Origin of the sequence: Pseudomonas sp. P179 (assembly GCF_000478485.2) — a bacterium.
In the GTDB taxonomy this organism is placed as follows: Bacteria; Pseudomonadota; Gammaproteobacteria; order Pseudomonadales; family Pseudomonadaceae; genus Pseudomonas; species Pseudomonas aeruginosa.
On the sequence record NZ_KI517354.1, the window covers coordinates 1,054,380 to 1,110,101 of the forward strand.

The 55,722-nt window shown below is 67.6% G+C and carries 41 protein-coding genes and 1 tRNA gene (1 of these 42 cut by a window edge); 14 read left to right on the forward strand and 28 right to left on the reverse strand.

What is annotated here, in order from left to right; translation table 11 throughout:
- Window positions 1-363 carry the final stretch of a M14 family metallopeptidase gene (locus HMPREF1224_RS17570; RefSeq protein WP_010793210.1) on the forward strand. 1,542 nt of this gene lie to the left of the window's left edge, so 363 of the gene's 1,905 nt are visible here — the last part of the coding sequence; its start codon lies beyond the left edge, outside the window; the stop codon is at window positions 361-363.
- A gap of 116 nt (window positions 364-479) precedes the next feature.
- Here the strand turns inward: HMPREF1224_RS17570 and HMPREF1224_RS17575 are convergent, their stop codons facing one another.
- Together HMPREF1224_RS17575 and HMPREF1224_RS17580 are read right to left on the reverse strand one after the other, a co-directional pair.
- Window positions 480-956, reverse strand: a complete 477-nt coding sequence (locus HMPREF1224_RS17575) for a helix-turn-helix domain-containing protein (protein WP_003115353.1) — start codon at window positions 954-956, stop codon at window positions 480-482.
- Window positions 957-993: 37 nt separating this feature from the next.
- Window positions 994-1,470 carry a helix-turn-helix domain-containing protein gene (locus tag HMPREF1224_RS17580; protein ID WP_003143634.1) on the reverse strand — a complete coding sequence of 159 codons (477 nt, stop codon included), beginning with the start codon at window positions 1,468-1,470 and terminating at the stop codon, window positions 994-996.
- A 125-nt stretch (window positions 1,471-1,595) separates the two neighbouring features.
- On the opposite strand from HMPREF1224_RS17580, the gene HMPREF1224_RS17585 reads away from it, so the two are divergent.
- Window positions 1,596-1,826: a hypothetical protein gene (locus HMPREF1224_RS17585; RefSeq protein WP_003091282.1), complete on the forward strand. Its 231-nt coding sequence runs from the start codon at window positions 1,596-1,598 to the stop codon at window positions 1,824-1,826.
- A 40-nt stretch (window positions 1,827-1,866) separates the two neighbouring features.
- On the opposite strand, the gene pelG is transcribed toward HMPREF1224_RS17585, so the two are convergent.
- The 12 genes from pelG to HMPREF1224_RS17645 all read right to left on the reverse strand — a co-directional run bounded on the left by pelG (window position 1,867) and on the right by HMPREF1224_RS17645 (window position 22,654).
- Window positions 1,867-3,237 carry an exopolysaccharide Pel transporter PelG gene (gene pelG, locus HMPREF1224_RS17590; RefSeq protein ID WP_003091283.1) on the reverse strand — a complete coding sequence of 457 codons (1,371 nt, stop codon included), beginning with the start codon at window positions 3,235-3,237 and terminating at the stop codon, window positions 1,867-1,869.
- Window position 3,238: 1 nt separating this feature from the next.
- Entirely contained in the window at window positions 3,239-4,762 is a 1,524-nt protein-coding gene (gene pelF / locus HMPREF1224_RS17595) for a GT4 family glycosyltransferase PelF (protein WP_003103472.1), read from the reverse strand.
- Window positions 4,759-5,748 carry a tetratricopeptide repeat protein gene (locus HMPREF1224_RS17600; protein WP_003143628.1) on the reverse strand — a complete coding sequence of 330 codons (990 nt, stop codon included), beginning with the start codon at window positions 5,746-5,748 and terminating at the stop codon, window positions 4,759-4,761. Before HMPREF1224_RS17600 ends, pelF begins: the two co-directional genes overlap by 4 nt.
- The gene (locus HMPREF1224_RS17605) at window positions 5,726-7,093 is read right to left on the reverse strand and encodes a pellicle/biofilm biosynthesis GGDEF protein PelD (RefSeq protein ID WP_010793211.1); all 1,368 of its coding nucleotides are present in this window, start codon (window positions 7,091-7,093) and stop codon (window positions 5,726-5,728) included. The genes HMPREF1224_RS17600 and HMPREF1224_RS17605 overlap by 23 nt, the downstream gene beginning before the upstream one ends.
- A 5-nt stretch (window positions 7,094-7,098) precedes the next feature.
- Window positions 7,099-7,617: a pellicle/biofilm biosynthesis outer membrane protein PelC gene (locus HMPREF1224_RS17610; RefSeq protein WP_003091288.1), complete on the reverse strand. Its 519-nt coding sequence runs from the start codon at window positions 7,615-7,617 to the stop codon at window positions 7,099-7,101.
- Between the two features lie 39 nt (window positions 7,618-7,656).
- Window positions 7,657-11,238: a tetratricopeptide repeat protein gene (locus HMPREF1224_RS17615; protein ID WP_010793212.1), complete on the reverse strand. Its 3,582-nt coding sequence runs from the start codon at window positions 11,236-11,238 to the stop codon at window positions 7,657-7,659.
- Window positions 11,216-14,062, reverse strand: a complete 2,847-nt coding sequence (locus tag HMPREF1224_RS17620; RefSeq protein WP_010793213.1) for a bifunctional glycoside hydrolase/polysaccharide deacetylase family protein — start codon at window positions 14,060-14,062, stop codon at window positions 11,216-11,218. The genes HMPREF1224_RS17615 and HMPREF1224_RS17620 overlap by 23 nt, the downstream gene beginning before the upstream one ends.
- Window positions 14,063-14,543: 481 nt before the next feature.
- Window positions 14,544-15,530 (reverse strand): FUSC family protein, encoded by a 987-nt coding sequence (locus HMPREF1224_RS17625; RefSeq protein ID WP_003116461.1) that lies wholly within the window; start codon window positions 15,528-15,530, stop codon window positions 14,544-14,546.
- A 12-nt stretch (window positions 15,531-15,542) separates the two neighbouring features.
- A complete protein-coding gene (locus HMPREF1224_RS17630) occupies window positions 15,543-16,115 on the reverse strand; it encodes a cysteine hydrolase family protein (RefSeq protein WP_003103486.1) in 573 nt (190 codons plus the stop codon).
- A 42-nt stretch (window positions 16,116-16,157) separates the two neighbouring features.
- The gene (locus HMPREF1224_RS17635) at window positions 16,158-16,601 is read right to left on the reverse strand and encodes a MarR family winged helix-turn-helix transcriptional regulator (protein ID WP_010793215.1); all 444 of its coding nucleotides are present in this window, start codon (window positions 16,599-16,601) and stop codon (window positions 16,158-16,160) included.
- Window positions 16,602-16,748: 147 nt separating this feature from the next.
- Window positions 16,749-21,611: an NAD-glutamate dehydrogenase GdhB gene (gdhB, locus tag HMPREF1224_RS17640; protein WP_003103491.1), complete on the reverse strand. Its 4,863-nt coding sequence runs from the start codon at window positions 21,609-21,611 to the stop codon at window positions 16,749-16,751.
- 272 nt (window positions 21,612-21,883) lie between these two features.
- Window positions 21,884-22,654, reverse strand: a complete 771-nt coding sequence (locus HMPREF1224_RS17645) for a hypothetical protein (RefSeq protein ID WP_003091293.1) — start codon at window positions 22,652-22,654, stop codon at window positions 21,884-21,886.
- 339 nt (window positions 22,655-22,993) lie between these two features.
- Between HMPREF1224_RS17645 and HMPREF1224_RS17650 the strand changes: the two genes are divergently transcribed.
- The 9 genes from HMPREF1224_RS17650 to cprS all read left to right on the forward strand — a co-directional run bounded on the left by HMPREF1224_RS17650 (window position 22,994) and on the right by cprS (window position 32,972).
- On the forward strand, window positions 22,994-23,974 hold the full coding sequence (locus tag HMPREF1224_RS17650; protein WP_003103494.1) for an AAA family ATPase: 981 nt from the start codon (window positions 22,994-22,996) through the stop codon (window positions 23,972-23,974).
- Window positions 23,975-23,984: 10 nt separating this feature from the next.
- Entirely contained in the window at window positions 23,985-24,923 is a 939-nt protein-coding gene (locus HMPREF1224_RS17655) for a DUF58 domain-containing protein (protein WP_003091295.1), read from the forward strand.
- Entirely contained in the window at window positions 24,920-25,414 is a 495-nt protein-coding gene (locus tag HMPREF1224_RS17660; RefSeq protein ID WP_003113947.1) for a DUF4381 domain-containing protein, read from the forward strand. Before HMPREF1224_RS17655 ends, HMPREF1224_RS17660 begins: the two co-directional genes overlap by 4 nt.
- A complete protein-coding gene (locus HMPREF1224_RS17665; RefSeq protein ID WP_010793216.1) occupies window positions 25,407-26,429 on the forward strand; it encodes a vWA domain-containing protein in 1,023 nt (340 codons plus the stop codon). The genes HMPREF1224_RS17660 and HMPREF1224_RS17665 overlap by 8 nt, the downstream gene beginning before the upstream one ends.
- On the forward strand, window positions 26,426-28,186 hold the full coding sequence (locus HMPREF1224_RS17670) for a VWA domain-containing protein (protein ID WP_003119769.1): 1,761 nt from the start codon (window positions 26,426-26,428) through the stop codon (window positions 28,184-28,186). The genes HMPREF1224_RS17665 and HMPREF1224_RS17670 overlap by 4 nt, the downstream gene beginning before the upstream one ends.
- A complete protein-coding gene (locus HMPREF1224_RS17675) occupies window positions 28,183-29,814 on the forward strand; it encodes a BatD family protein (RefSeq protein WP_003113945.1) in 1,632 nt (543 codons plus the stop codon). Before HMPREF1224_RS17670 ends, HMPREF1224_RS17675 begins: the two co-directional genes overlap by 4 nt.
- 53 nt (window positions 29,815-29,867) lie before the next feature.
- Complete coding sequence (locus tag HMPREF1224_RS17680; RefSeq protein WP_003105002.1) at window positions 29,868-30,947, forward strand: alpha/beta hydrolase fold domain-containing protein; 1,080 nt, start codon at window positions 29,868-29,870, stop codon at window positions 30,945-30,947.
- Window positions 30,948-31,008: 61 nt separating this feature from the next.
- Window positions 31,009-31,680 (forward strand): cationic peptide response regulator transcription factor CprR, encoded by a 672-nt coding sequence (gene cprR, locus HMPREF1224_RS17685; RefSeq protein WP_003091311.1) that lies wholly within the window; start codon window positions 31,009-31,011, stop codon window positions 31,678-31,680.
- Window positions 31,677-32,972 carry a cationic peptide sensor histidine kinase CprS gene (cprS, locus tag HMPREF1224_RS17690; RefSeq protein ID WP_003105000.1) on the forward strand — a complete coding sequence of 432 codons (1,296 nt, stop codon included), beginning with the start codon at window positions 31,677-31,679 and terminating at the stop codon, window positions 32,970-32,972. Before cprR ends, cprS begins: the two co-directional genes overlap by 4 nt.
- Window positions 32,973-33,042: 70 nt before the next feature.
- Here the strand turns inward: cprS and HMPREF1224_RS17695 are convergent, their stop codons facing one another.
- The 10 genes from HMPREF1224_RS17695 to HMPREF1224_RS17740 form a co-directional block, all read right to left on the reverse strand.
- Window positions 33,043-35,424 carry an efflux RND transporter permease subunit gene (locus tag HMPREF1224_RS17695; protein WP_003110076.1) on the reverse strand — a complete coding sequence of 794 codons (2,382 nt, stop codon included), beginning with the start codon at window positions 35,422-35,424 and terminating at the stop codon, window positions 33,043-33,045.
- A 12-nt stretch (window positions 35,425-35,436) separates the two neighbouring features.
- The gene (locus tag HMPREF1224_RS17700) at window positions 35,437-36,534 is read right to left on the reverse strand and encodes a WD40/YVTN/BNR-like repeat-containing protein (protein WP_010793217.1); all 1,098 of its coding nucleotides are present in this window, start codon (window positions 36,532-36,534) and stop codon (window positions 35,437-35,439) included.
- Between the two features lie 179 nt (window positions 36,535-36,713).
- Window positions 36,714-38,081 (reverse strand): DUF1329 domain-containing protein, encoded by a 1,368-nt coding sequence (locus tag HMPREF1224_RS17705; protein WP_003091320.1) that lies wholly within the window; start codon window positions 38,079-38,081, stop codon window positions 36,714-36,716.
- A 58-nt stretch (window positions 38,082-38,139) separates the two neighbouring features.
- Entirely contained in the window at window positions 38,140-40,104 is a 1,965-nt protein-coding gene (locus tag HMPREF1224_RS17710) for a DUF1302 domain-containing protein (RefSeq protein WP_004344806.1), read from the reverse strand.
- A 446-nt stretch (window positions 40,105-40,550) separates the two neighbouring features.
- A complete protein-coding gene (gene pepN, locus HMPREF1224_RS17715) occupies window positions 40,551-43,208 on the reverse strand; it encodes an aminopeptidase N (RefSeq protein WP_010793218.1) in 2,658 nt (885 codons plus the stop codon).
- Window positions 43,209-43,226: 18 nt separating this feature from the next.
- Entirely contained in the window at window positions 43,227-44,060 is an 834-nt protein-coding gene (locus HMPREF1224_RS17720) for a DUF2797 domain-containing protein (RefSeq protein WP_003091329.1), read from the reverse strand.
- Window positions 44,060-44,323 carry a YeaC family protein gene (locus HMPREF1224_RS17725; RefSeq protein ID WP_003104989.1) on the reverse strand — a complete coding sequence of 88 codons (264 nt, stop codon included), beginning with the start codon at window positions 44,321-44,323 and terminating at the stop codon, window positions 44,060-44,062. The genes HMPREF1224_RS17720 and HMPREF1224_RS17725 overlap by 1 nt, the downstream gene beginning before the upstream one ends.
- A gap of 83 nt (window positions 44,324-44,406) precedes the next feature.
- The gene (locus tag HMPREF1224_RS17730) at window positions 44,407-45,267 is read right to left on the reverse strand and encodes a rhomboid family intramembrane serine protease (protein WP_003091333.1); all 861 of its coding nucleotides are present in this window, start codon (window positions 45,265-45,267) and stop codon (window positions 44,407-44,409) included.
- Window positions 45,264-46,244: a metallophosphoesterase gene (locus HMPREF1224_RS17735; protein ID WP_003091336.1), complete on the reverse strand. Its 981-nt coding sequence runs from the start codon at window positions 46,242-46,244 to the stop codon at window positions 45,264-45,266. Before HMPREF1224_RS17735 ends, HMPREF1224_RS17730 begins: the two co-directional genes overlap by 4 nt.
- Window positions 46,244-47,131 (reverse strand): NAD(+) kinase, encoded by an 888-nt coding sequence (locus tag HMPREF1224_RS17740; RefSeq protein WP_003104985.1) that lies wholly within the window; start codon window positions 47,129-47,131, stop codon window positions 46,244-46,246. Before HMPREF1224_RS17740 ends, HMPREF1224_RS17735 begins: the two co-directional genes overlap by 1 nt.
- Window positions 47,132-47,255: 124 nt before the next feature.
- On the opposite strand from HMPREF1224_RS17740, the gene HMPREF1224_RS17745 reads away from it, so the two are divergent.
- Window positions 47,256-48,221: a DUF1853 family protein gene (locus HMPREF1224_RS17745; protein ID WP_010793219.1), complete on the forward strand. Its 966-nt coding sequence runs from the start codon at window positions 47,256-47,258 to the stop codon at window positions 48,219-48,221.
- Here the strand turns inward: HMPREF1224_RS17745 and HMPREF1224_RS17750 are convergent, their stop codons facing one another.
- The 3 genes from HMPREF1224_RS17750 to HMPREF1224_RS17760 all read right to left on the reverse strand — a co-directional run bounded on the left by HMPREF1224_RS17750 (window position 48,222) and on the right by HMPREF1224_RS17760 (window position 52,974).
- The gene (locus HMPREF1224_RS17750; RefSeq protein WP_042158478.1) at window positions 48,222-49,121 is read right to left on the reverse strand and encodes a 1-aminocyclopropane-1-carboxylate deaminase/D-cysteine desulfhydrase; all 900 of its coding nucleotides are present in this window, start codon (window positions 49,119-49,121) and stop codon (window positions 48,222-48,224) included. It lies immediately after the preceding gene.
- 37 nt (window positions 49,122-49,158) lie between these two features.
- Entirely contained in the window at window positions 49,159-50,598 is a 1,440-nt protein-coding gene (locus HMPREF1224_RS17755; protein WP_074198629.1) for a chromosome partitioning protein ParA, read from the reverse strand.
- 336 nt (window positions 50,599-50,934) lie between these two features.
- Window positions 50,935-52,974: an oxidoreductase gene (locus tag HMPREF1224_RS17760; RefSeq protein WP_010793222.1), complete on the reverse strand. Its 2,040-nt coding sequence runs from the start codon at window positions 52,972-52,974 to the stop codon at window positions 50,935-50,937.
- 214 nt (window positions 52,975-53,188) lie between these two features.
- On the opposite strand from HMPREF1224_RS17760, the gene HMPREF1224_RS17765 reads away from it, so the two are divergent.
- Window positions 53,189-54,307, forward strand: coding sequence for a carbon-nitrogen hydrolase family protein (locus tag HMPREF1224_RS17765; RefSeq protein WP_003103515.1), 1,119 nt, complete (start codon window positions 53,189-53,191; stop codon window positions 54,305-54,307).
- The gene (locus HMPREF1224_RS17770) at window positions 54,304-55,341 is read left to right on the forward strand and encodes an AraC family transcriptional regulator (protein WP_010793223.1); all 1,038 of its coding nucleotides are present in this window, start codon (window positions 54,304-54,306) and stop codon (window positions 55,339-55,341) included. Before HMPREF1224_RS17765 ends, HMPREF1224_RS17770 begins: the two co-directional genes overlap by 4 nt.
- Window positions 55,342-55,628: 287 nt before the next feature.
- Here HMPREF1224_RS17770 and HMPREF1224_RS17775 read toward each other — a convergent pair.
- A tRNA-Asp gene (locus HMPREF1224_RS17775) sits at window positions 55,629-55,705 on the reverse strand.
- Window positions 55,706-55,722: the final 17 nt, after the last annotated feature.

The following is a 55,722-nucleotide window of genomic DNA, read 5'->3' on the forward strand; positions in this document are numbered from 1 at the left end:
ACGCCGAAGCCGTTCCAGCGCTTGCAGACCTTCCCGGCCGGCTCGCTGTCGATCGACACCGCCCAGCCGCTGGGCGTCCTGGCCATCGACCTGCTGCAACCGCAGAGTCCGGATTCCTTCTGGTCCTGGGGCTTCTTCAATTCCACCCTGGTGGCCGCCGAGGAGCCGGAGGAATACGTGATGGAGCCGATGGCGCGCAAGATGCTGGCGGAAGACCCGGCGCTGAAGGCCACCTTCGACAAACGCCTGCGCGAGGACAAGGCCTTCGCCGCCGATCCGCAGGCGCGCCTGCAATGGTTCTACCAGCGCACGCCGTTCTACGACGTGAACGCCTTCGTCTATCCGGTAGGAGTGGTGTTCTGAGGCCCACCTGGGGCTGACGGCGGATAACGCTGCGCGTTATCCGCCCTACCGCTGGGCTTCGGGAGCCCCGTTGCCTCTCCCGCTTGCGGGAGAGGGCTGGGGAGAGGGAGCCGGTCTCAGGTACCGTCGGTGGGTGTGGGCAGGTTGCTTCTCGGCTTGCGCTTGCGCCTGGGTTTCGGTGGTTTTTCGGGTGGCGGCGACAACTCCCGCTTGCGCACCTTCTTGAGGATTTCCCGATGCTTCTCGCGCCAGGCCGGCACGTCGAGACCGTGGAGTTCGAGCAGCTCGGGGTTACGCTCCACCAGATAGACCGCCGCTTCCTGGGCGGCCTCGGCGATCTTCCAGGCGATCGACTGCGGTTCGATGCTGCCTTCATAGGCGATCCAGTCGCTGAACTCCGGGAAGGTCCCGCAGACCTTCTCGAAATCCTCGTCGTGCATGCGCTGCCGGCCACTCTCGATGTTCTCAAGGCGTTTGGGATCCATGCCGACCACCTCGGAAAACTGCGGTCGGTTCAACCCCGTCAGCCCGCGCAACCCGAACAGGCGCTCGCCGGCGCGAAACAGGCAGCGCTTCCTCACTACATAGACCATGTACGGATACTTCCCTTCGTTTCTGGCGCGATGCGCCTCAGTCGCCCTTGCCGCTCGCGGGCGTTTTCCTCTTCCGCTGGCGCCTGGGTTCCGGCGGCTCTTCCAGGGGCGCCGGCTCCGCCTCCGGCGCCTGTTCCGCCGCCAGCAGCGCCTCGCGTATCTCGCGGTGGCGTTCGCGCCAGGCCTGCATGTCGATGCCGTGCTGCTCAAGCAGCACCGGGTTGCGCTCCACCAGGTAGACCGCGGCCGCCTGCGCCGAGTCGGCGACCTTCCAGGCGATCGACTGCGGCTCGATGCTGCCTTCATAGGCGATCCAGTCGCTGAACTCCGGGAAGGTTCCGCAGACCTTCTCGAAGTCCTCGTCGTGCATGCGCTGCAGCTCGTTCTCGATGTTCTCCAGGCGCTTGGCCGTCATCCCCACCAACTCGGCGAACTGCGGACGGCTCAAGCCCATCAGCTCGCGCAGGGCGCGCAAGCGCTTGCCAGCAGTGAACAAACGTCGATTCTTTACCATGTGTAGTCCGCGTCTGATGGTTCCCTATGCATATTGATTCACTAACTGTTAGTAGATCAATATGAATCCAAGCCCTCTAGACCGAGGGTTCCCCTCCAACATCGGACCATGGTGCAGGACGCCTGATGAAAGTGGAAGAACTCCCCCAAGAGGGTTTCGCCGAGTGCCCCCGCTATATAACCCTGATGCGTTTCGCCTTCCTGACCGGCCTCAGCGACCGGCCGGACTTGCTCTACGCCTGGATAGAGAGCGGCGACCTGCCGATGCGAACCTTCGGTACGCAACGCCTGGTGGATATGCAGAAGCTGCAAAAACGCATCGAGGAAGCAAAAAAAGGGGCCGATTCAACCGGGTGAATCGGCCCTTTCTGAAAGACCCTGCCGCCGGCGAAACCCCTCAGCGATTGAGCATGAAGGTCTCGTACTCCAGGTCGTCCAGCGCGGTGGTCAGGCGGTACAGCCCGACCAGCACGCAGACCAGCAGCGACAGGGTGAAGCCGTAGCCGAAGAAGCTCGGCCCGAGCAGCAGGCTGACGAAGGTCAGGGCGCCGTTGACGATCACGAACAGCACGCAGAGTTCGAGGACGATGCGGCGCTTGTCCAGGTAGAAGAAGACGTTGAGCAAGGCCATGAACACTACCTGGATGCTCACCCCGATCAGGTCGATGTAGAACAGCGGCAGGTAATAGCGGGAAATTCCCAGCCAGCCGAGCAGTTGCGGCGCCAGCAGGAACAGCAGGACCACCGCCAGCCCCTGCACCTTGCAGATTTCCAGCAGGCCCTGGCGGATGGCGAGGATCATCTGCTCCTTGAGCAGGCCGATGTGCTGCAGGGTCTCTCCGCCGCGGATCGCCTCGTAGACCCGCTCGTACCACTCGGCGAAGTCGGTCTCGATGCGCACCAGGAACACCGCCATGCCGGGAATGATCGACAGGTAGGCGAGGAAGATCGGCAGGTCGTAGAGGATCGAGGCGCGCAGCGGGCCGATCACCAGGTCCGAGGTGGAGGGGTTGAACCAGAAGATGAACTTGTCGATCCAGATCCCCAGGTTGTAGCAGAGGCCGGTCAGCAGCAGACTGACGAAGACCTGCCGGCGGTCGAGGAAGTCGAAGGCCACCATGCGCCTGGCCGGGTACTCGCGGAGGATGTCGTAGAGGAAGACGAACAGCAGGCTGGCGTGGCCGATCAGCAATGCCAGCAGCAGGCCGTCCATCTGCATGAAACGCAGCAGGTAGGCACAGGCGACCATCAGCGCGTAGCCGATGAACATCACCAGCAGGATGCGTTTGTAGGCCTTCATTCCCGACAGGAAGATGATCACCAGCCACAGGTTGCAGAGCACCACGAAGTTGGCCATCACCAGCAGGCGGTAGGCGAACGGCTCATCGAACAGGGTCGCCAGCAATATCGCCGAGAGCAGGCCCGCCGCCAACGTCACCAGCAACAGCACGCCCACCAGGTTGGGCAGGATCGCCTCGTGCTTGCGCTCGAACAGGCGATCGGAAATGAAGCGGGTGAAGAACAGTTGCAGTCCCCCGGTGAAGATCAGCGACAGCGCCATCAGGTAGGTCACCGTGATCAGGAACTGCCGGACCAGCACGTCCGGCACCACCACGCCGAGGCTCAGCACGCCGATCAGCATCACGCTGACGATCGACAGCACCCAGGGACCGGAGCTGATCAGCCCGGCGTAGAGGTAGGCGCGCAGGGTCGCCGTATAGGAATCGCGGGAAAGGATCTTCCGCAGTTCGAAGCCGATGCCGGCCATGTCATGCAATCTCCGTGGCTTCGCGGTACAGCCCGCGGTAACGTCCGAGCATCAGCGCCTCGGTGTAGTAGCGTTCGACCCGTTGCAGGCCGACCGCCTGGGCCGCCTGCCAGCGCTGCGGATTGCGCAGCAGGGCGAGGATCGCCCGCGAAGTGGCCTGCGGGTCGGCGATCGCCACCACCTCCCCGGCGCGGCCCAGGGCGCGATCTTCGGCGTCGGCGCCTTCGATCAGTTCGCGGCAGGAGCCGACGTCGCTGCTCACCACCGGGGCGCCGGCAGCCCAGGCCTCGAGGATCACCAGCGGCTGCGCTTCGCTGATCGAGGTGAGGACCATCAGGCCGAGTTGCGGCAGGACCTCGCCGATCCGACGGAAACCGAGGAACTTCACCTTGTCCTGCAGGCCGAGGCTGGCCACCAGGCTGCGGCATTCGCTGGCATAGTCCGGGTCTTCCTCCTCCGGACCGACGATCCAGCCCTCCGCCTCCGGCATCGCGCTGACCACCCCGCGCATGGCGCGGATGAAGGTCTTCACGTCCTTGATCGGCACTACCCGGCCGACCAGCCCGACCACCGGCGGAATCCCCGGCGGCCGCCGTTCGAGGGCGCCGGCCCAGGCATCGAGGTCGATGCCGTTGGGGATCACCCGGGTGCGCCGTGGCTCGGCGCCATCGAGTACCTGGCGCTGGCGGTTGCCTTCGTAGAGGGCGACGATCGGATTGGCGGCGCGATAGGTGAGCAGGCCGACACGCTCGAAGAAGCGGATCCACAAGCGACGGATGTAGCTGACCTCGGCATCCAGTCCGGTACTCAGCTGCTCGTCGGGGTTCTCCGCGATCCAGTTGGCCTGGGCCAGGTCGATCTTGCGCTCCTTGGTGTAGATGCCGTGCTCGCTGAGCAGGTAGCGGCAGCCCCAGCGACGTTGCAGGATGCAGCCCAGCAGGCCGGCGTAGCCGGTGGAGATCGAGTGCAGCATGCGCGCCCGCGGCATCCGCCGGGCCGCCTCGGCGAGCATGAACACCGGCGCCTGCATCGAGCGCAGGGTCCAGAAGTAATTGACGAAGGACGGATCGGTGCAATAGCGCTCGTAGCCTGCGGTGATCGCCTCCCAACTGGCCTTGCTGTGGAGAAAGTCCTCGCGGCCGATGCGGCCCTCGGCGAGCAGGTCGAGCAGCGCGTCGCCCTCCTCCACGTCCGGCGTCTCCGGGTAGTGGAAGAAACGGTGCAGATCGCGCAACGCCTTTTCGGTCTCGCTACTGCCCTGTCGCGTCTGCGGGTTCGGCGAACTCCAGGCGGTTTCCAGGAAGTGTTCCTCGATGTGCAGCACATTGTCCGGGATCGGGTAGTGGCGCTTGCCGTAGGCATCCTTCTGGCCGCCGATGAAGAACACCGAGAAGGTCAGGTCGGGGAGACCGAGGATCAACTGGTTGACCCAGCTGGAGACGCCGCCGCGGACATAGGGCCAGGTGCCCTCCAGCAGCAGGCAGACATCGGCGACGGGCGCCGTCGGAGCGGTGTGTTCGGTCATGTCCAGTATCTCGCCAGGGCCGCGAAGGGCGGCCGTTGCAGCATGTCGTCGGGCATTCCGGCGAGAAGCCGGGGGATGTCCCGGTAGCGCCGCTGGAAGAACGCCACCTCGGCGCGGAACGGCGCCAGCTGGGCGCTATCGATTCCCGCCTCCTCGGCGGCCTGGAGGGCGCGTCCGGCATCCTCCAGGCGGCCTTGTTCGAGGGCGATGCGCCCGGCCAGCAGATGCAGGTCGGCCGAGGGTGTGCCGCGCAGCGCCTGGTCGGTATGCTCGCGCGCCTGCTCGAGGATGTGCTCCAGCACGCTGCCCTGGGCCAACCCCAGGTAGGCCAGTTCCCAGTACCAGCGCGCCAGGGTCCCGTGCAACGCGCCGCGTCGCGCCGGCGTGGCGCCGGCGAGGCGGCCTAGGGCGGCCTCGATGCGCTGGTTGATCCGGCTTTCCTTCTGGTCGAGCATCGAGTAGGCCAGCAGGCGGACGTCGTCGGCAGGGTCGCGCAGGGCCAGCTTGAGGATCGGGATCGCTTCCTTGCCGGGCATCCGCCGGGTGGCGAAGATCGCCGTGAGCCGCTGGTTCGGGTCCGGCGCATGGCGCAGGACGTCCTGCAGGCCGCCGTCGCTGAACATCATGTCGAGGCGCTTTTCCTTCGGCCGGAACGGCAGCTCGGGGACGCCCATCGCCTGCCAGGCCTGCTCGCCACGCTGGCGCGGCAGGTACAGCGCCGGGAATACCGCCGCAGCGACGCCGACCGCTCCGATCAGCGGCACGAAGAAGGCCAGGCTGAAGAGGAACAGCGGGCTCCACGGCAGCGGGAACTTGTAGCGCCGCGGCAGCAGCAGCCATACGCCGACGCACAGCAGGGCGCTGCCCAGGCCGTGGGCGAACAGGTAGAGCGCCAGCGCCTGGCCGAACGGCAGGTCGGCGAAGACGCTCGCCCAACTGCTCAGCTCGAACAGGAAGGCGCCGCTAAACAGCCACTTGCTGATCATTCAGGCCGCACTCGTTGAAAAGGAAATGTCCCAGCGCCTGCCGATCGTTGCCGGCGTCCAGTTCGTACTGGCGGATGCGCACGCCCAGCGACTCCAGCTCGCGGGCCTGGCCGAAGCGTTCGGCGAAGAGAATCCTCAGGCGCTGCAGATACCCCTGGGAGCCTTCGGCGGAAGTCAGCGGCAACAACACCAGCAGGACCCGCCGGCCCTCGTCGTTGCGCAGTCGCAACTGCACGTCGAGGCCACGCTGGCTGCCTTCCAGCAGACGCTGGACCTCTTCGCCGTAGCGCGCATCGGTCAACTCGAAGGCATACAGGCAGGCCGGCAACCCATGGTCGCGGGCGTCCAGCAGGGAGCGCTTGAGGTACTGGGAGAAGCGCTGGGCGTCGATGTCGGCCAGTTGCAGTGCGCGACGGTCGCTCTGCAGCAAGTCGGCGATGTGCCCGGCGAGGATCGCCAGCAGGCTGAAGGTACGTTCGTTGAAGACGAAGAACGGCATCTGCTCCACCGCCAGCAGGGCGAGGATCCGCCCATCGGTGTCGACCAGCGGCACGCACACCTGCAGCGCGCTGTGCGCACGCTGCTCGCCGCGCTCCAGCAGTTCCTGGCGCACGCTGACCAGTTCGCCGCGCTCCAGGCAGGTGCGCACCAGCAGATCGTCGGCGTCCAGCGCCGGCATCTCGCCGAGCGTCGCCAAGGGTTGCGGCTCCGGGGTGCGGTCGTGGCGCACCCGGTAGAGTCCGGCGATGCGCAGCGAACCGTACTGGGCCAGCAGCGCCAGCACGGTTTCCGCCAGCGCATCGAGCGGTGCCTCATCGCCCGGCAGCTCGCGCAGCAGTTGTCGCAGACCGAGCAGCGAACTGCGCAGGCTCTGGTCGTTGCCGGCGACCCGCTGTTCCAGGCGATCGTGGGAGATGCGCAGGATGTGATGGGCGCGGGTGAATTCGTCGAGGCGCAACTGACGGTACTCGTTCGCCAGCTCCAGGCGCTCCAGGCGGCGTTCCCAGATGTCGCGGAACTCGCCCACCAACATGGCGCAGAGCAGCACGCCGACGATGAAGGCCGCCGGTACCTGGGCATAGGCCTCGACGCCCTGGACGCGAAACGCGAACAGCGCCGCCACCAGCAGCGCTGCGCTGGCCAACCCGCGGACGAAGCCGTAGCGCATGCCCAGCAACAGGGGCGCGAGGATCACCCAGGGAAAGGTGGCGTTGACCTGCAGCGGGTCGTCCGGGCTGAACCACCAGCCCAGGCCCAGCGCGAGCACGCTGATGACCAGCGTCTCGACCCAGGAGACGCTGCCGCTGGCGCGCGGTGCGAGGGCGAAATCCTTGTGCGCGGACATCGCCGTCACTCGAGCCGCAGGTCGCCGACCAGCTCGCGCAGGACTTTCTGCGCGGCGCCCGCCAGGCTTTCCCGGGACCAGCCGGCGCGCGCCCCGCTGGTGCTCCAGAGCACCCGCCCGGAGGCCGGCTCCAGCACCTGCAGGCTGACGCCCACCGCCGGCTCGCCGTCCAGGCCGTTCTTGTACTGCCACTCCTCGACGCTGCCGGTGACCACGTAGGCCAGCTTCTGCTGGCGTGCCCAGTCCAGCGCGCGCTGCTGGCGCTCGCGGTCGTCGACCAGTTGCAGGTCGCCTTGCGGCTGCGCCGGGTACAGGCGCGGCCGCACGCCCTCCTCGGCCAGCACGCTGAGCAGGATCTGCTCGGCACGCTCGCCGGCCTGCGGCGCCTGGGAGTAATTGAGCAGCGGCACCAGGCCCCACTGCGCGCCGCGCGCCAGCGGCGTAGCGCTTTCGCTGGTGAAGCTGGAGCAGCCCGCCATGAACAGGGCGACGGCCGCGAGAGCCAGGCAGCGGATGGATTGCATGTTGTGTTCCTCCTGTTGAATTCCGTATCCGGGCCGCGTTCAGCGGCCGAAGCGCGTGCTGTAGGTCACCCCGAGCGTGCCGCCGGCATCGCCGCCGCCGCCCTGGGGAGCCGACTGGTAGCCGAAGGTGAACGCCAGTTCGTCGTCGCCCAGCAGCTCCATGCCGATGCCGAGATCGATGCCGTAGTTGAACTCCTTCTCTGTCCACTGCCAGCCGGCCAGGGTGTCGACGATCCAGGTGTATTGCGGACGGCTGCGGTTCAGCGCGCCAGGGAAGCCACGGCGCCAGGTGCTGCCGAGGTAGACCTGGCCATAGCGGTCCTGCAGCAGGTCCTGGCTGCGCGCGCCATCGAGCGCCAGCGCACCGCCATGGGCCGCCAGCAGGTCGTCCGGCACGCGGTTCTCCAGGCGATTGCGCTGGTAGTCGATGCCGCCGCGCAGTTGCCAGGCCGGGCCGTCGAAGAACAGTGTGTGGGCCCATTCCAGGGACAGCGCCTCGCCGTTGCCGAGGTCGTCGCCCTGGCGGGTGGAGAAGCGGTTGTGCGCCAGCGACCAGCTCAACTGGTCGCGCCCGCTGAGGGTGTGGCGGCCGCCGAGCCGTAGGCTGTCGCGCATGCCGAGGGCTCGCATCAGGCCGGTCTCGTCGGTCTCGCGGTGCCAGTCGAGGCCCGCTTCCAGTTCGTCGCGCGAGCTCAGCCGCCAATTGCGCAGCAGGCCCAGGCCGTGGCGGTCCTCGTCGTCGCGCCAGCTGCCATCGAGCGTCGCCGCGGCGAAGCCATCGGCCAGTTCGCGCCGCAACGTCAGCCTGGCGTTGCGTTCGCTACCGAGGAGCGAGCTATCCAGCGCATCGCCGTGATAGCGGCCACTGCCCAGTTCGAGATCGGCGTACCAGTCGTCGCCGAGGTGGCGCGCCGCGCGCAGCGTCGGCCCCTTGAAGTCGAGACCGCCGAAGTCGCGCTTGTTCCAACCCAGTTGCAGGCCCTGGGGAGTGCGTTCGAGGATTTCCGCCGCCTGCCGCCGCAGCTGCTCGCGGTTGTCGCGCGAGTGGCCGTCGCCCAGTGCGCCCAGGGCCTCGCCCAGCGCTTCGCCGCCATGGCCGAGACGCACCAGCGCCTCGACCCGCTGCGCCGGATCCAGCTCGCCGCGCTCCAGCAGGCGTTGCAGGGCGGCGCGATTCTGGCTGCGCAGGGCGGCCTGGATCTCTTCGTTGCGCCCGATCTTCAGGCCCCGGCCGCGCGCCCAGGCCAGCCAGTCATCCTTCAGCGGCTCCTGGTTGGTGGCGGCGAGCTGGTCGAGGAACTGCTCGAACCACAGCTGCAGCATCGCCGGCTCACCATTCCAGGCCCGCCGCGCCTCGCCCTGGGCGAGCAGCGGCCCCTGGGCCACGGCGAGCAGGCGCAGGTAGGCGGCGAAGCTGTCCGGGGTGGCCCTGACCGCCTCGCGGTCGAGCCGCCGGAGCAGTAGTCGGCGCAGGCGCAGGGCCTTGTCCTGGTAGCCGCTGGCATCCAGTGCGTCGGCGTAGGCGGCCTGCACCAGCCAGTCGTTGGGATTGGACTTGAGGTACAGGCGGAACCAGGCCAGCGCCTGGTCGTTACGCTCGAGCAGCAGGCTGGCGCTGGCGAACGGCAGCCACAGCGTGCTGTCCCGCAGCGCCAGGCCATGCCACTGCGCCAACAGGGGCGCCAGGCTGTCGCGACGGCCACGGTCGATGTAGAACCAGAGCAGGCGTTCGCGCACCAGGTTCTCGCCGGGGAAACGCACCAGGGCTTCCCGGTACAGACGCTCGGCGACGTCGCCATGGCCTTCCTGTTCCGCCAGCCGCGCCCTGGCCACCCAGTAATAGGGGCTGCCCTGCGCTTCCGGCAGGCCTTCGGCCTCGGCCAGCAGGCTCTTCAGGGCCGGCCAGTCGTGGAGGTTCTCCGCCAGTTGCAGGGCGCTGGCCAGGCGCCGCGGATCGCGGCTGCGCTGCCAACTGCCGATAAGCACCTGCAAGGCCTGCTTCGGATTGCTGTCCCGGTACAGGGCGATCAACTGGTCCTCGTCGCTGCTGTTCAGGCGGATGTCCAGGGCCAGCATGCGCTCGTAGGCGGCGCGGGCATCGTCGTCCTGCTCCAGGGCCCAGGCCAGCGCCGCGCGCAGGCGCCAGAACTCCGGCTCGCGGATCGCGCGGGTATCCACGCCGGCGAGGACCTTCCAGGCCTGGCGCGGATCGAACAGGTTCCAGTGGGTTTCCGCCCACTGCATGCGTTCCTTGACACTCAGCGGGAAATGCCGGGCCATCCGCGCCCAGACCCCGGTCTCTTCCTGCAACTGCTGGGTGTGTTCGAGAATCTGTTGCAAGCGCTGCCAGGCCAGGCGCTGTTTCGGATAACGCTGCACGTAGCCGCGCAGCCATGCCTCGCCCTCTTCCGGCGTGCCGCGGGTTTCATGGCTGTAGACCAGCGCATCGAGTTCCTCGTCGGTCATCTGTCGCTGCGCACCGATGGGCGCCAGCAGCTCGATGGCGCTGTCGAAATCGAACATCTGCAGCGACAGGCGCCAGGCATGCTCGCGCAGGGCCGGGTCATCGGCGCCGGCCAGCAGTTGCTTCCACAGGCCCAGCGCCCGCGGGCCGTTGCCGGTCCATTCGCCAAGGCGCGCGAGATCGGCCAGCAGCGTCCTGTCCTCCGGGCGCAGGGCCAGCAGCTCCTGGCCGACCTCCCAGGCCCGCTCGATCCGCCCGGCGGCCATGTTCAGGCGCAGGTCGGCGGCCAGCGCCTCATGGTCCTCGGGGCGCAATTCGCGCCAGCGCCGGATGAAGCGTTCGGCCAGGTCGTAGCGCTGGCTGCCTTCGGCGGCGCGTACGCCCTCGGCGAGCCAGGCCAGGGTCGATTCATCCTCCGGCAAGGCGTCCAGCCGCTCGTCCAGCAACAACGCCGCCTGTTCGCCGCGCTCGCCAGCGAGCAGGCTGGCGAAGGCCTGGCGCAGATAGGCCAGGCGCTTCGCCGGCTCGGTTTGCGCTTCGGCCAGTTGCCGCTGGATGTCCGCCGCCGGCAGCGGCTCGCCGGAAGCCAGGTACCAGCGCGCCGCCTCGTCCAGCCAGCGCTGCCGGCCCTGCGGGTCGCGGCCGGCCAGTTCGGCAAAGGTCCGCGCCGCCAGGTCCGGCGCGTCCAGGGCCAGGGCATGACGGGCAAGTCGTTCGAGCATGGCGTCGTTCAACGAAACATGCTCGATCTTGCGCAGGCGCTCCAGCAATCGGCGCGTCTGCTCCTCATCCATGCCCTCGGGCCTGGCCAGGGCGCCAAGGATGTCCAGTTCCACCTCGTAGAACGGCGTTGCCAGGCGGTCCTTGCCGCGCAGACGGGCGAGGTGATGACGCGCCTGCTCGAAGTCGCCGAGCTTGACCAGCAGGTCGATCAGGGTCAGGCGCAGCGCGTCGTTCTCCGGGTGCGCCTGCAACAGCAGTTCGGCGTAGTTCACCGAGACCGCGTCGGGCTCGCCATCGCCGCTGGGCATGAATACTTCTTCGCTGTTGAAGGTCAGCCACAGCACCAGCGCCACCCCGAGAGCGACCGGCAGCAGGGCCCAGGGATTCAGCAGGCGCGCCTGGGGATGCTTGTCAGCGGCAGACGAGTTGGCCATCGCGCACCTGCTCCATCGGCAACTCGAACGTCCACAGGCCGTTGCCGGCCTTTCCCGGGAAGGCCTTGCCGGCCGCACTCAGCCGGCAATCGCCCGCCGCGCGCACCACCAGGCGCAATGGCAGGTGCCCGGCGAAGGCGAACTCGACGCGGCCATCGTCGCGGTAGCGCCAGTGCTTCAGCGGCAGGTTGGCCTCCTCCAGCGCCGGCCGCGGATCGCGGCTGTCGCGCAGGACCAGGCGCGCATTCGCCGCACTCAGGTGCACATAGCGCCCCTGGGGCAGGTCGCGCACGCCCGCGACTCCCGTGGAGCGAGCGAGGTCCGGCCAACCCAGCGCCGGGTCCAGGCGCACCGTGCGCAAGGCGGCGAAGCCGCGCAACTGCCAGCTGCCATCGGCACGCTTGGCCAGGCTGGCGCGATGCAGGCCTTCCAGGCGCGGGATGTAGTCGCTCATCCACAGCGACAACGGATGCTCCGCCTGCATCGCCGCGTAGATCTGGTGCATGGTGCGGATCGAGGCCTGCTTGGTCCCCGAATAGAAGTGGTAGTACAGGTGCAGGCCGCGCAGGCGGCGCGGGCTGTCGGTCAGGGCGAAGGTATCGATGACGCCGCGGAAGCCGTAGTACGGCCCCTGCCAGAGATTGGTGTAGACGTTCTCGTTGATGATCGGCGCGTAGTACTGCACGCCGCCGCGGGTGGGCCGGATCAGCGGGTAGAGTCCGGTCAGCGAGGGAAAGGCCCGGGTCAGCGCGGTATTGCCGCCGTTGACGTTCATCAGCCCGGCGTCGTAGGCGAGCTTGATGGTGGCGGCGTCGGGCAGCGCGTCGCCGGACCAGAAGATCATCTTCACCGGCTTCCGCGGGGTGGTCAGGCGCTGCTCGATGTAGTCGCGGGCGCCGATCACCTCGCGTACGAAGTCGACCTTGTCGTAGCCCGGGATGGCCATCTTGTAGCCATACTGGGCCTCGAAGTTCTCGCCCTGCTCGGCCAGTTGCGGCTGCCAGAAGAACGGATGGCTGAAGGTATGGCTGGCGACCTCGACCTTGTCGTCGGCGAAGATGCGCCGGGCGATCGGCTCCAGCTCCCTGGCCAGGTGCGGGTACATGCCCTTCGGCCCGACCTCGCCTTCGATCACCGAGACCGAGGTGAGGAACGGATAGGGCTTGATGAAGTCCTCCAGCACCTGCTGGCCGGCATAGGGACTGCCGGGCACCTCGGCACGGGAGACGAAGCCGTCGCCATCGATGTGCACGGTGGCGATGCGCCGGCCATTCTCGGTGGTCGCGTCGGGACTCGGCAGCGGCGCAAGGCGCAAGGCCTTGCGCAGGAAGGCGAACGGATCGAGGATCCAGCGCCGGTGCTCGCTACCCTCCTCCAGCACATAGGGCGCCAGGGCGAAGCCGCCCCAGTCGGCGGTCGCCACCGGCACGTACTCCTTGCCGTCGCCCTTGAGCTTGAGCGCCGGGGCCACCCGCGCCGGGTCGAGTACGGTGAGCGCCGGCAGGTCGCGGACCCGGATCACCAGCGGCGCTTCGAAGGCGCCCAGCAGCGCCTGGTCGTGGGTCTCGGTGCTCGGCTTGACCTTGAGCTTCTGCGACAGCCGGCGAATACCCAGGCGCTGCAACAGGCCGTCGTTCTCTGTGGGCAGGCCGGCGAGGAACGCCACCGGCACCTTTTCGTCGAGACGTGCAGCGATCCAGTTGTCGAAGGCGTCGCTGGCCAGCGGCGGTCCACTGGTCATCCAGGTGACTACCCCCGCGTAGATACCGCTCAGCGGACGTTCGGGCAGCGGCTGGTCGGTGGGCAGGTAGTCGACCCGATAACCGAGGTATTCGAGCAGGCCGCCGAGGTAGACGTGGCCGGGGCTCAGGGTCAGGTCGCCCTCGCGCGGATCGTAGAGCAGCGCGATGCGCCGCGGTTGCACCTCGACGTCGCTCACCCCCAGGTAGTCCAGCGCCGGGGTGCTGACGAACGGCACGTAGCCTTCGCTACGCAGGCGCGCAGCGAGCGCGCGCGCCTCGTCGCGCCGCTCCGGCGGCAGGTAGTCGATGGCGACGATGGGCATGCCCTGGGCGCGCAGGGCATCCAGGTGACCCTTCAGCCAATCGCGATCGTCCTGGGGCACCTCGCGGTATTGCCCGGCAGCGGCGTCCCAACCGGCATGGATCGACTCCACGGCCACCGCCGACGCGACGCCGGGCAACTCCGGCAGCACTTCGAAACCGCGATTGAAAAACAGCTTGAGGCCCGGCTCCTGGCGATGCAGCTGGGCGAGGAAACTGGCCAGCGCCCGGCGCTGGCCCTCGCGGCGCTCCTCGGCCTGTAGCTGGAAGCTGTCCAGGGTATCGAGGAACAGGCCGGCGTAGCCCTGTTTGCGCAGCTCCGCGGCGCGCTTGAGCAGGTGCGCCCGCCAGCTCGGCGCGGCGAGGTCCATTACCTGGCTGTTCCAGGCTTGGTTGCGGACCGCGCTCTTGCCCTGGGCCAGGCCGCTGTCGGCGATGGCGGCGGCGTCGCCGTCGAACTCGCCGACCGACAGATAGGCGAAGGGCGTGCTGCCCTGCTCTTTCAGATACCCGACATCGGCCGGCTTGAGGTGCGCCGCTTCGAGCACCACCCAGTCGAACTGGGAAAGCTCGGCCAGCGGCGGCCGCTCGGCGTACCAGAACGCCACGCTGGACGGCCCGCCGGCAGCCCCTGCGGCAGTGCCGGCACAAAGCGCCAGCGCCAGGCCGGCAAGCCAGGCGAGCGGGCGCTCGATGGGTCGAAGGGTGTTACGGCGGGACGGCAGACGCAGCACGGCGATTCCTTTCTTGCTGAACCGCATGCCCAGCCTACGCGGCAGGGTCGATACCGACCGAAGCGGCAGGTCGGAAGCATGGATGCGGTTTCCGGTGGCAACGTCGAATCCCTGGCAGTGCGGGCACAGCCAAAGCAGCCGCAGGCGATTAACGTCAATCTAATGACTAAATATGCTAATTGCTAAATTTTTAAGCGGAAACTGTCAATTTTTAGGCGCATACATGACGCCATGGTGTCCTTTTGCCTGCCCGTGACGCTTTGCAGGTCAACTCCGCGCTTCCCGAGACACCGGTGTGGAAAAGTGGAAAGCCCAGGTTTCACGCACTTCATCAGGAAAGTCGACGGCCCTCCGGAAGCCCCCGGAAGTCACTTCGTCTAGACCCATCGGTTCGGTAGATGCCGTTCGCTAATAACTAAATATTTATTAAATCCGTGAAACAGGTTGTCTTTTCCGGCCAACGAAAGGCGCCGGGCATTTGGCGCACGCGCGTGCGGTCGCACCGCCTTCAGTTGCGTGCGAGGAACCGCACCAGCCACACCGAGGCGACGCCTATCGCCCCACCCGCCAGTACTTCGGCGACCCGCAGCGAGGCGACCAGGGGCGACTGCTGAATCGCCCAGGAGGCGCAGGCGATGCACGCGCAACGCGCGGCAAAGCCTGTCGCGTAGTGACGGAATCCGACGAGGGTGAGGACCGAGGCAAGAGTCGCCAAGGTGTGGACCAATAGAACATGCGGTAGAGCGGCCCCTACCGCGAGGCCGAGCGGTACGCCGAGCAGCGCGCCAAGCCCGCGATCGCGCAGCTTCAGGTGCGCGCTGGCGGCATTGCCGGTAACCACGCTGGCGGACGACCAGATCGCCCACTGGCCGTATTCGATGTGCCGCCACGCTACCAAGGTCGCGCTGCAGGCTACGGCGAGTGTGACCGCCAACACAGCCTGGAGCAGCTCGTCATGCGCGGCCGCGTGGCCCGTCAAGTGCGCCCCACGCCAGCGCAGCAGGGTGCCGTAACGGCGTGCGAGCGCTGCGTGGCGCAAGGTATCGACACCGGCGAGCGCCACCGATGGTAGCGTCGCGACGACGAGATACGGCACCAGGGACAGCGCAGTGCGGTGCGTCGCGGCAACCTCGCAGGCCAGATAGAGCACAGGAATAAAGACGAAATTGCCCAGCGTGCGCAAGCGCGTATCCAGGCCGGATAGCGCGACAGCAGCAGCGGCGAGCGCTGCGCAAGCGATGGCAAACGCCGCTCCCCAGGCGAGCGCGAACGACAGGCCGAGAAAGCCGAGGATGATCGCCACCCCCTGGCCGAGCGCCGCGAGCGGTGCGCTACCGACCCGCTCGACGACGACCGCCACGGAGATCGTCGCGATATTCGCCAGCAGCCAGTTGGCATCGCCGCTGGCGCTGTAGAGCACGAACAGCGGCAGCGACACGGCGAGCGCGCGCCCCATGGCGCGGCCGTCGAACAGGCGTGTCAGCGAGGCGCACACACGACGCGCCGCCTAGAGCGCTGCCAACTGGTCGAGCGTGACGATCCGCGCGATGCCGCCCAGGACCTCGATGGAGCGCCGGTGCTCCTCGTCGCTGGCCGCCGCGCAGGCCTCCTCCAACACCAGCACTTGGTAGTCGCGATCGTGCGCATCGCGCGCGGCGGCCTGCACAGCCCAGGTCGTACTGACACCGGCGAGCACCAGTCGCTCGATCCGCCTCGCCCGCAACACGGCCTCCAGGCGCGTGGCATAGAAGGCGCTGATGCGCGGCTTGAGCACTTCCATCTGCACGGCATCCCGCTTCAGGTCAGGATGAAATGCGCAACCGCGCCCGCAGAGGTCGAGAGCGCCGAGTGCCTGCGCGGCAGCGAAGATCGGCGAATGTTCCGGCAGGTCCGGATAGCCGGGCTCGAAGCCCACCCTCACCGCGATCCGCAGCCAGCCACGCTGCTCGGCGACGGCGAGAGCGCGGTTGAAACGCGCGACCACGCCACGCAAGGCGGCCTGTTCTGCACAGCGGGCAATCCTACCGTCGGGATGCATGATATCGACGATGTAGTCGAGACCGATCAGTGCTGTGTTCATCGGGAACTCCTCTTCCATCTGCCGGAACCCAAAGCCCTGGATTCAGGGCTCCTCGAATTGCGCCAGGCGTGTCAGCAACGGACCGGCCGCCGCCAGCAGGGCGCGCTCGCTCTCGTCGAGACAGGCGTGCATGGCACGCACCAGCCATTCTTCGCGCTTGGCGCGGTTGCCGTAGAGATTTCGCCGGCCCTCCGAGCTCAGCGACACGCGGGTTCTGCGCCCATCTTGCGGATCGGCGTGACGGACGATCAGCCCTCCGCGTTCCAGTTCGCGCAGCAGCGCGGCCAGATTCGACGAGCGCATCCGCTCGGCGGCGGCCAGCTCGGAAGGTGTGACGTCGCCGCCAAGGCGGTCGATCGCGCCAAGCACGACCAGTTGCGAGAATTGCACCGGATCGGCCTGCGCCTCGCGACGCAGGCGGCGGGTCAGGGTGGTGACCTGGCTGCGCAGATGCGCTGCCAGTTGGAGATACTGGTTGGTGGGCATATTTATCTACATAATCATAGCTATATTTTCATAGCAAAATAACACATCCAACGCCGACCGCCATGGGACCCGACCGACGGCACGACAGCTGAAATGAAAGAGCCCCGCACTAGGGCGGGGCTCTTGCTTGCCGTCAGTCCGGTCGCATCAGGGGATGCAGACACCGTGCTGGCTGCTCTGCGCCAGGTCCATCAGCTCGCGGTTGGCCACGGCGTACATGGCGTAGTCGGTACCCGACGCGGCACGCAGTTCGACCAGCATCGCCCGCCAGCGCTCGACCAGCGGCAGGTGCTGTTCCAGCCACAGGCCGACGCGAGCCTCGACCTCCTTCGGTCCGTCCTGCATCTGCAACACCGAGACGGTGATCGCCCGCTGCTGCCAGTCGAGGTCGTCGCGGAACGCCTCGCGGGCCAGCGCCTGCCAGTTGTTCTCCACCGGCAGGTTGGTGATCTGTTGCAGGTACCAGGTCAGGTCCAGCGCGCTGCCCACGGCGAAATAGGCCTTGGCCACTTCCGCGGTGTCCTGGCCGGTCACGTCGGACGCCTCGATGATCGGCAGCAGCGTGTACAAGTGGCTGGTACCGGCCACCATGCGTGCCAGCAGTTCCGGCACGCCGGCGTCGACGTAGGTCTGGTAGCGCGCCTGCCACAGCTCGCGGGTCGGCCCTTCGAGCAGCTCGTTGAGCTTCAGGCCGAGGGCGGCGATGCGCGGGCCGAAGTGGGCCACGTCGCGCGCCGCGTCCAGCTCGTTGCGGCGGCTGCGGAGGAACCAGCGGGTGGCGCGGCGACCGAGACGCATCAGTTCGTCCATCAGGGTCAGCTGGATATCAGCGGGCACCTGGTAGTCGAGGTTCTCGATCTGGCGGAACCAGTGCGGCAGGTGGAACACGTCGCGGACGATCACGTAGGCCCCGGCGACGTTGGCCGCGCTCATGCCGGTGGACTCCTTCAGGCGCTGCACGAAGGTGATGCCCATGTGGTTGACCAGGTCGTTGGCGATCTGCGTGCTGACGATCTCGCGCTTCAGGCGATGGCGGCGCATGGCGTCGCCGAACTTCTCCGCCAGCAATGCCGGGAAGGCGGTCTCCATGTCGCGGGTCAGGTAGTCGTCGTCCGGCACCAGCGATTTCAGCAGCGATTCCTTGAGGTCGATCTTGCTGTAGGAGATCAGCACCGACAGCTCGGCGCGGGTCAGCCCCTGGCCGGCACTGATGCGTTCCGCCAGCTCCTCGTCGGAAGGCAGGAACTCCAGGGCGCGATCGAGCTTGCCACGCGCCTCGAGGTCGCCCATCAGCCGCTTGTACTCGGCGATCCGCTCGCGGGCGCGACGTTGCGCCAGGGACAGCGCCTGGGTCTGCTTGTAGTTGTTGCCCAGCACCAGGGCGCCGACCGCGTCGGTCATCTTCACCAGCAGCGCGTTGCGCTGCTTCTCGGTCATGTCGCCGGCCTGCACCACTTCGTTGAGCAGGATCTTGATGTTGACCTCATGGTCGGAGCAGTCCACGCCACCGGCGTTGTCGATGAAGTCGGTGTTGTTGGCACCGCCGTGCAGGCCGAACTCGACCCGCGCCAGTTGGGTCATGCCCAGGTTGCCGCCCTCGCCCACCACCTTCGCGCGCAGCTCGCGGCCGTCGACGCGCAGACCGTCGTTGGCCTTGTCGCCGACATCGGCGTGGGTTTCCTTGCTCGACTTCACGTAGGTGCCGATCCCGCCGTTCCAGAGCAGGTCGACCGGCGCCTTGAGCAGCGCATGGATCAGCTCGGTGGGCGCCAGCCTGTCGGCCTGGATGTCGAAGCGCGCCTTCATTTCCGGGGTGATGGCGATGCTCTTGGCGCTGCGCAGGAAGATCCCGCCGCCGGCGGAGATCAGCTTGGCGTCGTAGTCGGCCCAGCTCGAACGCGGCAGGTTGAACAGGCGCTGGCGCTCGACGAAGCTGCTGGCGGCGTCCGGGTTCGGGTCGATGAAGATATGCATGTGGTTGAAGGCGGCCACCAGTTGCAGCTTGTCCGACATCAGCAGGCCGTTGCCGAACACGTCGCCGGCCATGTCGCCGATGCCGATGACGCTGATGTTGTCCTTCTGCACGTCGATGCCGCGCTCGCGGAAGTGCCGTTGCACGCTGACCCAGGCGCCCTTGGCGGTAATCCCCATGCCCTTGTGGTCGTAGCCGGCGGAGCCGCCCGAGGCGAAGGCGTCGCCGAGCCAGAAGCCGTACTCGGCGGCGATGCCGTTGGCGATGTCGGAGAAGGTCGCCGTGCCCTTGTCCGCGGCGACCACCAGGTAAGGATCGTCCTCGTCGTGGCGGACCACGTTGGCCGGCGGCACCACTTCGCCTTCCTTGAGGTTGTCGGTGATATCGAGCAGGCCGGAAATGAAGATCCGGTAGCAGGCGATCGCCTCGGCCTGGATCTCGTCGCGGCTACCGCCAAGCGGCAGGCGGCGCGGGACGAAGCCGCCCTTGGCGCCGACCGGCACGATCACCGCGTTCTTCACCTGCTGGGCCTTGACCAGGCCGAGCACCTCGGTGCGGAAGTCTTCCTCGCGGTCCGACCAGCGCAAGCCGCCGCGAGCCACCTTGCCGCCGCGCAGGTGCACGCCCTCGACGCGCGGCGAGTAGACGAAGATCTCGTACTTGGGCACCGGCCTGGGCAGCTCCGGAATGGCCTTCGGGTTGAACTTGAAGCTGAAGTAGCTCTTGTTCTGGCCGTTGCCGTCGGGCTGGTAGAAGTTGGTCCGCAGGGTCGCCTTGATCAGGTCGAGGTAGCGCCGCAGGATGCGGTCCTCGTTGAGCACCTGGACTTCGTCGAGGGCACCGAGGATCGCCTGCTCCAGCTTCTGTTGCTTGTCTTCCAGGTCTTCCGCGGTGAGTTTGCGCGCCAGGTAGAAGCGGGTCTTGAACAGCCGCACCAGCTCGCGGGCGATGTCGGTGTGGGCATTCAGCGCACTGGCGATGTAGCCGAGGTCGAAGCCCAGGCGGATCTGCTTCAGGTAACGCGCGTAGGCACGCAGCAGGGCGACGTCGCGCCACGGCAGGTTGGCGGTCAGCACCAGGCGGTTGAAGGCATCGTTCTCGGCGTCGCCGCTGACGATGTGGACGAAGGCGTCCTGGAGGATCTCGTTGAGCTGCTGGATGTCCACGTCCAGCCCTTCGGCGTAGGTGAAGGCGAAGTCGTGGATCCAGTATTCGCGGCCGTTCTGGTGGCGCAGGCGGTAGGGGAATTCGCCGAGCACGCGCAGGCCGAGGTTCTCCAGGATCGGCAGGACGTCGGACAGGGCCAGCGGGGTGTCGGCGTGGTACAGCTTGCAGTGCAGTTGCTGCTCGCCCTGCGCCAGCGGCTGGTAGAAGCTCATCACCAGCGGGCGCTGCTCGGAGAGGCTGAGCAGGTGCTGCAGGTCGACCACCGCGAAGTGCGGGGCGAAGCGCTCGCGGTAGCCGGCCGGGAAGCCTTTCGGGAAGTCGGCCAGGACGTTGGTGCCCTTGGCCTCGCCGAGGTTTTCCACCACCAGGCTGCTGTAGTCGTCCTGCCAGGAACGGCAGGCCTGGATCACTTCTTCCTCCAGGCGCGCCGGGTCGATGTCGATGCGCGACTTCGGGTCGACGCGGAGGATGAACTGCACGCGGGCCAGCACCGACTCGGAGAAGAAGGTCCAGAACTCGCAGTCGCTCGCCTGCAGGCGCTCCATCAGGACCTGCTGGATCTTCAGGCGCGTCTCGGTGGAATACACGTCGCGCGGCACGTAGGCCAGGCAGTAGCAGAAGCGACCGTAGGGGTCCTTGCGCAGGAACACGCGGATCTTGTTGCGCTCCTGGATGCGGACGATCGCCAGGGCGGTGCTGAACAGCTCGTCCACCGGGGTCTGGAACAGGTCGTCGCGCGGCAGTACTTCCAGCACCTGGGCCAGTTCCTTGCCGAGGTGGGCCTTGGTGTCGAAACCGGAGCGCCGCATCACTTCGGCGACCTTGCCGCGGATGAAGGGGATGTCGTTGACGCTCTCGTTGTACACCGAGGAGGTGAACAGGCCCATGAAGCGGCACTCGCGGATCACCCGGCCCTTGCCGTCCAGCTCGCGGATCGACACGTAGTCCGGGTAGGCCGGGCGGTGCACACGGCTCGGATGGGCAGCCTTGGCGAAGGACAGCAGGACCGGTTCGCGCAGGTAGGCGACGGCATAGTCCTCGATGTGCAGGTCATCCTTGCTCAGGCCGGCACGCAGCAGACGGGTCAGGCCGAGGAAGGATTTCTCGTCGTAGACCATGCGCCCGCCGTCGGCCTCGTCGGCGACGCTGAATTCCTCGTAGCCGAGGAAGGTGAAGTGGTTGTCCAGCAGCCATTCGAGATAGCTGCGTACTTCCTTCAGTTCCTCCGCCGGCACCTTCAGCTTGGCCTTGCCAAGCCAGGTCAGCAGTTCGCGGGCCTTGGCCTTCATCGGTTCGAAGTCGGCGACGGTCACGCGTACTTCACCGAGCACTTCCAGGATGGCCTTCTCCAGCGCCCGCAGTTCGCCGGCGTGGGCGCAACGGTCGATCTCCAGGTACATCAGCGATTCCTGGCTGACGTCCTTGCCCTGGCTACCCTTGGGCAGGATTTCCTTCAGCTCGCCCTTGGCCGAGCGGCGCACGCTGAGGACGTTGGTCTGCAGGGTATGGATGCTGTAGCCGCGACGGTTCAGTTCCATGCGCACCGAGTCGACCAGGAACGGCAGGTCCGGGTGCAGCACTTCTACCGCGGTGTGGGTGGATTGCCAGCCGTGCTTCTCGTAGTCGGGGTTGTATACGCGGACTTCGGGCTGGTCGCGGTCGAAGCGCTCCAGCAGGCGCCAGGCGGAAAGGGTGCAACCGACCAGGTCGGAAAGCCGACGCTGGGTCAGTTCATCGAGGGAGATCAGGCTGAAGAACTGTTCGGCGAACAGCGTGACTTGTGGTAACGCCTTGTCGCCGAGGTGCTGCGCCAGTGCCGTCTGCAGTTGATGCTGGAAATCGGCTTTGCTGGCCGCGGTGAAGAACGCCATGGTTGTACTCCGCTTGGCTTGTTATTTCATGGAGGCGAGCGGTTCGCGGGAAAGGTCGCGAGCAACGCACCTTCGGACCGACCCTCGCTGCGTCCATGAAGTTCAGCAGAAGCTGAGCATTAATCCAGGCAGGCAGGCGCACAGCAAAGGCTGACCGGGAACCGCCCTTTTCGGCGAGCGACCCGCCGGTCATATCCGACAGAGCTTAACGAGCCGGCAAGGCAAAACACTTACCGTGCTGCGACATATTCGTTCACCCCGGGAGCATCGGCTCACTGCACCGGCAGGAAATGCATGAACAGCAGTCCCTGGGCGTAGTTCACGCTGATCCGCCGGTAGCGTTCGCCGAGCACCTCGGCGAGCAGGTCCAGGCGCGCGACGATCTTGGCGAACTCGCGGGCGTAGCTGAGGTTGCTGGCGTCGTCGGTGAGGGCGTTGGAAAGCAGCAACGGGGCACCCTTGTCGTCCTTGCGGGTAGCCAGCATCCAGGTGGCGACCTCGACGTTGCGCGCGGCGTTGTAGACGTACTGCGCGTCGATCCCCTGGTAGACGTAGAACTCGGTGCGCCCGCCATGGGCGGTGATCAGCATGCTGGCCAGGGAGTAGATGAAGGCACCGACGCGGTCGCCCTTGAACGCCGGATCGAGGGAGTAGGACAGTGCGGCGATGTCGCGGCGGCCGCCCAGGTCGCTAAGTTCGCGGTTCTGCTCGATGGCCCGGCGGATCGCCAGCTCGGCGTCGGCCTGGCTCGGCAGGCCGGTCTTCTTCCATTCGGCGGGATTGCGCTTGTACAGCTTCCAGAGCAACTGGTAGAGGCTTTGCAGGTTGTCGCGCATGGCCAGGGTGGCCATGCGATCGGCATCGGTCTGGAGGAATTCGCCAGCGCGCATCGAACCCTGGCTAGTGTCCTCGCCGGCGGCGTTGCGCGGCGCGTTCGAACATCCGCTGGCGAGCGCGCCGAGCAGCAACAGCAGCCCACCGACCCAGCGCCGCCACCCACGCCGGGCGCGGCCCTCCCCCTTGCGCCGGGCAAGCCCCGGCAATGTCGCTCCTGACAAACGCTCTGTCCATTCGCTGTTCGCATCGCGGAAACCGACCCGCCTGAACCGGCGAAGTTCCCCGGGCGCGTCGATCCGCCGCGCTTCGCGAGGCAGGTCACGGCGAGAGGCGGAGGCTTTTCACCGGCATACCCGCGCGGGTTCACGAATAGGCGCGGCACGAGCGTCGGAGAGTACGCTAGGCAGTCGCCGTGCGCTAACATGTGCGGGATCGGGGGGCGTCATCCGCCGCAGAGCGGAGCCTTCTCCCCGCCCGCGCGCGCCGGCCTCGCCGTGCGCCACCGAGCGACACCCCAGCAGGCCTTGGAACCGGTAGTCCAGACAATGAGCAACGAGCCAGAAAGCACGCAGCACAAGAGCGCCCTGCAGGGACTGAAGGGCTACCTGTCGAGCCAGATCCTCGGCCAGGAAAAACTCGTCGACCGCCTGCTGATCGCGCTGCTAGCCGACGGCCACCTGCTGGTGGAAGGCGCGCCGGGACTGGCCAAGACCAAGGCCATCAAGGACCTCGCCGAAGGCCTCGAAGCCGAGTTCCACCGTATCCAGTTCACTCCCGACCTGCTCCCCGCCGACATCACCGGCACCGAAATCTACCGTCCGGAGACCGGCACCTTCGTGTTCCAGCAAGGCCCGATCTTCCATCACCTGGTGCTGGCCGACGAGATCAACCGCGCCCCGGCCAAGGTGCAATCGGCGCTGCTCGAAGCCATGGCCGAGCGCCAGGTTTCGGTCGGCCGCAGCACCTACGACCTGCCACAGCTGTTCCTGGTGATGGCGACACAGAACCCGATCGAGCAGGAAGGTACCTACCCGTTGCCGGAAGCCCAGCTCGACCGCTTCCTCATGCACGTCAAGATCGGCTACCCGGAGGCCTCGGTGGAACGCCGCATCCTCCAGCAGGCGCGTGGCGAGGCACTGAACGGCGAGGCCCGGCCGGAGCGCCGGGTGACCCAGGAAACCATCTTCGCCGCGCGCCAGGAAATCCTCGGCCTGTACATGGCCGACGCGGTGGAGGAATACCTGGTGCAACTGATCATGGCCACCCGCACCCCGGCCAAGCACGACGCGGAACTCGCCGAATGGATCTCCTACGGCGCCAGCCCGCGCGGCTCCATCGCCCTCGACCGCTGCGCGCGCGCCCACGCCTGGCTGGCCGGACGCGACTTCGTCAGCCCCGAGGACATCCAGGCGGTGCTGTTCGACGTGCTGCGCCATCGCCTGATCCTGACCTTCGAGGCGGAAGCCGCCGGCATCGACCAGGACCGGGTCGTGCAGCGCATCCTCGACGTGGTCGCCGTGGCCTGAGGCCGCCGCCATGCTGAGCGCCGCCCCGGGCGTCGAACTGGGCCTCGACGAGCTTCTGGAAATGCGCCACCGGCTCCACGAAGCGCGCCTGTTCTCCTCGCAGAACCGCCGCAGCCCACTGGTCGGCCTGCATCACTCGCGCCTGCGCGGACGCGGCGTGGACTTCGACCAGGTGCGCATCTACCAGCCCGGCGACGACGTACGGACCATCGACTGGCGCGTCACCGCGCGCACCCGCGAGCCGCACACCAAGCTGTTCCACGAGGAACGCGAGCGACCGGTGTTCGTCCTGGTCGAACAGAGCCAGCGCCTGTTCTTCGGCTCCGGCCTGTGCTTCAAGGCGGTGCTGGCGGCACGCGCGGCGGCCTTCATCGGCTGGTCGGCGCTGGCCCACAACGACCGTATCGGCGGCCTGGTATTCAGCGACCGCGACTGCCACGAAATCAAGCCGCGACGCAGCAAGCACAGCCTGCTGCAACTGTTCAACCAGCTATTGCGGGCCAATCGCGAGCTGCGCGAGACGCCGGCCGAGCGGCCTGGCGAACTGTTCGGCCTGGCCCTGCGCCGCGCCCGCGAAGTGCTGCGCCCGGGCAGCCTGATCCTGGTGCTGTGCGACGAGCGGACACTCAATGACGTCGCCGAGCAGCAACTCAGCCTGATCGCACGCCATACCGACCTGGTGCTGCTGCCGCTGTCCGACCCGCTCGACCATGCCCTTCCCGCCGCCGGACTGCTGCGCTTCCGCGAAGGCGCCGCCGACCTCGAGCTGGACACCCACGCCGACGAGCTGCGCCAGGCCTATCGCGAACTGGCCGAGGCGCGCCGCGCGCGCTGGCAGCGGCTGGCCCAGCGACTGGGCGTGCCGCTGCTGCCGCTGTCGACCCAGGAAGACCTGGTGGAGCAGTTGCGGGACCTGCTGGAACAACACCAGCCGGGGTATCGCGCATGAATCCGCTCGACCGGCTGGAACCGCTGATCGCCCCCCTGCCCGTCGGCTGGTGGCCGCCAGCGCCCGGCTGGTGGCTGCTGGCCGCCCTGCTGCCGTTGCTCGGCTGGGGGCTCTGGCGACTGCGCCGGCACCTGCCGCGGCGCACCATCGCCACCCGCGGCGAAGCGCCGCTGGATCCGCTGCGCGAAGCGGCCCTGGCCGAACTGGCCGCGCTTGCCAAGCCCTACGGCAGGGCTTCCGCCGGGCCCTGGCTGCAGGCCATCAACGGCCTGCTCAAGCGGGTCTGCAGGGCGCGCTGGCCAGATAGCGGCAGCCACGCCCTCAGCGGCCGCGCCTGGCTGGCGTTCCTCGACAACCGTTGCCCGGCCGCCGGCCTGACCCGCTGGATGATCCTGGTGGAAGGCGGCTACCGCGCCGACTGCACCCTCGACGACAAGGCCGTGGACGGCCTCGACGCCGCCGTCGCCACCTGGATTCGCAAGCATGTTTGAGTTCGCCTGGCCCTGGGTCTTCGCCCTCGCCCCGTTGCCCTGGCTGCTGCGCCTGGTGCTGCCGGCCGCCGACAGCGGCGAGGCGGCGCTCAAGGTGAGCTTCCTCGACGAACTCGAAAGCCTCGCCGGGCGTCGCGCCCGCGCACGCCTGCCGGCCTGGCGGCAGCAGGTGCGCTTCGCCCTGCTCTGGTTCCTCCTGCTGCTCGCCGCGGCCCGCCCGCAGTGGGTCGGCGCCCCCCTGCCGCTACCCGCCAGCGGCCGCGACCTGCTGCTCGCGGTGGATGTCTCCGGCTCCATGGACTACCGCGACATGCGCTGGCAGGAAGACGAGATCAGCCGCCTGGAACTGATCAAGAAACTCTTCGGCGACTTCATCGAAGACCGTCGTGGCGACCGCGTCGGCCTGATCCTGTTCGGCAGCCAGGCCTACCTGCAGGCGCCGCTGACCTTCGACCGGCACACCGTGCGGGTCTGGCTGGACGAGGCGCAGATCGGCATCGCCGGCAAGAACACGGCGATCGGCGACGCCATCGGCCTGGCGGTCAAGCGCCTGCGCCAGCGGCCTGCGGAAAGCCGGGTGCTGGTGCTGATCACCGACGGCGCCAACACCGGCGGACAGATAGCCCCGCAGATCGCCGCGCAACTGGCCGCCGAGCAACAGGTGAAGATCTACACCATCGGCATCGGCGCCGACCCGCAGCAAGGCGGCGTGCCCGGCCTGTTCGGCTTCAACCCGGGGCTCGATCTCGACGAGCCGACCCTGCGCGGTATCGCCGAGAGCACTGGCGGCGAATACTTCCGCGCGCGATCCAGCGCCGAGCTGGAAAGCATTTCCGCGACCCTCGACCGCCTCGAACCGGTCGCCCAGCAGACTACCCGGGCGCGCCCGGCCCTGGCGCTGTACAGTTGGCCGCTGGCCGCCGCCCTCGGCCTGAGTGTGCTGCTGGTGGCGCTGGAACTCTGGCCACGGGAAAACCGGACCTGGCCGCGCCGCCGTTCCGGGAGGCAACCATGAACCTGTTGCTGGACGCCTGGCCGCACTGGCTGCGCCCCTACTGGCTGCTGCTGGCGCCGCTGCTTGGCTGGTTGCTGTGGAAGCTGCTGCATCGCCAGCGTCGTGCCGGACGCTGGCAATTGCTGTTGCCGACGGCCTTCCAGCCCTGGCTGCTGGTCGGCGGCGCCGGGCGGCAGAACCGCATGCCCTGGATCTGCCTCGGCATCGCCTGGCTGCTGGCCCTGCTGGCCTTGCTCGGGCCCAGTTGGCAGCAACTGGAACAGCCCTCGATGAAGCGTAGCGACCCGCTGGTGGCGATCCTCCAGCTGACTCCCGGGATGCTTGCCGGCGACCTGTCGCCGACCCGCCTGGAGCAGGCCCGGCGCAAGCTGCTCGACCTGCTTCGCACGCGCAACGACGCGCAGACCGCGATCGTCGTCTACGCCGGCAGCGCGCATACCCTGGTGCCGCTGTCGGACGACCAGCTCACCGCGCGCAACCTGCTCGACGCCCTGAAACCTTCGATCATGCCCGAGCCCGGCCAGCGCGCCGACCTCGCCGTGCGCCAGGCCCTCGACCTGCTGGAACAGGGCGCCCAGGGCCGCGGCCGCCTGCTGCTGCTGACCAGCGAGCTGAGCGAACCCGAGCGCCAGGGCATCCGCAGCGCCCTCGAGCACCGGGCGGCGCGCCTCGCCGTGCTCGGCGTCGGCACGCCGAAGGGCGCTCCGGTGCAGCAGGAGGATGGCAGCTTCCTCAAGGACGACCAGGGCGGCATCCTCCTGCCCAGGCTCGACGAAAGCGGGCTGCGCCGCTTCGCCGCGGAGATCGGCGCCGGCTACCAGCGCCTGCGGCCGAACGACCGCGACCTCGACAGCCTCGGCCTGCTGGCCCGCGGCGGCACGCTGGAGGAAGATCGCGAGAACGCCCTGCTGCGCCTGCAGCGCTGGGCCGACCAGGGTTACTGGCTGCTCCTGCCGCTGCTCCTGCTGGCCGCCTGTGCCGGACGGCGCGGCTGGCTGTTCTGCCTGCCGCTGTTGATGCTGAGCCTGCCGCAACCGGCCATGGCCTTCCAGTTCGAAGACCTCTGGCTGCGTCCGGACCAGCAAGGCCAGCGCCTGTTGCAACGGGGCCAGGCGGACGAGGCGGCGAAGCGCTTCGAGGACTTCCGCTGGAAAGGCCTGTCGCTCTACCAGGCCCGCGACTACGCAGCCGCGGCCCAGGCCTTCGCCCAGGGCGACCAGGCCGACGATCACTACAACCGTGGCAACGCCCTGGCCCGCCAGGGCGAACTGGAAGCCGCCGTCGACGCCTACGAACAAGCCCTGGAGCGCCAGCCGCAACTGGTCGCCGCGCAACGCAACAAGGCCCTGGTCGAGGAACTGCTGCGCCAACGCCAGGAACAGGCGGCGCAGCAGCAGGCCGGCGAGAACAAGGAACAGCGCCAGGAAGCGAGCCAGCAGAGCCCGCCATCCGGAAGCAGCCAGCGGCCGCCGCGCGACGCGGCGACCGTCGATGCGCAGAAGGCCCAGGCCGCGGCGCCCTCGACCAGCCTGCCGGAAGACGAAGGCGAGAAGACCGCCGGAGCACCCGGCCAAGCGCAGCCGCAGCCCAACGCCGAGGACGAGCGGACGGGCGACGAGGAAGCCGACGACGGACTCGACGACGAACGTCGCCAGGCCCTCGAGCAATGGCTGCGACAGATTCCCGACGATCCCGCCGAATTGCTGCGGCGCAAGTTCTGGTACCAACAGCAGCAACGCCAGGAAGCCACGCCATGATCCGCCTGTTCTGCAGCCTGCTTCTCGCGCTCCTCTGCGTCTCCGCCCATGCCAGCTTCAGCGCCAGCGTCGACCGCGCCCGCCTGACCGAAGGGGAAAGCGTCGAACTGACGCTGGAATCGGACGACCCGACCCTCTTCGGCAAACCCGACCTGAGCCCGCTGGACGCCCTCTTCGAGGTCCTCGGCACGCGCCAGGTCAACCGTCTCGCCACGCAGAACGGCCGGGCCCAGGCCACCACCCGCTGGATCGTCACCCTCCTGCCGAAGCAGAGCGGCTACGTGGCGATCCCGCCGATCAGCCTCGGCGCCAGCAGCACCCAGCCGATCAGGCTGCACGTACTGGAGGCGCGCGACCGCGCCAAGAGCAGCAAGCTGGCGCCGGTCTTCATCGATGCCAGCGTCGACCAGGAGACGGTCTACGTGCAGGCCCAGGCGATCCTCACCCTGCGCATCTACCACTCGGTGTCGCTATACGACGACAGCAGCCTGACCCCGCTGGCGATGAACGACGCGAAGGTCGAACAGCTCGGCGAGGCGCGCACCTACGAGAAGGAGATCAACGGCATCCGCCACGGCGTGATCGAGGTGCGCTACGCGATCTTCCCGCAGAAAAGCGGCACCCTGGAGATTCCTGCGCAAGCCTTCAGCGCTACCCTGGTCGACCGTGGCAGCGACGACTACAACCCCTTCGGCCCGCGCCCCGGTCGGCAGATGCGGGTGACTTCGCCGAGCATCCCGCTGCAGGTCCGGCCCAAGCCTGCCGACTATCCGGCCGACGCGCCCTGGATGCCGGCCCGCGCGCTGAGCATCAGCGAAAGCTGGAGCCCGCAGCCGGAACAGGCGCAGGTCGGCGAATCGCTGACGCGCAACGTGCTGCTGAAGGTCGAGGGGCTTTCCGGCACCCAGCTTCCGCCGTTGCCGCTGCCCGACGTGCAAGGCCTGCGGCGCTACCCGGACCAACCGCAGCTGGCCGACCAGAGCACCGACCAGGGCCTCATCGGCAGTCGCGAGGAGCGCGAGGCGCTGGTGCCCGAGCAGGCCGGGCGCATCGAGTTGCCGGCGCTCGAAGTGGTCTGGTGGAACACCCGCGAAGACCGCCTGGAGCGCACCAGCCTGCCACCGCGCACCCTGGAAGTGGCCGCCGCGCCGCAGGCCGAGGCGGAGCCGCCGGCGGCGGCGCTGCCGCTCGGCGAACGCCTGGAGCCGACGCTCTGGCCCTGGCAACTGGCTACCGCCGTGCTGGCCCTGACCACCCTGCTCGGCTTCGGCCTCTGGTGGCGCGCCCGCCAGCTGCCGGCGGTGATCCGCGCCGCGGCCAACGGCCCGAGCAGCCGCAGCCTGCTCGACGAGCTGCGCCGCGCCTGCCTGGCCAACGATCCCCAGGCGACCCGCCAGGCCCTGGACGCCTGGGCCCGTCAGCAACCCGATACCCTGGCCGACATGGCGGCCCGCTTCGTACCGCTGTCCGACGCCCTGGATGGCCTCAACGGCGCGCTGTACAGCGAGAGCGGCCATTCCTGGCAGGGCGAGGACCTGTGGCGGGCGATCCGCGCCCTGCCCACCACGGAACAAGCGCCGGCGGGAGCGGTCGACAATGGCGGCCTGCCACCGCTCTATCCGCGCTGAACGGCGCTATGGTTAGGACTGGCACGACATTCCGATTCCGCAAGAGGGCCCGCATGCGCTTCCGTACCCTGTACCTCGTCCTGTGCGGCCTGCTCCTGGGCCACGCCGCGACGGCCGCCGAACCGCCGACCGCACCCACGCCGCCGACGCAGCCGGCCGAAGGGCCGGGCGGCGCGGACTATCGCCATGCCAGCGTGCATCAGTGGCACTTCGGCGAAGGCGCTCGCGAATACTGGGTGTTCACCCCCGAGCAACCGGTCCCCGGCAACGCTCCGCTGGTGATCTTCCTGCACGGCTGGAGCGTGATGCAGCCGGACCTCTACCGCGCCTGGATCGACCATATCGTCCGCCGCGGCATGGTGGTGGTCTACCCGCGCTACCAGCCGGACCTGAAGACGCCCAACGCAGACTTCCTCGACAATGCCGCCGGCGCCCTCGGCGACGCCCTCAGGCGCCTGCAGGCCGGCGAGCTGGGGGTGCGCCCGCGGCTGAACCAGGTCGCCTACCTCGGCCACTCCGCCGGCGGACTGCTCGCCGCCAACCTGGCGGCCGCCAGCGAACGCCTGAAGCTGCCGGCGGCGAAGGCGCTGATGGTGGTCGAGCCCGGCAAGAGCCAGGGCAAGCGCTGGGACGGCGTGGCCCAGGAACGCCTGTCGGGGCTGGCCAAGGGCACCCTGCTGCTGGCGGTCTGCGGCGACGAGGACAGCCACGTGGCCTGCACCGACGCCAAGCGCATCTACCGCCAGAGCCGGCACATTCCGCCCAGCGACAAGAACCTGCTGCTGCTGCGCAGCGATCGCCACGGCGCTCCGCCGCTGCTGGCCAACCACGCGGCACCCACCGCGCCGGTATTCGGCCCGCAGTATCCGAAGGAAGAAGACAGCGACTGGTTGCTCGACCGCGTCGAGAAGCGCCTCGAAGTCCAGCAGGCCGAAGGCCGCTATACCGGCCACGACCCGCTGGTGATCGACGCCCTCGACTGGTACGGCACCTGGAAGCTGTTCGATGGCCTCACCGACGCGGCGTTCTACAACCGCAACCGCCAGTACGCCCTGGGCGCTACGCCGGAGCAGACCGGCATGGGCCAATGGAGCGACGGCACCCCGGTGAAGCCAATCAAGGTGCTCAAGTAGGCGCGGGCAACGCCCGCGGCGAACCAGGCACAGCGTCCCATCCGTCATGCGAACAGATACCATGCATATCCACGTACTCGTCGTCGAAGACAACTTCGATCTCGCCGGCACCGTCATCGACTACCTCGAGGCCGCCGGGGTGGTCTGCGATCACGCCCGCGACGGCCAGGCCGGCCTCAACCTGGCGCGCGCCAACCGCTACGACGTGATCCTGCTGGACATCATGCTGCCGCGCATCAACGGCCGGCAGGTCTGTCGCCAACTGCGCGAAGCCGGCCTGCAGACCCCGGTACTCATGCTCACCGCCCTGGATACCCTGCAGGACAAGCTCGACGGCTTCGACGCCGGCGCCGACGACTACCTGCTCAAGCCCTTCGAACTGCCGGAGCTGCTGGTCCGCCTGCAAGCCCTCAGCCGGCGCCGCAGCGGCCAGGCCCAGCGCCTGCAGGTCGACGACCTGGTGATGGACCTCGACAGCCGCCAGGCCAGCCGCGGCGGCACGCCCCTGGCGCTGTCCCCCACCGCCTGGAAGATCCTTGAGTGCCTGATGCGCGCCAGCCCCGCGCTGGTCACCCGCGAGCAGCTGGGGCGCAGCGTCTGGGGCGACGAACCGCCGGAAAGCAACACCCTCAACGTGCACATGCACCACCTGCGCAGCACCGTCGACAAGGGGTTCGCCACCCCTCTGATCCATACCCTGCACAGCGTCGGCTTCCAGCTGGAGCGCAAATGAAACGCGGCCTGAGCCTGATCCCCATCGTCGGCGGCGGCGTCACCCTGATCCTCGCCGGGGTGTTGCTGGTCTACACGCGCATGCTCGGCGACTACGGCGAGACCGGCGCCCTCTACCTGCTCAGCATGATGATGGAAGAGGAAGGGCTGTACTTCGCCCAGCGCTACCAGGAAGACCCGGCTACGCCGGCGCCGGACAGCTACTACTTCAAGGGCAGCGTCGGCACCGCGGGGCTGCCGCCGAAACTCAGGGAGATGCTCGACACCCCGCCCTACAAGAGCATCGGCGCCATGCAACTGCTCGGCAACTGGGACGACGATGACGAAGAGGAGGATGACGACGCGCCCAGCGACGATGCCTACGTGGTGGTCCGCCAGCCACTGGCCGACGGCAAGACGCTCTACCTCTACGACAACGACGCCGCCGGCAGCATCGACACGCCGCTGTCCGACGCCATCATCGACGCCCGCGTCAGGCAGACCTGGATCGTCACCCTATCGGTCACCCTGCCTTCGCTGGCCGCCGTCGGCCTGCTGGTCTGGTTCATCGTCGCGCCGTTGCGCAAGCTGACGCGCTGGTCGATGACCCTCGACGACCTCGCCCCGGACAGCCAGCGGCCGCGCTTCAACTACCGCGAACTCAACGTGCTGGCGGATACCCTGTGGAACAGCGTGACCCGGATCAAGGACTTCAGCCAGCGCGAGGAACGCTTCCTGCGCTACGCCAGCCATGAGCTGCGCACCCCGCTGGCGGTGATCGGCATGAACCTGGAGCTGCTCGACCAACCCGGCCGCGCGCCCTCCCCGCATGCCTTGCAACGCATCCGCCGCTCGGCGCTGGGCATGCAGCAGATGACCGAGACCTTGCTCTGGCTCAGCCGCGAGAGCGGCGAACTGCGCGACGACGGACACATCGAGGTCGGCCGCCTGCTGGAGGAACTGCTCGAGGAACAGCAGGCGCTGAGCCAGCGCCGCGGCCTGACCTTCCACCTCGACGTGGAGCCACACAGCCTGCCGCAGACCCGCGCACGGATCATCATCGGCAACCTGCTGCGCAACGCCCTGCAGTACAGCGACGAGGGCGTGGTGGAAATCGTCGTGCGCGACCGCAGCCTGCTGATCAGCAACCCCATCGGCGCGGCCCAGGGCACGGAGGAGTCGATGGCGTTCGGTTATGGCCTGGGCCTCGACCTGGTCCAGCGCCTGTGCCAGAAGAGCGGCTGGCGCCTGCATTACAGCAGCGACGAGCAGCGCTTCCGCTGCGAGCTGCTGTTCCCCGCCACACCGGACTGAAGCGCGGCGGCCTTCCTCCGCGCGAAAAAACCGCGGCCGGGGCCGCGGTCTTGGCGAGGCTCGGTGCGACTCAGTGAGCGAACAGCGAGGCCTTCCTGGCCTGCAGCTTGGCCGGGTTGATCAGGAAACGCGCCAGGGCCGGCAGCAGCCAGAGGGCGCCGAACATGTTCCAGAGCAGCATGAAGGTCAGCATCAGGCCCATGTCGGCCTGGAACTTGATCGCCGAGAAGATCCAGGTGGCCACGCCGATCGCCAGGCACAGGCCGGTGAACAGCACCGCCTTGCCGGTGGAGCGGAGGGTCTCGTAGTAGGCCTCCTGCAACGGCAGGCCCATGCGCAGGAAAGACTCCAGGCGGGTGTAGATGTAGATCCCGTAGTCCACCCCGATGCCGACGCCGAGGGCGATCACCGGCAGGGTCGCGACCTTCACGCCGATGCCCAGCGCCGCCATCAGCGCGTTGCCCAGCACCGAGGTGAGGATCAGCGGCAGGACGATGCAGAGGGTCGCGGCGAAGGAACGGAAGGTGATCATGCACATGGCCGCCACGCAGATGTACACCAGAACCAGGATGATCAGTTCGGACTGCTTGATCACCTCGTTGGTGGCGGCCTCGATCCCGGCGTTGCCGGCGGCCAGCTGGAACTGCAGGTCGTCCTTGTCGTTCTCCGCGGCGAAGGCCTGCACCGCCGCCACCGCGCGGTCGAGGGTCTCGGCCTTGTGGTCGTTGAGGAAGACCAGCAGCGGCGCCAGCGAGCAGTCGGTGTTGTAGAGACCGTCGGCACGGGCGATGGAGTTGTTCAGCACGTCCTGGTTGCGCGACAGAGTCTCCCATTTCAGGTTGCCTTCGTTCATCCCCTTGATCACCTGCTTGGACACGGTGACCATCGAGATCGCCGACTGCACGCCCTCGGTGTTCTCCAGCTTCCAGGCCAGCTCGTCCATGGCCGCCAGGGCCTGGTGGGTGGAGCAGCCTTCCGGGGAGGTCTTGACCATCACCACCAGCACGTCCGAACTGGTCGAGTAGTTGCGGATGATGAAGTCGTTGTCGAGGTTGTAGCGCGAGTCGGGACGCAGTTCCGGCGCACCCTGGTCGAGGTCGCCGATCTTCAGGTGCTTGCCATACCAGAGGCCGCCGCCAAGCATCAGCAGGGCGATGGCGATGGACACCGGGGCCACCTTCGGGCTGGCGAAGTTCGACAGCAGGCGCCAGAACGGGTGCTCGCGCACCGCGTCATCCTTGCTGCGCTGCACCGCCTTCTTGCTGATGCCGATGTAGGAGATCGCCACGGGCAGCAGGATCAGGTTGGTGAAGACGATCACCGCCACGCCGATCGAGGCGCCGATGGCCAGCTCGCGGATCACCCCGATGTCGATCACCAGCAGGGTGATGAAGCCGACGGCGTCGGCGAGGATCGCGATCATCCCCGGCAGGAACAGTTGGCGGAAGGTCAGCCGCGCCGCCATCAGCGCATTGTCGGCGCCGCTGGACTGCAAGGCGATGCCATTGATCTTCTGCACGCCGTGGGAAATGCCGATGGCGAAGATCAGGAACGGCACCAGCATCGAATAGGGATCGAGGCCGAAACCGACCAGGTTGAGCAGGCCGAGCTGCCAGAGCACCGCGACCAGGGTGGTGATCAGCACGGCGATGGTGCTGCGGATGCACTTGGTGAACCAGTACAGCAGGACCAGGGTGATCAGCAGGCAGATACCGAAGAAGCCGACCACCATCACCAGCCCGTCGATCAGGTCGCCGACCTTCTTCGCAAAGCCGACGATGTGCACCTTCACGTTGGGATTCTGCAACTGGTACTTGTCGCGGATCTTCTCTTCCAGCTCATGGGAGAACTGGCGGTAGTCGAGCTTGATCAGTTCGCTCTGGTTCTTCGGATTCGGGTACATCTCCAGCAGCGGTACGTCGACGATGCTCGACTTGAAGTTGTTCGCCACCAGGCGGCCGATCTGCCCGGACTTGAGCACGTTGTTGCGCAGTTCCTCCAGCGCCCGCGGCGAACCGTCGTAGGTCTGCGGGATCACCTCGCCGCCGGCGAAGCCTTCCTCGGTCACTTCGGTCCAGCGCACGCTGGGGCTCCACAACGACTTCAGGCCGGAACGGTCGACGCCGGGGATGTAGAACACCTCGTCATGGATCTGCCGGAGCGTCTCCATGTACTCCTTGGTGAAGATGTCGCCGTTCACCGCCTCCACCGAGATGCGCACGGTGTTGCCGAGGTTGGCCAGGTCGTTGCGGTGCTCGAGCATTTTCTGGATGAACGGGTGCTCCAGCGGGATCATCTTCTCGAAGCTGGTGGACGGCCGCACCTGGGTGGCCTGGTAGAACAGGAAGACGCTGACCAGCAGGCAGAGGAAGATCACCACCGGCCGGTTGTTGAAGATCAGGCGTTCGAGCAGGCTCGCCTTGTTTTGCTGATGCTGGTTCATGGCACTCATGCGACCCCCGCCTTATTGTTGTTGTTCGAGCGCGGCACCGTTCGCCGCAGCGAGGTGCACGCCGCCCTGGCCGACCAGGATCAGGTGGCCGTCGCCGGTGGCGCTGACGCCGGCCAGGGACAGCCGGTCGGGACGGTTGAACACGCTGAAGCTGCGCCCGCCGTCGGTGCTTTCGAGGACACTGCCGCCGTGGCCGACCACGACGATACGCCCGTCCGCCAGCAGCGCGCCGTCGGAGAGACCGAATTCCAGGTCGCCGGACGCCGCCTTCAGCGGTATCTCTTCCCAGCTGTCGCCGAAATCGGCGGAGCGGAACAGGTGGCCGCGCAGGCCGTAGACCAGCACGCCGCCCGCATCGGCGGTACCGATGGCGCCGAACAGCGAGCCCTCGTAGGGGCCTTCGAGTTTTTCCCAGGTGGCGCCCCAGTCCTTCGAGCGGAACAGGCTGCCGGCTTCGCCGACCACCAGCAGGCCGTTGTCCTTGACCGCGGCGATGGCGTTGAGGTGGAACTGGTCCTCGTTGTCCAGGCGCTCGCTGACGTCTTCCCAGTGCTGGCCGCCGTCGCGGGTCTCCAGCAGCGCGCCATAGGCACCGACGGCCAGGCCGTGCTGTTCGTCGGCGAACCAGATGTCCAGCAACGGCGCTTCGCGGCCGAGGTCCTCGAACTGCCTGGTCCAGGTGCTGCCGGCGTCGTCGCTGACGAGGATCTGCGCATCGTGCCCGACCGCCCAGCCCTTGCGCTCGTTGACGAAGAACACCGAGGTGAGCAACTGGCGGGTCGGCACCTTGGCCTGGGTCCAGGTCTTGCCGTCGTCGTCGGAGAGCAGGATATGCCCACGGTCGCCGACCGCGACCAGCCGCTTGCCGGCATGGGCGACGCTGAGCAGCAGGCTGCTGGCGGCCTTCGGCGACTCCACGGCGAATTGCGGCGGCGCGGCGGTTGGCGTCGACTCGGCCAGGACCGGGGTGGCGGCGAAGGTCAGAAGAGAAAGCGCCCCGAGAAACGACAGGGCCCTGCTGGCCAGGGGCGATCTGGAAGGAATGGCCGGATGCCGCGAAGCGTCCGCGGATTGGCCGGGCGAAGTGCGCCACGTCATGGGCTCACGCATGGATACCGTCCCCGTTGTTGTTATTAGTGGTTCGTGGTGAGCGTTATATAGCCAGCGTTTGGCGACGGAGACAATTGAAGCCACGTTATCTTTTGTTAAGCGTGTAAGCCGTCTGTAACGGGGGATCGGCGCCGCCCTCCTCCCCGGAGGGAAGCGGTCGGCGCCGGCGAGCGGAGCGATCAGCGGGTGCCGCGGCGGCGCAGGGCCGAGGGCTTGAAGTAGGAGTCGTCCGGTATCGCCTGGGTGAAGTCGATGGTACCCGGCTCCTCGTTGTCCAGGTTCTGCACGTGGTAGCGACGCGCCTGCAGGTCGTGGAACACATCCAGCGCGCTCCAGGTGTACGGCAGGTCGTAGAAGTTCTTCAGGTAGGCCATCGACACCCGCCACAGTTCGCCGCGACCGTCGTACTGGTCGACCACCGCCGCGCTCCAGCTGTCCTCGTCGAGGTACAGGGTGCGCTTGGAGTAGATATGCCGCGCGCCCGGCTTCAGGGTACCTTCCACCACCCACACGCGGTGCAGCTCGTAGCGGGTGTATTGCGGATCGAGGTGGCCCGGCTTGAGCAGTTCCTCGTACTTCACCTCGGGGCTGCTGACCTTGTAGTTGTTGTAGGGAATGTAGATTTCCTTCTTGCCCAGCAGCTTCCAGTCATAGCGGTCCGGCGCGCCGTTGAACATGTCGGTGTCGTCGGCGGTGCGCAGGCCGTCGGCGGCGGCGATCGGCGTGTCGTAGGCAAGGTTCGGCGCACGCCGCACACGGCGCTGGCCGGCGTTGTAGCCCCAGGCCTGGCGCGGCTCCTTGACCTGGTCGAGGGTCTCGTGCACCAGCACCGCGCCGCCGGCCAGGCGCGCCGGGCTCTTGGTGAACGACAGGTAGTAGAACATCAGGTTGTTCAGGTCGGCGAAGCTGCCGCCCTTGAGGTAGTACTTGAACAGCGCTTCCTGCTGCGAGGTCACCAGCGAGTAGCTACCGTTGCGCTGTACCGCGACTTCCGAAGCGCGGCGCACGACATAGGTGCCGCGGTAGCGGGCGACGTGGTTCCACAGCGCCTCCACGCCGCTCTTCGGAATCGGGAACGGCACCCCGCCATAGGCGTCGGCGAACCCGTTGCCGCCGTCCAGCAGCCTGGCGCTGGTGGCATTGGCGAAGGTGTTGTCGTACAGCCACTGCGGCGCCGAACCGGAACGGCGACTGGGGTAGACCGGCATCCGGAAGCTGTCCGGGTAGGTCTTGAACAGCGCCAGCTGGCCCGGGGTCAGGTGTTCCCTGTACTGCTCCAGGTTGGCCTTGTCGATGGTGAACAGCGGCTTGTCCGCGGCGAACGGGTCCGGGTGGTGCTGGCCCGGCTTGTAGCCGGCCGGCGCCTGGGTGATGCCGCCGGTCCAGGCGGGAATGCTGCCGGCGGCGTTGCCGGCCTTCTCCGCGCCCAGCGGGGTGAGGCTCGACTTCAGTTGCGCCGCCTCGCCGGCGGAAACGCCGGCCAGCGCGCCGCCGCTGCCCAGTGCCAGCGCCAGGGAAGCGCCGATCAGCAGGTGCTTGTTCAACATGAGGGTTCTCCGTGTGAGGTGCCGGGCGCTCGCGGCGCCCGTGTCGTTATCGGTTCGGTCAGAAGGAGTACTTCACGGTCAGGCCGATGTTGTCGCGGTCGCGGATGTTGTTGTTCTGCCCGCCGCCGTAGAACTCGGTGTACTGCAGTTCGCCTTCCAGGCTGTTCAGGTAGGTGGCCTTGATCCCCAGGGTGTAGGCCTTGCGACCTTCGATGAAGTTGCCGGTCTGGTAGGAGTTGCCTTCGAAGTCGTCCTTGTAGACCACGTAGGGCGACACGTTGACCCCGGCGAACACGTCGTTCCAGGTGCCGCTGAGCAGCAGGGTGTAGCCGTAGGCGTTGCGGTTCACCTGGTCGCCACGGTCGCCGCCGGAAACGTACGAGCTGTTGCCGCGCCCGGCGTAGTAGCGGGTGCTGCCGTCGTAGGCGGTGTACTTCAGGCTGCTGCCACGCAGGTGTTCCGAGGCCAGCTCGGCGACGCCGGTCAACGAGTCGAAGCTCAGCGACGGGCCGAAGTTGTAGATGGTCCCGAGGGAGGTGTTGAACGCCTCGACCCGCTCGTAGTTGTGGATCTGCCCGCCGAGGCCGACCATCTGCCCGCCGACGTTGATCTGTCCGCCGTTGGCGGCTTCCGCCGCACCGTGGGCGAGGTCGCCGATCAGGTCGTTGGTGGCGGCGATGCCGATCGGCAGGTTCGGCCGATAGGCCAGCTCGCCGAACACCGAGGCGTCGCCCACCGTGGTGTTGAAGCTGAAGCCGTACATGCGGATGTCTTCGGCGAACTCGCGGCGGGCATTGATGTTGCCCATCACGTCGGCGGTCACCAGGCCGTTGGCCAGGGCTTCGGCGAGGTTGCCGGCGATCGGCCGCAGGGTGTTGGCCAGCGCCGCCAGGTCGGCCCCGGCATAGTCGCCGATGTCGGCGTACAGGGTCGGCTCCTTGGAGTGGTAGTTGACGAAGTAGAAGCCGAACTCGGTGCTGTTCAGTTCCTCGGCGATGTAGCGGAAGGCCACGCCGAACTGGCCGTCGTTGCGCGCGTTGATGTCCTTGCCGATGGACGACACCTTCATCACGTTGCCGTAGGCCGGGGTCACGCCGTTGGCATAGAGGCCGGTGTTCTTCAGCGCGCCGCTGAGCAGCGGATTGTTGCCCAGCGCCTGGTACAGGCCGATGACGTTGCCGAAGCCGGGCACCGGGGTGTCCAGCGCGGTACCGGTGAAGTCGCTGTAGCCGGTGTTGCCGCCGTCGGCGAACAGGTCGGTCTCGGAGAAGAAGGTACCGACCGGGTCGAGGCGGGTTTCCTTCCAGTTCCACTGGTAGAAGGTTTCCATCGACAGGTTGTCGGTCAGGCCGATGTTGAAGCTCAGCGCTTCCACCGGCATCAGCACTTCCTTGAGCTCGGAACCGGGCAGGCGGTACTTGGCGGCGTCCACCGGGTTGGTGGTGTTGACCCCGCCACGGTAGAAGATGCCCTCGCCCCAGTTGAACACCTGGCGGCCGAAGCGCGCGCTCAGCGGCATGTTGCCGATGTCCCAGCTGCCGTAGACGTAGGCGTCGAGGATTTCCGCCTTGTGCCCGGCGATGTCGCGGGCCTGGCTGGTGAAACGGTCGTCGTGGGGATAGCTCTGGCTCGGCTGCGATGGATCGTTGTGGCTGTAGTAGTCGTTGCGCTTGTCCATGATCTGGGTGTCATAGAACGCCGTGCCGCGGATGAACACGCCATAGTTGCGCCAGGTCGCCTCCAGGTCCGAGGTGATCTTGTAGACCTCGGAAACCAGGCCGGTATCGAAGTTGCGGTTGCCGTCGTTGGTGTTGATGTCGTTGTTGCTCTTGTCCTGCCCCTGCACCCGCCACAGGGTGCCGTAGGACAGGGTGGTGTCGAGCGAACCGGACACCTCGTTGTCGAGGAAGCTGAATTCGACGGCCTGGGCCTGGCCGCCCAGCAGCGGCAGCAGCCCGGCGAAGGCGAAGCCGGCCCGGGCCGGCGCGGAGCGCAGCCGGGGCTGGCGGTTGGGGATGTACATCGGGAACTCACTCCATGTGGTCATGCGTTGGGCGCCGCCACTGCGGGCGGTTCGCCGTTCGGCCGTTTCTCTGCGGCCTTGTTATGGGTGGTCGCGGCGTCACCGGCCTAGCATCGACGAAAGGGAACCGCGCGACGAGGCAGTGCAACCGGGATGCCAATTCAACGGAATCCTCCAGGCAATTCAATGGATTGCGAAAAAAACAGGACTTCCTGCGGGATGACTGTTCATTCACTGACCAGAAAACAGGAAGTGTCCGACAAAACGCGCCAGGCGAATTTCGCCGGTGGCGCGAAAAGTCCCTTCGCAGAGCCTGCGCAGGGAGGTTCGCGAAACACGATTAAGCGGACTCCATCAATGGAAAACAGTGAAGCGATTCCCAGAAGTAACAAAGGGCGTTACCAGCCAGTGGCCAGTAACACCCTCTTCCGGGTGAAGCTGGCGGATCAGGCCAGGCTCTTGCTCACCACTTCGTAGACGTCGCTGGACAATTCGCCGGAGGCCAGGATGCGTTCCAGCTCGCCGCGCATCAGCGCCTGCCGCGCCTCGTCGTACTTGCGCCAGCGGGTCAGCGGCACCAGCAGGCGCGAGGCGATCTGCGGGTTGAGTGCGTTGAGCACGATCACCTGGTCGGCGAGGAAGCGATAGCCGGCGCCGTCAGGACGATGGAAGTTGACCAGGTTCTGGTTGGCGAACGCGCCGATCAGCGCGCGCACCTTGTTCGGGTTCTTCAGGGTGAAGGCCGGGTGCTGCATCAGCGCCTGGACCCGCTCCAGCCCGCCCGGCAGCGGCGAGCCGGCCTGCACGCTGAACCACTGGTCCATCACCAGCGGGTCATCCTTGAAGTAATCGGCGAACATGGCCAGGGCCTTGCCCTTCTCCGCCTCGAAGCCGGAATTGACCAGCACCGCCAGGGCGGTCAGGCGCTCGGTCATGTTGTCGCAGCCTTCGTACTGCTCCAGGCAGGCGGCGAGGATTTCCTCCCGGCCCGACAGCGACAGGTAGGACAGCGCGATGTTCTGCAGGCTGCGCCGGGCTATGTGCGAAGCCTCGGCGAGGTAGGCGGTGTCGCGGGAAATCTTGCGGTTGGCCTGGTAACGCTGCCACAGCGGCTCGAACAGCGCTTCGCCGATACGCTGGCGGGCGAATTCGCGGGCGGCATGGATCGCGTCGACATCGGCGACTTCGCTGATCTCGGTGAGATAGGCCTCGCTGGGCAGCGAGAGCATCTCGGCGACCATCGCCTGGTCCAGCGCCTCGTCCGCCAGGAGGGTGCGGTAGGCCTCGATCAGGCGCGGGTCGAGTACCAGTTGCTCGCCGCGCTGGTGCTGGCCGATCAGCTCCTGCAGGACCTGCACCGAAAGCTGTTGGCCGGCCTCCCAGCGGTTGAAGCCGTCGCTGTCGTGCTGCATGAGGAACAGCAACTGGTCGCGGCTGTAGGGGAAGCTCAGTTTCACCGGCGCGGAGAAGCCGCGCAGCAGCGATGGCAGCGGCTGCTCCGGCACCTCGACGAAGACGAAGCGCTGCTCGGCCTCGGTCACCGCCAGCACGCGGTTGCCGCCCTGGGCCGCGGCCTCGCCTTCCAGGCGCAGCGGGAGTTCGTGGCCCTGGCCGTCGAGCAGGCCCAGCTCCAGCGGGATGACGAAGGGTTCCTTGCTCGGCTGGCCGGGAGTCGGCGGGCAGCTCTGGCGCACCGTCAGGGTGTAGCGGCGGGCGGCGGCGTCGTACTCGCCTTCCACCGCCAGGCGCGGAGTGCCGGACTGGCTGTACCAGCGCTTGAACTGGGTCAGGTCGACGCCATTGGCGTCTTCCATGGCCTTGACGAAATCGTCGCAGGTCACCGCCTGGCCGTCGTGGCGCTGGAAGTACAGGTCCGAGCCCTTGCGGAAGCCTTCGGCGCCGAGCAGGGTGTGGATCATCCGCACCACTTCCGAGCCCTTCTCGTAGACGGTCAGGGTGTAGAAGTTGGAAATCTCGATGAACGAGTCGGGGCGCACCGGATGCGCCATCGGCCCGGCGTCCTCGGCGAACTGGTTGGTGCGCAGGAAGGCGACGTCCTCGACGCGCTTGACCGTGCGCGAGTTCATGTCGGCGGAGAATTCCGAGTCGCGGAATACGGTGAAGCCTTCCTTGAGCGACAGCTGGAACCAGTCGCGGCAGGTCACCCGGTTGCCCGACCAGTTGTGGAAATACTCATGCGCCACCACGCCCTCGACCCGCTGGTGGGCGGCGTCGGTGGCGGTTTCGGCGCGGGCCAGGACGCAACTGGAGTTGAAGATGTTGAGGCCCTTGTTCTCCATCGCGCCCATGTTGAAGTCGTTGACCGCGACGATCATGAAGATGTCCAGGTCGTACTCGCGGCCGTAGACCTCCTCGTCCCAGCGCATCGACTTCTTCAGGCTGTCCATGGCGTGCTGGACCTTGTCGATGTTCTCCGGCTCGACGTAGATGCGCAGCGCCACGTCGCGCTGGCTCATGGTGCGGAAGCTGTCCTCGACGCACCAGAGGTCGCCGGCGACCAGGGCGAACAGGTAGGCCGGCTTCTTGAACGGGTCTTCCCAGGTCGCCCAGTGCCGGCCGTTGCCTTCGGAACCGCTGGCCACCGGGTTGCCGTTGGAGAGCAGCACCGGGTAGCGCTGCTGTTCGGCGCTGACGGTGGTGGTGAAGCGACTCATCACGTCGGGACGGTCGAGGTAATAGGTGATCTTGCGGAAACCCTCGGCCTCGCACTGGGTGCAGAACATCTTGCCGGACTTGTACAGGCCTTCCAGCGCGGTGTTGCTCTCCGGATGGATACGCACCGTGCTCCTGAGGACGAACTCGGCCTGCCGCGGTTGCACCCCGAGCTGCTCGTCGTCCAGTTGGTAGTCGTCCGCGCCGAGCGCCTGGCCGTCCAGTTCGAGCGCCAGCAGCTCCAGTTGCTGACCATGCAGCAACAGCGGCGGCAGGCCGGCGCCGCGCTCGGGGTTGCGCCGCAGCTTCAACTCGGCGTGCACCAGGCTGTGGTCTTCGAACAGTTCGAACTTCAGGTGGGTCTCGTCGATCAGGTAGTCCGGCGCCTGATAGTCCTTGAGGTGGATGACTTTCGGTTGCTCGGTGCGCATGGCTTGTGGCCCTTCTGCTCAGTGATGCACGGCGATCTGGTAGGCCGTGTATTTGCGAATGTTGATCACCCCGGTGTCGAGGATCAGGTACTGGCCCTTGATACCGCGAAGCGTGCCTTCGACGATAGGCGTTTTTTCCAGGTCGAGGCTGGCGACCTTGCTCGGGTAGGCCTCGACCGGGTAGGCGATCTCGAGCGGATCGAGGTCGATAACCGGTTGGATCGCCTGCAGGCCGAAACGTTGCTGCAATTCGCGCAGGCCGTCGGCGCACTGGTCGAACAACTGCTCGCGGACTGCCGCCAGATCGACCGGCTCGGCTTCGCCCTTGAGCATGGCCCGCCAATTGGTGCGGTCGGCGACCTGGCTGCGCAGCAGGTCTTCCACCAGGCCGGACTGCTGGCGGGTGGCCACGCGCAAGATCGGCAGCGCCTGGCGCGCGCCCTGGTCGATCCAGCGGGTGGGAATCTGGCTGGCGCGGGTGATGCCGACCTTCACCCCGGAGGAGTTGGCCAGGTACACCACGTGATCGGTCATGCAGAACCGCTCGCCCCACTCCGGTTCGCGGCAGGTGCCCTGCTCGTAGTGGCACTTCTCCGGGCTGACGATGCAACTGTCGCACTGCGCCAGCCGGGTGAAGCAGGGATAGCAATAGCCCTGGCTGAAACTCTTCTTCGTCTTGCGGCCGCAATGGGTGCAGAAGATGCTGCCGAGGTACTCCAGGCGCAGCGGCCGGCCGATCAGCGGGTTCACCGCGACTTCGCGGTCGTCGAGGCGGAAGGCGTATTGCACGGGAGCATTGCTTTCCAGGCGCGCCGTCATCTTGCTCAGCGCGCCGCGGGCGATTTCTTCCATCAGTGCACGGAGTCCGACTTGAACAGGATGTTCGGGATCGGCTCGTCGGAATGCGAGGAGCAGTGCTGCGGGCCCATGTAGCCGGTGCGCTCCTCCTCGGGGAGGTTCTGCAGCTCCCAGGCGATCACCGCCTGCAGGCAGAGTTCCTTCTGCTCCTGGGTCAGCTTGCGGCCGTCCGGCCACTTGCCGATCTCAATGGCCAGCTTGAGGTTCTGGTAGATCTCTGGAGTGATGTTCTCGATCGCTTGGTTGAAGGACGACATGGCCGGCTCCGGTGAAAAGGCGTACCGGCCATTCTACCGGGCCGGGGCCGGCGGCGCACATCGAAGCTGCCGCAGCCCCTCGCTCAACGGCGACGCCGCGCCAGCAGGCCGCCCAGCAAACCGCTGAGGCAACCGACCAGCAACCCGCCAACGTGCGCGCCGTTGGCGATGGAGCCGAAACCGAGCAGGTCGATCACCCCGGACAGGCACACCAGCAGCCAGATCAGCATCATCGCCACGACGCCCCTGGGCAGGCGATAGGCCTGGTTCGGCGCCAGGTACTGGAAGATCCAGCAGTGCCCGAGCAGGCCATAGAGCACCCCGGACAACCCGCCGAACAGGCTGGCGCCGCTCACCGCGTACTGCACCACGTTGGACACCAGGCCGAACAGCAGGGTCAGGCCGAGCAGCATCGGGCCGCCCTGGCGGAATTCGATGCGCCGGCCCAGCTCCCAGAACCACATGGCGTTCATCGCCAGGTGCAGCCAGCCGAAGTGGATCAGCATCGGCGTGAACAGCCGCCACCATTGACCCGCCGCCAGGCTCTCGGCCAACGGCGTGAACAGCGCGTACTGGCCCTGGATACGGAAGTCCTGGAAGGTCAGCCAGCGCATCGTCGCGAAGTTGTCGCCAAGGTAGGTGACAGCGGCGACGACGAAGGTCAGCAGCAACACCGCGGCGGTCATCGGGCTCATCCGCAGTTGCCGGACGAAACCCTGCCCCGCCGGTCGCGGCGCGGCTTCCAGGGTCGCCTGCGGATCGCCTTCGGGATAACGCCGGTACAACTCGCGGACCTGCTCGGCGAGCCGCTCGTCGGGCACCCAGAGGACCTGCTGGCCGGATTCCTCGCTGACCCGGTGCGGCACGTTCAGACGCCGCAGCAGGCCGACGAAGCCGGCCAGGTCGACCGACAGGGGAAACTTCAGGACCTGCACCGCGCTCACTCGTCAGCCTCCGGCCGCTTCACTTCGACCCAGACGAACTTGTGCCGGTCCAGGCGGGTTTCCTCATCCAGGCGGTAGGCCGCCAGCTTGCCGTACATCACCGCGCTGTAGTCCAGGCAGGCCAGGTTCGGCCGGATCGGCGCCGGCGTGCCGCGTCGCCAGTAGTGGCCGACGAACAACAGAGGTTCGTCGGCGCCGTAGGTCAGCAGGCTGGACTTCTGCTCCTCGCTGAGCGGCTCGCGGGCGATCGCTTCGGGCAACGCGTCGGGCTGGAAGACGATATCGCCGTAGGTGCGCGGCGCCTCGTCCTCGACCCAGAACTTGGTGCGGAAGAAGGCGCGCGTATAGCCATCGCTGCTGGTCAGGGTGGCGCCGTGCGGCAGGCGCATGTCGGTGCCGCGCAGCAGGCGGTTGCAGGCCAGGTCGGCGAAGCTGCCGGGCTCCGCCGACTCCTGCAGGAAGGCTTCGCTGATCCGCCCGTCGGGGAACTGCCGGCGCAGGGTCGCGATCAGCTCGCCGTCCCAGCAGGCATGGACCATGCGGAAGCGCCCGGCATCGAGGAACAGCGGCAGTTGCTGGAACCAGCCGAGGAAGTCGCGCCAGTCGGCATCGTGGCCCTCGAACTGCTCGAGGGTCTCCTTGATCAGCCGGGCATGCCGCGGCGTATGCTCGCGGACGTACTGGCGGCCGCTGCCGGGCGCCGCCGGGGTGCTCCAGCCGAGCGCGTTGAATTCGTGGTTGCCCATGATGCACAGCGCCTCGCCGGCGTCGACCATCGCGTGCACCCGGTGCAGGGCCTCGCGGATGCGCGGGCCGCGGTCGACGATGTCGCCGAGGAACAGCGCCTGGCGCCGCGGATGGCGCCAGACGCCGCCCTGCAGGCGGTAGCCGAGCAGGTCGAGGAGGCGGTCCAGGGTATGCGCGCAGCCGTGGACATCGCCGATCAGGTCGTAGCCACGTCCGGGGTCGAGTTGCATCAGTCGCCTCCGCCCAGGCGGCTGCCCCAGCCGAGCTTGGTCCGGCAGATCTCGTAGTAGTTGTGGTCGATGGGGTGGATCAGGCGCAGCTTCTGCGGCTTCTTGCTGATCGTCACGGTATCGCCGGGGGCGCAGGTGAAATGGTTCTGCCCGTCGCAGGAGACCTGCGGGTAGATCTGCATGTTCGGCGACACGACGATCTTCAGCTCGCTGTTGCCGTCCACCACGATCGGGCGGCTGGAAAGCATGTGCGGGTACATCGGCACGATGACGATGGCATCCAGCTTCGGATGCATGATCGGACCACCGGCGGACAGCGCGTAGGCGGTGGAACCGGTGGGCGTGGCGACGATCAGGCCGTCGGCCTTCTGGCTGCAGACGAACTGGCCGTCGATATACAGCTCGAACTCGATCATCCGGGTCGACTTGCCCGGGTGCAGGACCACGTCGTTGAGCGCATCGCCCTGCCCCATCGAGTCGATACCGCGACGCACCTGGGCATCGAGGAGGAAGCGGCTCTCGACGATGTACTGGCCGTCCAGCACCTCGCCGACCTTGACCTCCAGTTCGTCCGGACGGATGTCGGTGAGGAAGCCCAGGCTACCGCGGTTGATCCCCAGCACCGGCACCTTGTGCCGGGCCAGCGCGCGGGCCGCGCCGAGCATGCTGCCATCGCCGCCGACCACCACCACCAGGTCGCAGATCTCGCCCATGATCTTCCGCGAGCAGGTCTGCAGGCCGTGTCCGGGCAGGACTTCGGCGATGGTGTCCTCGAGGATCACATGCAGGTGGCGATCGATCAGGAATTTCTTCAGCCGGCGGATGGTGTCCAGCACCTGGGTGCTGCCGAGGCGGCCGATGATGCCGATATTGCGAAAGGGTTCCATGCGGTTCCTGCGAAAAGCTGGCGGGCGGGATAGAGCGGATTATGGGCGAAAGCCGCGGACAGCGGCAAACCCGCGCATGTACGGGAAATCGCCGCGAGTGGCGCAACCCGGCTAACCTCTGAGTATGACGCTGCTGACCGAATTGCTCGACGAATTGCGCCACCCGGCCGTCCGCGACCTGGCCTGGACCCTGCTCGCCCCGCCGTTGCTGCGCCGGACCCCGGAGCCGCAGCGCCATCCGCTCGCCGCCAGCCGCTGGCGCCAGGAACCGGAGCGCCTGGCCGCCTGGTTGCGCGAACAGGAGCGACAGCCGCAGCACCTCGCCGCCTGGCTCGCGCAATGGCCACGGCAGCGTCTCGGCCTGTACTACGAACATCTCTGGCAATTCGCCCTGGAACAGGCCCCGGACGTGCGCCTGATCGCCGCCAACCTGCCGGTGCGCGACGGCGGGCATACCCTTGGCGAACTCGACCTGCTGCTGCGGGACGACGACGGCATCCACCACCTGGAACTGGCGATCAAACTCTACCTGGGGCCCCAGTCCGGCCCCGGCGACTGGCTCGGGCCCGGCGGCCAGGACCGCCTGTCACGCAAGCTGGAACACCTCTGCCGACACCAGTTGCCGCTGGCGGCGACCCGCGAGGGTCGCCAGGTGCTGGCCGCCCATGGCGCCGAATCGGCCGTTTCCGCATTGTGGCTGAGCGGCTACCTGTTCCATCCCTGGCCCGGGCCGGGCAGCCTGCCCGCCGACATCGAGCCACGGCATCTGCGTGGCCGCTGGCTCCGCCAGCGCGACTGGCCGGCGTACCTGGCCAGCCTGGCCGGACCGCAGGCCGGGCAGCATTGGCTGCATCTGTCGCGCGAGCACTGGCTGGCGCCGGCCATGCGGCGGCAGGACCCGCTCGACCCACCGCGCGACGGCGCCTGCTGGAACATCGCCTTCGCCGGCGAGGCACGTCCGCAAATGCTGGTAAGGGTGGTGCCGCGCGACGGCTACTGGGTAGAGGCCGAGCGCCTGTTCCTGGCCAGCGACGACTGGCCGCCGGGGCTCAGCCTGTGGGGTAGCGCGCGCCAGGCCGCGGATGCCTGATCAGAGCAACGCCAGCAAACGCTCCTGCAATGCCCGGCGGCCCTGCAGGCCTCCGCTGTGCAGCGCCACCAGCCGGCTGCCGCGAGCCACCGCGCCGCTCTCCACAGCCTCGCGCAGGGCGAGCAGCAGCTTGCCGGTGTACAGCGGTTCGAGGGCGACGCCGCTGGCCGTCTCGAACTCGACGATGAACCGCGCCAATCGCCCATCGAGGCGGGCGAAACCGCCACGGCTGGCGTCCAGCAGGCGATAGCCGGCATCGGCCCAGCCCGCCTCGGCAAGGGTCGCCGCGACCTGGGCGGCGACGCCGTGGTCCTCCGGCACCGCCAGCGCGCCCACCACGGGATGCCGCCCGGCCTCGCCGAGCACCAGGCCGGCCAGTGTCGTACCGGTACCGGCGGCCACCCAGATCGCGTCGTAATCGTCCCAGCCGAGCGTCGGCAACTGGGTCGCTATGCGCTCCACCAGCCCGATGCAACCGCGCGCGCCCTGCAGCCCGCCACCGCCCTCGGCGACCGGCAGCAAGCCTGGGTAACGTTCCCGCCAGGGAAGCCAGAAGCCGGCGGCATGCCGCTGGCGATAGCCGCCGTAGCCGAGCCAGTGCAGTTCCATGCCGAGACTGCGCAGGTCGCGCACCGTCGGCGTATCGACTTCGTGTCCGCGCAACAGGCCGACGCAACGGAAACCGAAACGCGCGCCAGCGCCGGCCAGCGCGTGCAGGTGGTTGGAATGGGCGCCGCCGAGGCTGATCAGGCCGTCCAGCCCCTGCTCACGGGCCAGCGCCAGGTGTGGCGCGAGCTTGAACCCCTTGTTGCCGGAGATCAGCGGATCGGCCTGGTCCAGGCGCAGCAGCGCCAGTTCGACCCCGGCCCGTTGCAGCCAGTCGAGTTCGAGACGCTGCAAGGGTGTATGCGGTGACCAGTGGGGAAACGGCAAGGAGTCAGCTCACGGTGCGCAGACGCCCCGTGGTCTTGTGCCGGGCGCAGCAGTTGGTGTCGCCGGCGACGAAGCGCGCCGGGTTGTCGACCCGGTCGAGCGGCAGGTTGCAGCGTTCGCCGCCGGGCAGCAGCGCCTCGCAGCGCGGCTGCTGGAAGTGGTCCAGCCACTGGCGGTACTGGCTCTCGGAGACGAAGCACTTGGCCGCCGCGTAGGCCAGCGGATTGTCCTGGTAACGCGGGATGTCCTGCAAGGGGATGGTCAGGTGCCCGGCACCGGGATGGTAGGCGACGAATACCACGCCCTGGCCGGATAGACGCTCCAGCAGTTGCTCCGGTCCCTGGGCGGCCAGACGGTCGCGCTCGGCGCGCAGCTCGGCCAGTTCCTGCTCCAGTTGCTGGTCCAGCTCGTTGCGGTAGGCCAGTTCGACGTCGCGGATCGAGACCTGCTCCTTGTAGCCGGCCACCGCCGCCGCCACCCGAGCCTCCAGTTCGTCGGCGAACTCCGAGCGCAGCAGGTCGGTCTCGTTGCGCCCCTGGTTCTCGATGAAACGCAGTTGCCGGGTCAGTTCCTCGCGGTTGCGCTGGAACTGCTCGCCCTGCTCCAGCAGACGCTGCTGCAATTCGGCGTTCTCCCGCGCCTGCCGTTCCAGGGCCTGTTGCAGGCTGAGCACTTCGCTGCGCAGGATGTCCAGTTGCCCGCGGGCGTCCTGTTCGCGCCTGGCCAGTTCCTCTTCGTGCTGCCGGGCGAGCCCGGCCAGGCGCTGCTCCTGCTGCCGGGCCAGGGCGGCGAGCTGTTGTCGCTGCTGCTTGACCAGTTGCGCCAGGCGCGCCGTCTGCTCGTCCTCCTGCTTGCGCGGAGGCTCCGCGGGCGATGCCTTCGGGGCGGCGGGACCGGCGGCGTACCATTGCTCTTCGGCGGCCATCTGCAGCCGCTGCGGCTCCACCGCGGCAGGCTCTTCGTCCACCAGCAGGCCCAGCTGGTTGCGCCTGAGCGCGTCGCGGATGAGCACGAAATGGTTGCGTCCGGCGCTGCTCTCCGGGTCCCAGAGGTGCATCTGGTGCCAGGACACCGGGCACTGGCTGCGACAGGCCAGGCGGATCGGCCCGCCGCCCATGTCGGGGCCGCGTCCGGCGCGTTCGGCGAGGTTGCGCAGAGGCAGGTTCCAGCCGGTGTCGGCGCCGCCCTGCTCGTCGAAATCGAGATAGAAGAACACCGCCGCCCGCGCCTGCAGGCGCGGATTGATCAACACATAGGCCAGGTGCATCTGCCGGTCGGCGTATTCCGGCATGCGCACCAGGCCATCGAGCAGCGCCTCGAATTCGGGATACAGCATTTCCTTGCAGACGCCGCTGTCGTTGAAGAACAGCACGGCCTCCGCCATCTGTGGCTTTTTCTGCATGCTCATCGCTAACCCTCGAACGCCTGGCGAGGCGGCCCGCATCCGGCAGTACCCATCTGGCATGTCACCTGAAAAACAGGCGCTATCTCGTTGTTCGGGCAAGTCTAGGGGAAAAAATGTCGCGGGCAATGTGACTGGGTTGGCAGACACCCGGGCGATGCCGGACGGCCCGCCGAGCGGTAGGGGAAATTGTGAAGCGGTCGGGTTTTGAGCGGACGGAGATCACCGTGGCAGAGCGCCACCGTTCACCGAACCGGTGCGCAGCGCCCCGCCGCGCCGACGAGGGCGGACAGGGGCGATACGCAGAACCTGTGCGAGCTGGAGAAAAGCCGTTTTCAACGCAGTTTCTCCGCTACGCAACAGATCGCGGAAAGGCTCTCAGAGTTCGGCGGCCAGGCGCGAACCCTGGTTGATGGCGCGCTTGGCATCCAGCTCGGCGGCGACGTCGGCGCCACCGATCAGGTGCACGCTCTGGCCGGCCGCCAGCAGGCCGTCCTGCAACTCGCGCAGCGGGTCCTGGCCGGCGCAGACGATCACGGTATCCACCGGCAGCACCTGCGGCTCGCCCTCGGCAACGCGGATATGCAGGCCGGCGTCGTCGATCCCGAGATACTCCACGGCATTCACCATCTGCACCTGCTTGTTCTTCAGGCCGGCGCGATGGATCCAGCCGGTGGTCTTGCCGAGGCCGTCGCCGACCTTGCTCTTCTTGCGTTGCAGGAGGAACACCTGGCGCGCCGCCGGATGCACCTCGGCCTTGATCCCGGCGATGCCGCCGCGGGCTTCCAGGCGAGTATCGATCCCCCACTGCTTCCAGAACGCCTCGCGCTCCAGGCTGGTGGACGGACCGGCATGGGTGATGAATTCGGAGACGTCGAAGCCGATGCCGCCGGCGCCGATCACCGCCACCTTGCCACCCACCGGCTTGCGCTCGAGGATCGCATCCAGGTAGCTGATCACCTTCGGATGCTCGATGCCGGGGATCGCCGGTGTGCGCGGAACGATGCCGGTGGCGAGGACGATCTCGTCGTAGCCGCCCGCGACCAGGTCGTCCACGCCGACCCGGCGGTTCAGGTGCAGTTCGACACCGGTGCTCTCCAGCTTGTTGCGGAAGTAGCGCAGGGTCTCGTGGAACTCTTCCTTGCCGGGAACCCGCTTGGCCACGTTGAACTGCCCGCCGATCTCGCCGGCGGCGTCGAACAGGCTGACCCGGTGCCCACGCTCGGCGGCCACGGTGGCGGCGGCCAGGCCGGCCGGGCCGGCGCCGACCACGGCGATCTTCTTCGGCCTGGTGGTGGGGATGTAGTTCAGCTCGGTTTCGTGGCAGGCGCGCGGGTTGACCAGGCAACTGGTCAGCTTGCCGCCGAAGGTGTGGTCGAGGCAGGCCTGGTTGCAGCCGATACAGGTGTTGATCCGTTCGGCGTGGCCGGCGGCGGCCTTGTTGACGAAATCCGGGTCGGCGAGGAACGGCCGGGCCATGGAGACCATGTCGGCATCGCCCTCGGCCAGGACCTTCTCCGCCACCTCGGGAGTGTTGATGCGGTTGGTGGTGATCAGCGGGATGCCGACCTCGCCGCGCAGCTTGGCGGTGACCTTGGTGAAGGCCGCGCGCGGCACCTTGGTGGCGATGGTCGGGATGCGCGCCTCGTGCCAGCCGATGCCGGTATTGATCAGGGTCGCGCCGGCCTTCTCGACGGCCTTCGCCAGCAGCACGATCTCGTCCCAGCTGCTGCCGCCCTCGACCAGGTCGAGCATCGACAGGCGATAGATGATGATGAAGTTCGGCCCCACCGCCTCGCGCACCCGGCGGACGATCTCCACCGGCAGGCGCATGCGGTTCTCGTAGCTGCCGCCCCAGCGGTCGGTGCGCTGGTTGGTGTGCTGCACGAGGAACTGGTTGATGAAGTAGCCTTCCGATCCCATGATCTCGACGCCGTCGTAGCCGGCGACCTGGGCCAGGCTGGCGCAGTTGACGAAGTCGGCGATCTGCTTCTCGATGCCTTCCTCGTCGAGTTCCTTGGGCTTGAACGGATTGATCGGCGCCTGGATCGCGCTCGGCGCCACCTGCTTCGGGCTGTAGGCGTAGCGGCCGGCATGCAGGATCTGCATGCAGATCTTGCCGCCCGCCTCGTGCACCGCCTGGGTCACGATCCTGTGCTTCTCCGCCTCTTCCGGCGTGCTCAGCTTGGCCGCGCCGGAATACACGCCGCCCTCTTCGTTCGGGCCGATGCCGCCGGTGACCATCAGGCCGACGCCGCCACGGGCGCGTTCGGCGAAATACGCCGCCATGCGCTCGAAGCCCTGCGGCTTCTCTTCCAGACCGGTGTGCATGGACCCCATCAGGGTGCGGTTGCGCAGGGTGGTGAAGCCGAGGTCCAGCGGGGCGAGCAGGTGCGGATAGGGAACGGCGGCGGTCATCGGGGGTCTCCACATCGGGCGAAACGCGTTCACGGATATGCCGCGGCCTCGGGCGCAATGCGCGGGACGGGCAGCGGTCGGTATGGCGACGACTCTAAGGAGCGCCACCGGAGCGCTCAATGATCCTAAATGACAAGTTACTGATCGGAATGCACAGGGATGCTTGGCAAGCCGACGCCACTCCCCTACCCTGTGGGCTGCCTTGGAGACCCGCATGCGCAAGCTGATCTTCCTGATCCTCATCACCCTCTTCGCCGCCTACGCCGGCTGGGCCGAACGCCGCCCGGTAGGCCACTACCTGTCCGACCTGCGCAGCCAGGTCAGCGTGGTCCAGGGCCAGCCCGGCGAGCGCGGCAATCTGCTGGCGGTCCAGCCGGAACTGTTCACGCCGGACTACCAGAGCGCCGAACGGTTGCAACTGAAATTCCACGCCTACCTGGAAAATGCCCGCCGCCAGGGCCTGCTCAACGAGCGCACGGTGGTGGTGTTCCCCGAGCATGTCGGCACTTGGCTGGTGGCCAGCGGCGAGAAGCCCGAGGTCTACGCCGCTGCCGACTGGCCCACGGCGATGGACTGGATGGCCGCGAGCAACCCACTGAAGGTGGCGCGCGGCTGGATCACCGCGCGCGGCGATCAGCGTCTCACCGACACCCTGTTCCGGATGAAGGCGGTGGACATGGCCCACGACTACCAGACCCTGTTCGGCGGGCTCGCCCATGATTTCAAGGTGACGGTGGTCGCCGGCTCCATCGTCCTGCCCGACCCCGAGGTCGAGGACGGCGAGCTGCGTCCCGGCACCGGCCAGCTGTACAACGTCAGCCTGACCTTCGGTCCCGACGGCCGGCCGCTCGGCCAGCCGCAACGCAAGGTGTTCCCGACCCGCCACGAACTGAGCTACCTCAACAACGGTCGCGGCGAGCGCCTGCAGGTGCTGGATACGCCGGCAGGACGCCTGGGCGTGCTGATCGGCACCGACAGCTGGTACCCGGACACCTACGCCACCCTGGTCGAACAGCGCGTCGAACTGCTGGCGATCCCCGCCGCCCTGAACCAGAGCGGTCGCTGGCAGCAGCCCTGGCCCGGCTTCGATGCGGAGCTGGTTCCCGGCGACGTACGCCTGGCGCCGAACAGCCTGAGCAACGCCGAGGCCTGGCAGCGCCTGGCGGTCGGCGAGCGCCTGCTGGCCAGCGGTGCGCGCGGCGCCGCCGTGGCCTTCGCCCATAGCCGCCTGTGGAACGTCACCGAAGACGGCCAAAGCCTGCTCGGTTCGTCGCAGGGCATGCGCCAGGCCAATCCCGGCGGCGGTGCGCAACTGGTCAATCTCTGGCTATGAGCGCGCCCCGGGTTCGCCTCGGCGACCTCTCGGTCGGCTTCGTCCAGGCGCTGGCCGACGCCCTGCTCGCCGCCGGCGTCGAGCCCGCACCACTGCTCGAGCAGTACGGCCTCGACCAGCGGCGCCTGGCCGAACCCGGGGCGCGCCTGTCGATCCCTCGCTACATGCGCCTCGGCCATGCCGCCATACAGCTCAGCGGCGACCCCGCCCTTGGCCTGCAGATGGGCCGCCTGAGCCGTCTCGGACAGATGGGCCTGGCCGGCGTCAGCGTCGCCCAGGCGCCCAACCTGCGCGCCGCCGCGCGGGCAATGATCCACCTGGAACCGCTTTACGCGCAGAACTACCGGGGCCAGTCGAGCCTGGTGGAAGACGCCGGCGGCGCCTGGCTGCGCTTCTATTCGATCAGCCCCTACAACGCCTACAACCGCTTCGTCGTCGATTCGGTGCTGGCGGGCTGGATCAGCCATCTCGGCGCCCTGGCAAGGCAGCCGTTGAAAGCGGAGCGGGTGGATATCGAATATCCAGCACCGCCTTGGGCCGAGCGCTACGAGGCATTCTTCGGCTGCCCGGTGGAATTCGGCGCGCCGACCAACCAGTTGCGCCTGAGCCAGGCCAGCCTGGCCCTGGCGAATGCCGAGCACTGTCCGAGCACCTGGAACCAGATGCTGGAACTCTGCAACCGCGAACTGGAGCAGTTGACCCGCACCCGCAGTTGGCGCGAGCGCGTCAGCCGCCTGCTGGGGCCGATGCTCAATGGCCGCGAGCCAGACCTCGAGGAAGTCGCCGCGCGCCTCAAGTTGCCGACCTGGACCCTGCGGCGCAAGCTGGCCGAGGAAGGCACGCAGTTCCGCAGCATCCTCAACGACACCCGCCGCGACCTGGCGATGGTCTACATCCGCGAGACCGACCTGGCTTTCGGCGAAATCGCCTACCTGCTCGGCTTCGCCTCGGCGGAAGCCTTCCAGCGCGCCTTCAAGCGCTGGAGCGGGCAGACGCCCGGCGAATTCCGCCGCGCCCAGCGACAGAGCGCCTGATCACATCTCGGTGGCGTCGTCCGCCGGCTCCGGCAGGTCGCATTCGGCGGCATGCTGCTCCAGCAGTTCTTCCTGGTAGTCGTCCATCGCGGATCACCTTTCGTTCGTCTGTGTCTTTCAGCTGTAGACGAGGAAGATGACAGCGGGATTACCGCGCGCGGACCGACGGAGCAGGAAATCCGGCAAACAAGGAGAAAACGGAAGACGCAGGGGACGACGGAAACGAAAAAAGCGGCCATTGGCCGCTTTCTTCGTGGCTCACCCCGCCTCGGCGTGGTGAAGATGTATGGCGCAGCGGACGGGACTCGAACCCGCGACCCCCGGCGTGACAGGCCGGTATTCTAACCGACTGAACTACCGCTGCGCGTCGGCTGGGCAAGA

Bases quoted from the DNA above. Each gene is read 5' to 3' on its own strand.
- cprS (WP_003105000.1), top strand. From the start codon at position 31,677: ATGAAACGCGGCCTGAGCCTGATCCCCATCGTCGGCGGCGGCGTCACC.
- HMPREF1224_RS17605 (WP_010793211.1), bottom strand. From the start codon at position 7,093: ATGTCCGCGCACAAGGATTTCGCCCTCGCACCGCGCGCCAGCGGCAGC.
- HMPREF1224_RS17620 (WP_010793213.1), bottom strand. From the start codon at position 14,062: ATGCGGTTCAGCAAGAAAGGAATCGCCGTGCTGCGTCTGCCGTCCCGC.
- HMPREF1224_RS17740 (WP_003104985.1), bottom strand. From the start codon at position 47,131: ATGGAACCCTTTCGCAATATCGGCATCATCGGCCGCCTCGGCAGCACC.
- HMPREF1224_RS17705 (WP_003091320.1), bottom strand. From the start codon at position 38,081: ATGTTGAACAAGCACCTGCTGATCGGCGCTTCCCTGGCGCTGGCACTG.
- HMPREF1224_RS17675 (WP_003113945.1), top strand. From the start codon at position 28,183: ATGATCCGCCTGTTCTGCAGCCTGCTTCTCGCGCTCCTCTGCGTCTCC.
- pepN (WP_010793218.1), bottom strand. From the start codon at position 43,208: ATGCGCACCGAGCAACCGAAAGTCATCCACCTCAAGGACTATCAGGCG.
- HMPREF1224_RS17610 (WP_003091288.1), bottom strand. From the start codon at position 7,617: ATGCAATCCATCCGCTGCCTGGCTCTCGCGGCCGTCGCCCTGTTCATG.
- HMPREF1224_RS17770 (WP_010793223.1), top strand. From the start codon at position 54,304: ATGAGCGCGCCCCGGGTTCGCCTCGGCGACCTCTCGGTCGGCTTCGTC.
- HMPREF1224_RS17760 (WP_010793222.1), bottom strand. From the start codon at position 52,974: ATGACCGCCGCCGTTCCCTATCCGCACCTGCTCGCCCCGCTGGACCTC.
- HMPREF1224_RS17725 (WP_003104989.1), bottom strand. From the start codon at position 44,323: ATGTCGTCCTTCAACCAAGCGATCGAGAACATCACTCCAGAGATCTAC.
- HMPREF1224_RS17655 (WP_003091295.1), top strand. From the start codon at position 23,985: ATGCTGAGCGCCGCCCCGGGCGTCGAACTGGGCCTCGACGAGCTTCTG.
- HMPREF1224_RS17580 (WP_003143634.1), bottom strand. From the start codon at position 1,470: ATGGTAAAGAATCGACGTTTGTTCACTGCTGGCAAGCGCTTGCGCGCC.
- HMPREF1224_RS17700 (WP_010793217.1), bottom strand. From the start codon at position 36,534: ATGCGTGAGCCCATGACGTGGCGCACTTCGCCCGGCCAATCCGCGGAC.
- HMPREF1224_RS17735 (WP_003091336.1), bottom strand. From the start codon at position 46,244: ATGCAACTCGACCCCGGACGTGGCTACGACCTGATCGGCGATGTCCAC.
- cprR (WP_003091311.1), top strand. From the start codon at position 31,009: ATGCATATCCACGTACTCGTCGTCGAAGACAACTTCGATCTCGCCGGC.
- HMPREF1224_RS17630 (WP_003103486.1), bottom strand. From the start codon at position 16,115: ATGAACACAGCACTGATCGGTCTCGACTACATCGTCGATATCATGCAT.
- pelF (WP_003103472.1), bottom strand. From the start codon at position 4,762: ATGACCGAACACACCGCTCCGACGGCGCCCGTCGCCGATGTCTGCCTG.
- HMPREF1224_RS17635 (WP_010793215.1), bottom strand. From the start codon at position 16,601: ATGCCCACCAACCAGTATCTCCAACTGGCAGCGCATCTGCGCAGCCAG.
- HMPREF1224_RS17615 (WP_010793212.1), bottom strand. From the start codon at position 11,238: ATGGCCAACTCGTCTGCCGCTGACAAGCATCCCCAGGCGCGCCTGCTG.
- HMPREF1224_RS17710 (WP_004344806.1), bottom strand. From the start codon at position 40,104: ATGTACATCCCCAACCGCCAGCCCCGGCTGCGCTCCGCGCCGGCCCGG.
- HMPREF1224_RS17575 (WP_003115353.1), bottom strand. From the start codon at position 956: ATGGTCTATGTAGTGAGGAAGCGCTGCCTGTTTCGCGCCGGCGAGCGC.
- HMPREF1224_RS17720 (WP_003091329.1), bottom strand. From the start codon at position 44,060: ATGGAAGAAATCGCCCGCGGCGCGCTGAGCAAGATGACGGCGCGCCTG.
- HMPREF1224_RS17680 (WP_003105002.1), top strand. From the start codon at position 29,868: ATGCGCTTCCGTACCCTGTACCTCGTCCTGTGCGGCCTGCTCCTGGGC.
- HMPREF1224_RS17600 (WP_003143628.1), bottom strand. From the start codon at position 5,748: ATGATCAGCAAGTGGCTGTTTAGCGGCGCCTTCCTGTTCGAGCTGAGC.
- HMPREF1224_RS17585 (WP_003091282.1), top strand. From the start codon at position 1,596: ATGAAAGTGGAAGAACTCCCCCAAGAGGGTTTCGCCGAGTGCCCCCGC.
- HMPREF1224_RS17660 (WP_003113947.1), top strand. From the start codon at position 24,920: ATGAATCCGCTCGACCGGCTGGAACCGCTGATCGCCCCCCTGCCCGTC.
- HMPREF1224_RS17665 (WP_010793216.1), top strand. From the start codon at position 25,407: ATGTTTGAGTTCGCCTGGCCCTGGGTCTTCGCCCTCGCCCCGTTGCCC.
- pelG (WP_003091283.1), bottom strand. From the start codon at position 3,237: ATGGCCGGCATCGGCTTCGAACTGCGGAAGATCCTTTCCCGCGATTCC.
- HMPREF1224_RS17650 (WP_003103494.1), top strand. From the start codon at position 22,994: ATGAGCAACGAGCCAGAAAGCACGCAGCACAAGAGCGCCCTGCAGGGA.
- gdhB (WP_003103491.1), bottom strand. From the start codon at position 21,611: ATGGCGTTCTTCACCGCGGCCAGCAAAGCCGATTTCCAGCATCAACTG.
- HMPREF1224_RS17765 (WP_003103515.1), top strand. From the start codon at position 53,189: ATGCGCAAGCTGATCTTCCTGATCCTCATCACCCTCTTCGCCGCCTAC.
- HMPREF1224_RS17695 (WP_003110076.1), bottom strand. From the start codon at position 35,424: ATGAGTGCCATGAACCAGCATCAGCAAAACAAGGCGAGCCTGCTCGAA.
- HMPREF1224_RS17670 (WP_003119769.1), top strand. From the start codon at position 26,426: ATGAACCTGTTGCTGGACGCCTGGCCGCACTGGCTGCGCCCCTACTGG.
- HMPREF1224_RS17755 (WP_074198629.1), bottom strand. From the start codon at position 50,598: ATGCGGGCCGCCTCGCCAGGCGTTCGAGGGTTAGCGATGAGCATGCAG.
- HMPREF1224_RS17745 (WP_010793219.1), top strand. From the start codon at position 47,256: ATGACGCTGCTGACCGAATTGCTCGACGAATTGCGCCACCCGGCCGTC.